51 protein-coding genes, 4 tRNA genes and 2 pseudogenes (1 of these 57 only partly in view) are annotated in these 57051 nt (G+C 70.8%); 32 read left to right on the top strand and 25 right to left on the bottom strand.

Annotation, left to right across the window (positions count from 1 at the left end; translation table 11 throughout):
* From ACZ6NC_RS35305 to ACZ6NC_RS35295, 3 genes are all read right to left on the bottom strand, one after another.
* On the bottom strand, positions 1 to 389 hold the 5' portion of the coding sequence (locus tag ACZ6NC_RS35305; RefSeq protein WP_465737957.1) for an AAA family ATPase. The gene continues 136 nt to the left of window position 1, outside the view; only the first 389 of its 525 coding nucleotides appear in the window; the start codon lies at positions 387 to 389; the stop codon falls past the left edge of the window.
* 733 nt (positions 390 to 1122) lie between these two features.
* The gene (locus ACZ6NC_RS35300) at positions 1123 to 1473 is read right to left on the bottom strand and encodes a hypothetical protein (protein WP_465737956.1); all 351 of its coding nucleotides are present in this window, start codon (positions 1471 to 1473) and stop codon (positions 1123 to 1125) included.
* A 271-nt stretch (positions 1474 to 1744) separates the two neighbouring features.
* The gene (locus tag ACZ6NC_RS35295; protein ID WP_465737955.1) at positions 1745 to 2596 is read right to left on the bottom strand and encodes a replication-relaxation family protein; all 852 of its coding nucleotides are present in this window, start codon (positions 2594 to 2596) and stop codon (positions 1745 to 1747) included.
* Positions 2597 to 3799: 1203 nt separating this feature from the next.
* Here ACZ6NC_RS35295 and ACZ6NC_RS35290 point away from each other — a divergent pair.
* The 5 genes from ACZ6NC_RS35290 to ACZ6NC_RS35270 all read left to right on the top strand — a co-directional run bounded on the left by ACZ6NC_RS35290 (position 3800) and on the right by ACZ6NC_RS35270 (position 10666).
* A complete protein-coding gene (locus tag ACZ6NC_RS35290; RefSeq protein ID WP_465737954.1) occupies positions 3800 to 6565 on the top strand; it encodes a hypothetical protein in 2766 nt (921 codons plus the stop codon).
* A gap of 54 nt (positions 6566 to 6619) precedes the next feature.
* The gene (locus tag ACZ6NC_RS35285; RefSeq protein ID WP_465737953.1) at positions 6620 to 8764 is read left to right on the top strand and encodes a right-handed parallel beta-helix repeat-containing protein; all 2145 of its coding nucleotides are present in this window, start codon (positions 6620 to 6622) and stop codon (positions 8762 to 8764) included.
* Positions 8765 to 9022: 258 nt separating this feature from the next.
* Positions 9023 to 9877 carry an IS5 family transposase gene (locus ACZ6NC_RS35280; RefSeq protein ID WP_465737952.1) on the top strand — a complete coding sequence of 285 codons (855 nt, stop codon included), beginning with the start codon at positions 9023 to 9025 and terminating at the stop codon, positions 9875 to 9877.
* The gene (locus ACZ6NC_RS35275) at positions 9874 to 10032 is read left to right on the top strand and encodes a hypothetical protein (RefSeq protein ID WP_465737951.1); all 159 of its coding nucleotides are present in this window, start codon (positions 9874 to 9876) and stop codon (positions 10030 to 10032) included. Before ACZ6NC_RS35280 ends, ACZ6NC_RS35275 begins: the two co-directional genes overlap by 4 nt.
* A gap of 46 nt (positions 10033 to 10078) precedes the next feature.
* Complete coding sequence (locus ACZ6NC_RS35270) at positions 10079 to 10666, top strand: hypothetical protein (RefSeq protein ID WP_465737950.1); 588 nt, start codon at positions 10079 to 10081, stop codon at positions 10664 to 10666.
* Positions 10667 to 10675: 9 nt separating this feature from the next.
* Here the strand turns inward: ACZ6NC_RS35270 and ACZ6NC_RS35265 are convergent, their stop codons facing one another.
* Positions 10676 to 10966: a response regulator gene (locus tag ACZ6NC_RS35265; RefSeq protein WP_465737965.1), complete on the bottom strand. Its 291-nt coding sequence runs from the start codon at positions 10964 to 10966 to the stop codon at positions 10676 to 10678.
* A 34-nt stretch (positions 10967 to 11000) separates the two neighbouring features.
* On the opposite strand from ACZ6NC_RS35265, the pseudogene ACZ6NC_RS35260 reads away from it, so the two are divergent.
* Positions 11001 to 11136: pseudogene (locus ACZ6NC_RS35260) on the top strand (dioxygenase); the annotation flags it as partial.
* A gap of 41 nt (positions 11137 to 11177) precedes the next feature.
* Here the strand turns inward: ACZ6NC_RS35260 and ACZ6NC_RS35255 are convergent.
* Both ACZ6NC_RS35255 and ACZ6NC_RS35250 read right to left on the bottom strand, forming a co-directional pair.
* Positions 11178 to 13487 carry an ABC transporter permease gene (locus ACZ6NC_RS35255; protein ID WP_465737949.1) on the bottom strand — a complete coding sequence of 770 codons (2310 nt, stop codon included), beginning with the start codon at positions 13485 to 13487 and terminating at the stop codon, positions 11178 to 11180.
* Positions 13484 to 14194 (bottom strand): ABC transporter ATP-binding protein, encoded by a 711-nt coding sequence (locus tag ACZ6NC_RS35250; RefSeq protein ID WP_465737948.1) that lies wholly within the window; start codon positions 14192 to 14194, stop codon positions 13484 to 13486. Before ACZ6NC_RS35250 ends, ACZ6NC_RS35255 begins: the two co-directional genes overlap by 4 nt.
* 140 nt (positions 14195 to 14334) lie before the next feature.
* Between ACZ6NC_RS35250 and ACZ6NC_RS35245 the strand changes: the two genes are divergently transcribed.
* From ACZ6NC_RS35245 to ACZ6NC_RS35235, 3 genes are read left to right on the top strand one after another with little or no spacing between them, the layout of a single operon-like run.
* Positions 14335 to 15171, top strand: coding sequence for a sensor histidine kinase (locus ACZ6NC_RS35245; RefSeq protein WP_465737947.1), 837 nt, complete (start codon positions 14335 to 14337; stop codon positions 15169 to 15171).
* A complete protein-coding gene (locus tag ACZ6NC_RS35240) occupies positions 15168 to 15860 on the top strand; it encodes a response regulator (protein WP_465737946.1) in 693 nt (230 codons plus the stop codon). Before ACZ6NC_RS35245 ends, ACZ6NC_RS35240 begins: the two co-directional genes overlap by 4 nt.
* A 12-nt stretch (positions 15861 to 15872) precedes the next feature.
* Positions 15873 to 16451 (top strand): maleylpyruvate isomerase N-terminal domain-containing protein, encoded by a 579-nt coding sequence (locus tag ACZ6NC_RS35235; protein WP_465737945.1) that lies wholly within the window; start codon positions 15873 to 15875, stop codon positions 16449 to 16451.
* A gap of 194 nt (positions 16452 to 16645) precedes the next feature.
* Here ACZ6NC_RS35235 and ACZ6NC_RS35230 read toward each other — a convergent pair whose 3' ends face one another.
* Together ACZ6NC_RS35230 and ACZ6NC_RS35225 are read right to left on the bottom strand one after the other, a co-directional pair.
* Positions 16646 to 16873, bottom strand: a complete 228-nt coding sequence (locus ACZ6NC_RS35230; protein WP_465737944.1) for a hypothetical protein — start codon at positions 16871 to 16873, stop codon at positions 16646 to 16648.
* Between the two features lie 331 nt (positions 16874 to 17204).
* Entirely contained in the window at positions 17205 to 17525 is a 321-nt protein-coding gene (locus ACZ6NC_RS35225; protein WP_465737943.1) for a GmrSD restriction endonuclease domain-containing protein, read from the bottom strand.
* A 1011-nt stretch (positions 17526 to 18536) separates the two neighbouring features.
* Between ACZ6NC_RS35225 and ACZ6NC_RS35220 the strand changes: the two genes are divergently transcribed.
* On the top strand, positions 18537 to 18947 hold the full coding sequence (locus ACZ6NC_RS35220) for a hypothetical protein (protein ID WP_465737942.1): 411 nt from the start codon (positions 18537 to 18539) through the stop codon (positions 18945 to 18947).
* Between the two features lie 84 nt (positions 18948 to 19031).
* Here ACZ6NC_RS35220 and ACZ6NC_RS35215 read toward each other — a convergent pair whose 3' ends face one another.
* A complete protein-coding gene (locus ACZ6NC_RS35215; protein ID WP_465737941.1) occupies positions 19032 to 19601 on the bottom strand; it encodes a putative phosphothreonine lyase domain-containing protein in 570 nt (189 codons plus the stop codon).
* Between the two features lie 49 nt (positions 19602 to 19650).
* Between ACZ6NC_RS35215 and ACZ6NC_RS35210 the strand changes: the two genes are divergently transcribed.
* The 3 genes from ACZ6NC_RS35210 to ACZ6NC_RS35200 are packed head-to-tail and all read left to right on the top strand — an operon-like array spanning position 19651 to position 26865.
* Entirely contained in the window at positions 19651 to 20844 is a 1194-nt protein-coding gene (locus ACZ6NC_RS35210; RefSeq protein WP_465737940.1) for a restriction endonuclease-related protein, read from the top strand.
* The gene (locus ACZ6NC_RS35205; RefSeq protein ID WP_465737939.1) at positions 20841 to 24131 is read left to right on the top strand and encodes a hypothetical protein; all 3291 of its coding nucleotides are present in this window, start codon (positions 20841 to 20843) and stop codon (positions 24129 to 24131) included. Before ACZ6NC_RS35210 ends, ACZ6NC_RS35205 begins: the two co-directional genes overlap by 4 nt.
* Positions 24118 to 26865, top strand: a complete 2748-nt coding sequence (locus ACZ6NC_RS35200) for an RNaseH domain-containing protein (protein ID WP_465737938.1) — start codon at positions 24118 to 24120, stop codon at positions 26863 to 26865. The genes ACZ6NC_RS35205 and ACZ6NC_RS35200 overlap by 14 nt, the downstream gene beginning before the upstream one ends.
* 134 nt (positions 26866 to 26999) lie before the next feature.
* Here ACZ6NC_RS35200 and ACZ6NC_RS35195 read toward each other — a convergent pair whose 3' ends face one another.
* The 4 genes from ACZ6NC_RS35195 to ACZ6NC_RS35180 are packed head-to-tail and all read right to left on the bottom strand — an operon-like array spanning position 27000 to position 28563.
* Positions 27000 to 27518, bottom strand: a complete 519-nt coding sequence (locus tag ACZ6NC_RS35195; protein ID WP_465737937.1) for a Helicase associated domain protein — start codon at positions 27516 to 27518, stop codon at positions 27000 to 27002.
* A complete protein-coding gene (locus tag ACZ6NC_RS35190; protein ID WP_465737936.1) occupies positions 27503 to 27712 on the bottom strand; it encodes a helicase associated domain-containing protein in 210 nt (69 codons plus the stop codon). Before ACZ6NC_RS35190 ends, ACZ6NC_RS35195 begins: the two co-directional genes overlap by 16 nt.
* A 3-nt stretch (positions 27713 to 27715) precedes the next feature.
* Positions 27716 to 28291 (bottom strand): tetratricopeptide repeat protein, encoded by a 576-nt coding sequence (locus tag ACZ6NC_RS35185; protein WP_465737935.1) that lies wholly within the window; start codon positions 28289 to 28291, stop codon positions 27716 to 27718.
* Complete coding sequence (locus ACZ6NC_RS35180) at positions 28288 to 28563, bottom strand: hypothetical protein (protein ID WP_465737934.1); 276 nt, start codon at positions 28561 to 28563, stop codon at positions 28288 to 28290. The genes ACZ6NC_RS35185 and ACZ6NC_RS35180 overlap by 4 nt, the downstream gene beginning before the upstream one ends.
* A gap of 426 nt (positions 28564 to 28989) precedes the next feature.
* Here ACZ6NC_RS35180 and ACZ6NC_RS35175 point away from each other — a divergent pair, with 426 nt between their 5' ends.
* Positions 28990 to 29448 (top strand): hypothetical protein, encoded by a 459-nt coding sequence (locus ACZ6NC_RS35175; RefSeq protein WP_465737933.1) that lies wholly within the window; start codon positions 28990 to 28992, stop codon positions 29446 to 29448.
* Positions 29449 to 29902: 454 nt separating this feature from the next.
* On the opposite strand, the gene ACZ6NC_RS35170 is transcribed toward ACZ6NC_RS35175, so the two are convergent.
* Both ACZ6NC_RS35170 and ACZ6NC_RS35165 read right to left on the bottom strand, forming a co-directional pair.
* Complete coding sequence (locus ACZ6NC_RS35170) at positions 29903 to 30247, bottom strand: TnsA-like heteromeric transposase endonuclease subunit (RefSeq protein WP_465737964.1); 345 nt, start codon at positions 30245 to 30247, stop codon at positions 29903 to 29905.
* A gap of 979 nt (positions 30248 to 31226) precedes the next feature.
* A complete protein-coding gene (locus tag ACZ6NC_RS35165) occupies positions 31227 to 31628 on the bottom strand; it encodes a hypothetical protein (RefSeq protein WP_465737932.1) in 402 nt (133 codons plus the stop codon).
* A gap of 117 nt (positions 31629 to 31745) precedes the next feature.
* Here ACZ6NC_RS35165 and ACZ6NC_RS35160 point away from each other — a divergent pair.
* Together ACZ6NC_RS35160 and ACZ6NC_RS35155 are read left to right on the top strand one after the other, a co-directional pair.
* Positions 31746 to 32045: pseudogene (locus ACZ6NC_RS35160) on the top strand (helix-turn-helix domain-containing protein); the annotation flags it as partial.
* Between the two features lie 55 nt (positions 32046 to 32100).
* Positions 32101 to 33876, top strand: coding sequence for a hypothetical protein (locus ACZ6NC_RS35155; RefSeq protein WP_465737967.1), 1776 nt, complete (start codon positions 32101 to 32103; stop codon positions 33874 to 33876).
* 121 nt (positions 33877 to 33997) lie between these two features.
* Here ACZ6NC_RS35155 and ACZ6NC_RS35150 read toward each other — a convergent pair whose 3' ends face one another.
* A complete protein-coding gene (locus ACZ6NC_RS35150) occupies positions 33998 to 34990 on the bottom strand; it encodes a hypothetical protein (protein WP_465737931.1) in 993 nt (330 codons plus the stop codon).
* 723 nt (positions 34991 to 35713) lie between these two features.
* On the opposite strand from ACZ6NC_RS35150, the gene ACZ6NC_RS35145 reads away from it, so the two are divergent.
* The 3 genes from ACZ6NC_RS35145 to tpg all read left to right on the top strand — a co-directional run bounded on the left by ACZ6NC_RS35145 (position 35714) and on the right by tpg (position 39858).
* Positions 35714 to 36448, top strand: a complete 735-nt coding sequence (locus ACZ6NC_RS35145; RefSeq protein WP_465737930.1) for a helix-turn-helix domain-containing protein — start codon at positions 35714 to 35716, stop codon at positions 36446 to 36448.
* Between the two features lie 554 nt (positions 36449 to 37002).
* Positions 37003 to 39294, top strand: coding sequence for a telomere-associated protein Tap (gene tap, locus ACZ6NC_RS35140; RefSeq protein WP_465737929.1), 2292 nt, complete (start codon positions 37003 to 37005; stop codon positions 39292 to 39294).
* A 9-nt stretch (positions 39295 to 39303) separates the two neighbouring features.
* A complete protein-coding gene (tpg, locus tag ACZ6NC_RS35135) occupies positions 39304 to 39858 on the top strand; it encodes a telomere-protecting terminal protein Tpg (protein WP_465737928.1) in 555 nt (184 codons plus the stop codon).
* Positions 39859 to 40866: 1008 nt separating this feature from the next.
* Here tpg and ACZ6NC_RS35130 read toward each other — a convergent pair.
* Positions 40867 to 41736, bottom strand: coding sequence for a hypothetical protein (locus ACZ6NC_RS35130; RefSeq protein WP_465737927.1), 870 nt, complete (start codon positions 41734 to 41736; stop codon positions 40867 to 40869).
* A gap of 80 nt (positions 41737 to 41816) precedes the next feature.
* Between ACZ6NC_RS35130 and ACZ6NC_RS35125 the strand changes: the two genes are divergently transcribed.
* Positions 41817 to 42296, top strand: a complete 480-nt coding sequence (locus ACZ6NC_RS35125; protein WP_465737926.1) for a hypothetical protein — start codon at positions 41817 to 41819, stop codon at positions 42294 to 42296.
* Between the two features lie 131 nt (positions 42297 to 42427).
* Here ACZ6NC_RS35125 and ACZ6NC_RS35120 read toward each other — a convergent pair whose 3' ends face one another.
* Positions 42428 to 42700, bottom strand: coding sequence for a hypothetical protein (locus ACZ6NC_RS35120; protein WP_465737925.1), 273 nt, complete (start codon positions 42698 to 42700; stop codon positions 42428 to 42430).
* Positions 42701 to 43099: 399 nt separating this feature from the next.
* Here ACZ6NC_RS35120 and ACZ6NC_RS35115 point away from each other — a divergent pair, with 399 nt between their 5' ends.
* A complete protein-coding gene (locus ACZ6NC_RS35115; protein WP_465737924.1) occupies positions 43100 to 43990 on the top strand; it encodes a hypothetical protein in 891 nt (296 codons plus the stop codon).
* Positions 43991 to 44529: 539 nt separating this feature from the next.
* Here the strand turns inward: ACZ6NC_RS35115 and ACZ6NC_RS35110 are convergent.
* Positions 44530 to 44670: a hypothetical protein gene (locus ACZ6NC_RS35110; RefSeq protein WP_465737923.1), complete on the bottom strand. Its 141-nt coding sequence runs from the start codon at positions 44668 to 44670 to the stop codon at positions 44530 to 44532.
* Between the two features lie 227 nt (positions 44671 to 44897).
* On the opposite strand from ACZ6NC_RS35110, the gene ACZ6NC_RS35105 reads away from it, so the two are divergent.
* From ACZ6NC_RS35105 to ACZ6NC_RS35095, 3 genes are all read left to right on the top strand, one after another.
* Positions 44898 to 45710, top strand: a complete 813-nt coding sequence (locus tag ACZ6NC_RS35105; RefSeq protein ID WP_465737922.1) for a hypothetical protein — start codon at positions 44898 to 44900, stop codon at positions 45708 to 45710.
* Between the two features lie 380 nt (positions 45711 to 46090).
* Positions 46091 to 46636 carry a hypothetical protein gene (locus ACZ6NC_RS35100; protein WP_465737921.1) on the top strand — a complete coding sequence of 182 codons (546 nt, stop codon included), beginning with the start codon at positions 46091 to 46093 and terminating at the stop codon, positions 46634 to 46636.
* Positions 46633 to 46947, top strand: coding sequence for a replication initiation protein, RepL2 (locus tag ACZ6NC_RS35095; protein WP_465737920.1), 315 nt, complete (start codon positions 46633 to 46635; stop codon positions 46945 to 46947). The genes ACZ6NC_RS35100 and ACZ6NC_RS35095 overlap by 4 nt, the downstream gene beginning before the upstream one ends.
* A gap of 409 nt (positions 46948 to 47356) precedes the next feature.
* On the opposite strand, the gene ACZ6NC_RS35090 is transcribed toward ACZ6NC_RS35095, so the two are convergent.
* Entirely contained in the window at positions 47357 to 47905 is a 549-nt protein-coding gene (locus tag ACZ6NC_RS35090) for a hypothetical protein (RefSeq protein ID WP_465737919.1), read from the bottom strand.
* 251 nt (positions 47906 to 48156) lie between these two features.
* On the opposite strand from ACZ6NC_RS35090, the gene ACZ6NC_RS35085 reads away from it, so the two are divergent.
* Complete coding sequence (locus ACZ6NC_RS35085; protein WP_465737963.1) at positions 48157 to 48651, top strand: DUF4429 domain-containing protein; 495 nt, start codon at positions 48157 to 48159, stop codon at positions 48649 to 48651.
* 276 nt (positions 48652 to 48927) lie between these two features.
* Here ACZ6NC_RS35085 and ACZ6NC_RS35080 read toward each other — a convergent pair whose 3' ends face one another.
* The gene (locus tag ACZ6NC_RS35080) at positions 48928 to 49263 is read right to left on the bottom strand and encodes a hypothetical protein (protein ID WP_465737918.1); all 336 of its coding nucleotides are present in this window, start codon (positions 49261 to 49263) and stop codon (positions 48928 to 48930) included.
* A gap of 341 nt (positions 49264 to 49604) precedes the next feature.
* On the opposite strand from ACZ6NC_RS35080, the gene ACZ6NC_RS35075 reads away from it, so the two are divergent.
* From ACZ6NC_RS35075 to ACZ6NC_RS35045, 7 genes are all read left to right on the top strand, one after another.
* A tRNA-Gln gene (locus ACZ6NC_RS35075) sits at positions 49605 to 49677 on the top strand.
* A gap of 10 nt (positions 49678 to 49687) precedes the next feature.
* Positions 49688 to 49772: transfer RNA gene (locus ACZ6NC_RS35070), tRNA-Ser, on the top strand.
* Positions 49773 to 49793: 21 nt separating this feature from the next.
* Positions 49794 to 49888, top strand: a tRNA-Ser gene (locus ACZ6NC_RS35065).
* 1 nt (position 49889) lies between these two features.
* Positions 49890 to 49969, top strand: a tRNA-Tyr gene (locus ACZ6NC_RS35060).
* A 368-nt stretch (positions 49970 to 50337) separates the two neighbouring features.
* A complete protein-coding gene (locus ACZ6NC_RS35055; protein WP_465737917.1) occupies positions 50338 to 50844 on the top strand; it encodes a hypothetical protein in 507 nt (168 codons plus the stop codon).
* A 106-nt stretch (positions 50845 to 50950) separates the two neighbouring features.
* Complete coding sequence (locus ACZ6NC_RS35050; protein ID WP_465737916.1) at positions 50951 to 51187, top strand: hypothetical protein; 237 nt, start codon at positions 50951 to 50953, stop codon at positions 51185 to 51187.
* A 26-nt stretch (positions 51188 to 51213) separates the two neighbouring features.
* Complete coding sequence (locus ACZ6NC_RS35045) at positions 51214 to 51384, top strand: hypothetical protein (protein WP_465737915.1); 171 nt, start codon at positions 51214 to 51216, stop codon at positions 51382 to 51384.
* 127 nt (positions 51385 to 51511) lie between these two features.
* Here the strand turns inward: ACZ6NC_RS35045 and ACZ6NC_RS35040 are convergent, their stop codons facing one another.
* From ACZ6NC_RS35040 to ACZ6NC_RS35025, 4 genes are all read right to left on the bottom strand, one after another.
* Positions 51512 to 51967 carry a DUF6420 family protein gene (locus ACZ6NC_RS35040; protein WP_465737914.1) on the bottom strand — a complete coding sequence of 152 codons (456 nt, stop codon included), beginning with the start codon at positions 51965 to 51967 and terminating at the stop codon, positions 51512 to 51514.
* Positions 51968 to 52275: 308 nt separating this feature from the next.
* A complete protein-coding gene (locus ACZ6NC_RS35035) occupies positions 52276 to 53034 on the bottom strand; it encodes a DUF6420 family protein (RefSeq protein ID WP_465737913.1) in 759 nt (252 codons plus the stop codon).
* 174 nt (positions 53035 to 53208) lie between these two features.
* On the bottom strand, positions 53209 to 53889 hold the full coding sequence (locus ACZ6NC_RS35030; RefSeq protein ID WP_465737912.1) for a hypothetical protein: 681 nt from the start codon (positions 53887 to 53889) through the stop codon (positions 53209 to 53211).
* Positions 53890 to 54061: 172 nt separating this feature from the next.
* Positions 54062 to 56485 (bottom strand): helicase associated domain-containing protein, encoded by a 2424-nt coding sequence (locus ACZ6NC_RS35025; RefSeq protein ID WP_465737911.1) that lies wholly within the window; start codon positions 56483 to 56485, stop codon positions 54062 to 54064.
* Positions 56486 to 57051 lie beyond the last annotated feature (566 nt).

Genomic DNA, 57051 nt, shown 5'->3' with positions numbered 1-57051 from the left:
GGGGAGTTGGGGCCAAGAACAGTGTCCCCGGCGATGCGTCCGCGTAGGGTGTCCTGGTCGGCGTGGAGTACGAAGTGCCGTACGGGAATGGCGTGTTGGGCGAGGCCAGTGTTGATCTCGCGCCAGTACTGCTCGACCAGGACAGTCATGGGTATCACCAGAGTGCCGCCGGTGTAGTCGAGCACGCGGCGGGCGGTCTCGACTACGAGCGGTCGCCACGGCGGCCAGTGCTGGAAGTTGTCCGTCGCGGGCAGCCCCGGCGTGATGTCCATGAGTGTCTCGCCGACCTTCTCGGCGTCGAACACCCGTGAATCCGGGATCAGCTGCTGCACGAGTGCGCTGGTCGTCGTCTTGCCCGCGCCGTGGGTGCCGTTGAGCCATACGATCATGAGCCCGACGCTAGCGCTTTGCGGGCGGTGGGAACCAGCACGGCAGCGATCTGGGACGGGATCGGTGCATTTCAGGGTGGTGCTGCCAACCACCAAGATCAGGTGCCACCGATCTCGAAGGGTCACACCGGCGCAGCATGCGTGTTCCTGCCGGTGACAACAAGCCTGTCCGGGTGACAACTAACGTGTCCCGGCACAGTGGCCAACTACCGCGCAAAGTCACAGCCTCTGAGGTTGCTTCTGGAGGCTGCTACTGCCGGTTGCTACTGGGGCTTGCTACTCGGGGTTGCGTCAGGCGGTGCCGCCGGAAGCGGCGTTTCAGCAGCTCAGAGCCCGTTTGTCCATAGGTCGGCGGGAGCCGACTACTTCTCCCTGGGCACCTCGTCGGTGCTGGGTGAAGTCCGGGCACCGGAGTCGGCCGCAGGAGAAGGAGAGCAGGGGAGTAGGCGCGCAGAGCAGGAGCGGAGACGAGATCCCGGCAACCTGATGCTGCGCGCCGACGGCGTCCGTGGTTGCCGCTGCGCGGTGGCCCGGCGGCCCCGCTTCGCGGCGCCACCGGCCGGGAGGAGGAGCGAGGAGGAGGGCTGGGGCAGGTGTATCGGCCGGGTATTGGGCCGACGGGCTGGCGCCACCGGTCAAAGCACCGCTGGCCCGCTCCCTCGAAGGGGAGCGGGCCGACGGGCACAGAACCCCGGGGCCGTCAGGGGATGACGATGGAGAACGCCTGGTCCGCCTAGACACCGGTCTTTCCGGTGATGACGAGGAAGGTGTCGGTGCGGCCGCCGCAGACGGGGTCCGGCCACATTGAGATGCGGATGCTGTACTCGAAGGACGTGTACTGGAGGGTCGCGACGGGGACGAGCCTGGTCACGTCAACGTCCTTGTCCTCCAGTTCGACGCAGTACCTGCCGACGCTGACGCTGCCGTCCGAGTTGACCACGGCGGCCGCCTGCGCGTAGGGGGCGACCGTCTTCGTCGCCCCGGCGGGAGCCGCCACCGCCACCCCGGTCCACACTCCACCCGCGACCAGGCCCAGCACCGCGCCCGACCACGCCACCGCGCGGACCCTCTTGTTCTGGAACATGCGAATTCCTCTCCCCGGCCAGCGTTACCCGGCATCGACAAGCCCGGACAGCAAAGACCGTACGGATGCGCACAAATGCCAGGCCCCACGGGGCAAACCACCCGCAGGAGCGGCAGTGGAGCTACGCCCGGGGCGCGTCGCACCACTCACGAGCCCCCGGGCGCCCGCGAGCATGGGGCCGGGAAGTCCGACCGAAGGCGTGACGGCAGGTCAGGGCTTGGGGAAGCTAATCCAATGCGGTCAGAGCACCAGGCCGCTCCCGCCTGCTGGTCTACAGCTCGGTCCACCCGCACGCCCGCCCGCCCCGGCTGCCGAGCGGGTGCCAGATCGGCGCGGCCGGGCCGCGCTGGACCAGGTCCTCGATCCGGGCGGCGCCGGCGGGGACGGCGGCCAGCATTTCGGCGGTGGCGGGGCTCTCCTCGGCGGCGATGCGCAGGTCCGCCACCGCCGACCGGACCCCGGCGGCCGCGGTGCCGACCAGGACCACCAGCAGCCGCGGGAAGGAGCGCCAGCGCCGTTCCCATGCCCGTCCCGATCCGCCCTCGCCCGCCTGCTCCCACACCCCGGCGCAGGCCGCCAGCTGTGCCGCGGTCTGTTCGTCTCCGGCGCCGGGGCGGTGGCGCTCGATGAACGCCTGCAGCCGGTGCCGGTCCTCGCCGGTGCCTGCGGTGTAGGCGAGGTGGGCGGCGGGCCGGTACATCCCGCCGCCGGCGGGCAGCTCGGGGGCGGGGAGGAGGTCGAGCGGGCCGCAGGCCTCGCCGCGGGCGCGGGCGTCGGTGACGAAGGCGGCGTGGATCCGGCCGACGTCGAGCAGGTGCTCGCGCCCGTGCCCCACCGCCGGCTTCTGGTCGCCGGACACCGGGGCGCTCGGGCGCAGCACCTCGGGGAAGGTGGCCGTCACGGCGGAGCCGGCCGCGGTGAGGTGCCAGGCCTTCGCCCGGCCGGCCTGCGGCAGGGTCACGAAGTCGGCCAGGCCCTCGGCCTGGAGCCGCGTCAGCCGCTTCTGGGTCTGCTTGATCCCGGCTGCGCCGCCGTGCAGTTGGTGGAGCTGCTCGGAGGTCGCCAGGGTGAAGCGGTGAAGCGTCACCAGGACGTCGTGGTCGGTCTCCAGATCCCCGTTCACGTAGGTGCTCCCTCATTTCGAGCGCGGGCATCTCCCGTGCTCGGAGAATGGAACCCCATGAAACTCACCGGATTTCTCACCATCAAGGTTGGTTGGTCATAACGATTTGATAACTCACGCTGCCAAGGTATCCCCCGTTCTTACCGGTCCGAAATGCGGTCCGCAATCCAGTCCGCTAACCAGTCCCTGCCCTGTGCCTCTCGTGGGCCTGGCTGGCATGCCTCTGACCTGCATGGACGGCCCATCAAGGCAGCCGGTGAGTTTCCTTGGCGGCCTATCAAGGAAACTCACCGGTGCATTGGTGGCACTTGTTAGTTTGCCGGACGGCTTCCGTTCCCCCTACCGTTTCCCCTTCCATGCCTCCTACCGGACCTCTCGCGCCCAAAGCGGAAGAACGGGCACGTCAGGGCCCGGATTCGGGGCCCGGCCGGGGTCTGACATCCCTCTTCTCCCGTCTTTTTGCTTTTGGTTTTGGCTTGTGTCGTCTGTTCGGTTCGGGATGTGCGCCTGCGGCGGGCTTTTCTCGTTTCTTCGCGTCCGGCCGGGGCCGTCCGCGCGAGTGGTGGAGGGCGGCGCCGGGGCCGCAGAAGAGGGGAGTGGAGCAGGGCGCGGCGCGCGGGCTGGCAACGGGCTCGACGGCTGCCGCAGCGGCCGGACGTCCAGGCCGAAGTCGAGCGTGTCCTGTTCGCACTGACCTGATCGCGCTGCGCCGTGCCGCGTTCCGTCGCTGCCGCGGTTTCGCGCGGGGGACAACCCGTCGCGTCCGCCGCTCCGCCCCACCTCCCGGTCCGTCCTGCTGGACGCCCCTGCCACATCCGATGGGCTCGGGCGAACGCAGCGCCCGCCCCGGCCGTCCCGCCCGCGTCCGTCCGGCCGGGTCGCCGGCCGCTGACGGTCGTGGGCGCGGGCTGGCCGGGCCCGGTGTGGCCGTCGCGTGTCTTCGGTGGCTGCGAATTCCGTTGGTGGGATGGCCTGTTGGTCTACTACACTGGTGGTGTGGTCCTCTTTTGGGAGGTCTGCTTTTATGAATGGCCCCGACCATGGTCGGGGCCTTCGTCGTTCCCTGCGCCTGCCGCCTCTCCGCGGCTCGTCCGGTGCGGGCCGGCGGGAGCCCAGCCGAGTGGTGTAGCCGCACGAGGCGTCTGGGGGCGAGGGACCGAGGGAACAGTCTTCCGATAGGTCATGAGTACCGGAGGAGTTGGTATGGCGCTCGCTGTCACCCTCAAGAGCCGTGACGCGATTCCCGGCACGGTCGCGTACCAGGTGTGGTCATATCAGGTGTCGGGCACACCGGGCGAGTTGCCGAAGGACCAGCGGATCGCTCTAGGGCTGCCGATGGACATCGACGTGCGCGATCCGAGTGAGTACCCGACCGTGGCCGCGCTGGCGGGAACGTTCGTCGAGGACGATCCGAACGGCGTTCGCCAGTATGTCGGCCGCACCGTGGGGACGGCGGGTTCCGCGGTCATCGCGTTCGTCGCTCCCTCGACGGACGCGACCTGCGAGGTCATCCTGGTGAAGGCCCCCTCGGGTCAGGCGTGGGTCGCTCTGCCGTTCACCACGCTCGGTTCGTCGCCCAGCCACGTCCAGGTGCTTCCGGCGCCGCGGAAGGGCCCGGCCGTGTTCAACGGCCGGGCGCTGTCCGACTTCCGGGGCACCCTGCCGTACGCCAGCGAGGTGGTCGGCGTCTACCAGCCGCTGGTGGGGTGGCTAGGGGCGCTGAGCGCGATGCGGGCGGCCGAGCGCGGGGGCGGCCGGCCGGTGCCCAGCCGGGAGGCCTTCTCCAGTGACGCCGCGTTGACCCTCGACGACGGCGATTTCGCCGACCTGGCCGAACGGGCCCAGGCGGTCCCGGGTTCGGTGTCGCCGATCGGGATGGTGAACCTGTTCCGCCAGTACTTCTTCGAGTTCGACAGCTTCCTCGGTAGTCCCGCCGGTCATCTGTGGCTCAGCCCGGGGGGCACGGTCGAGCTCGTCGAGACCAGCACCCGCCGCACCCTGGTCGAGAAGACCGCCGAACTCTCGGAGGAGACCACCCGCCAGACCGAGGAGAGCCTCAGCAGCCAGGACGACGTGGCCGACGCCGTGAAGGAGTCGAACGCCAACGACACCAAACTCGGCGTCAGCGCCACGGGCGGCGTCAACGCACCGATCTACCACGCCGAGGCCAGCGCCAACTTCAGCACGGACAGCACCGTCAGCAAGTCCTCCGAGGCGACCCACAAGCGCTCCCGCAGCCAGAGCGCGAAGGTGAGCAGCCAGATCAAGCGGAACTTCAAGACCACGTTCAAGACGGTCACCGAGACAACGGACACGTCGAGCCGCCGCTACGTCGTCCAGAACACGACCGCGAACCTGGTCAACTACGAGTTGCGGCGAAAGATGCGCAAAGTGGGGGTTCAGATCCAGCACATCGGCTCGCGGCTGTGCTGGCAGGTCTACCTGGACGATCCCGGCGCCTCCCTTGGGCTCGGCGAACTCGTCCACGTGGTCACCGCGCCCGACGTGACCGGCATCAAGAGGCCGGAACCGCCCCCCGTGCCGCAGGCCAAGGTCGTCGAGTTCACCGGGCAGTTCCCCATCCTGAAGTACCCGGGGACCAAGGACGGGCCCGACGAGGAGAACGCGGACTTCGTGTTCCTGGAGGGCCCGCCGCACGAGCCTCCCATCCAACCGGACGAGCCCAAGGGTCTGATGAGCTACGACCGGGCCCACCACATCATCGCCGAGGCGCCTTTCACCGCCGGGCCGCCGGCTCCCGGCTACACGCTGGCGGTGGCAGCGGTGAAGTCCGCCCAGTCAGGCGGGAAACCCTGCAAGTTCGTCGCCCAGGAGTGCAAGATCGAGAACGCCGCCACGGGCCAGTTCCGGGTGATCGCGAAGTCCCTCAACGTCGGTGACATGAACGTCATCGACCTGACGTTCACCCTGACCTGGAATCCCCCGGCGGCCGCGCAGGATCCGGCGCAGACCCAGTACCTCGCGGACCTGGTCGCGTACGAGGAGCAGGTCGGCCGTGCCCAGCGCGAGGCGTACGCCGTCGCCGTACGCGAGCGCCTGAAGCTGATCAGTTCCGTGCGGCCCCGTTCGGCCGACGACCTGCGGACCGAGGAACGCCACAGGGTCTACCGGCAACTGCTTGACAAGATCACTCCACTCTTCGACGACGCGCACTTCAACGCCGAGATGCTCGCCCAGACCTTCGACGTGGACGAGATGCTCTACTTCGTGGCGCCGGACTACTGGAAGCCGCGCCCGGACCTCGGCGACATCGGCAGGAACTCGCTCAGCCGGAACCCTGTACCGAGGCCCCCGTGGCTCCCGCAGCCTCCCGAGCCCGGTACCTGCTGGGTGGACCAGCTCGCCGGTGAGACGGTGAGCGGCTGGTACACCCGGACTGGGAAGAGCCCGGACCCGCAACCTCAACCGCCCGCCGGGGCGGCGGCGTCCGACCCGTGCGATCCGCACCCCGAGTGGCGGCTGAACTACCTGATCACCGAGGAGACCCTCCCCGCCCCCGTGGGCAGCTCACTGGGCTGGCGCATCCAGATCGACGGCGACCCGCGGCGCAACGAATTCCTCAACGCGGCCTGGGTCAAGGCAGTGTTCCCGGTGCGGCCCGGTCACGAGCTCCAGGCGATCCAGTGGCTGGACAGCACCGTCGAGGGACATGCCTCACTGGGGCGTCCCTATCCCTTCAACCCGAGCATCGACCCGCCGGAGTACCAGAACAAGTCGGTCGGCGAGGTGCTGAAGCTGCTCGCGCAGAAGCTGGCGGTCACCAACACCGACCCGGCCATGACGGTCGCTGCGGAGAAGGTCTTCGAGACCGGCTTCGATCCGCTCGCCGGTGGCTTCAAGCCCGCTCAGCCGTACCAGATCTTCGACCAGTGGGTCGAAGTGCTGCCGACGGACCAGATCGTCGCGGTGCCGGTGAGTTACGACCCGAAGACGGGCCAGCAGCTGTGAGGCCGGGGCCGCCCGCCGCCGGCCGGCGGCCGCTCGTCTTCGGGTGCTGAGCGCATGGCGACCACCCGCTTCGTGCACGCCACGAGGGGCACGTCCAGCGGTGCGTTCGACACGGCCGCCAAGCCCGCACGCTCGGTCGCGGCAGCGCTCAAGGCTGCCGCGGCCGGTGACACGGTCGTCATCCTGGACGCCGCCACGTACTTCGAGGACGAGCTGGTCATCGACAAGCCCCTGACGCTGACCAGCGCCTTCCTGCAGGCCCGTCCCCAGGCCGATCCGAGCGACCCGGGCTTCGACGTCAGGTCGCTGCCCACGCTCGCGCCGAAACCGGGCGCCAGGCACCGCGTGCTGCGGGTGTCCGGCGCCCCCGGCCGACCGCTCGGGCCGGTGGTTGTCAGCGGCCTGCGGGTGGCCCAGGGCCGGGCCGTCCACGCGCCCGGCGGCTCGGATCCGGCCCTCGGCGCGGGAGGGGGTATCGCGATCGTCGACACCGACGACGTCCGCATCGAACGGTGCGTGGTGTCCGGCTGTCAGACGGAGGCCGCGGCGCTTCCCGCCTGGCCGGAGTCCGACCGCGCCGCGCTGCGCAAGGACCTCGTCGACCTCGTGGACACCATCGTCCCGCCCTTCGCCGAGCTGGCGCTCAATCTCGCGATCGGCCTGGCGAACACGTTGATCCGCAACCTCCCCGGCGGGATCGCACCCATCCCGCCCTTCGACCGGACCGTCGTCAAGGACATGATCGGTACGGAGTTCGACGCGCACATCCCACCCGGCAAGGGCGTCAACTGGCTGGCCGGCCAGGCCTTCGGCGGCGGCATCGCCACCGTCTGGTCGAGTGCCGTGATCCGCAACTGCCGGATCCAGGGCAACCACGCGCAGGGCCGGGGATCGGGCCTCGCGGTCGTCGGGTACGGCTGGCCCACGGTGGAGAACTGCTGGATCGACCAGAACCGCAGCGGTGACCGGGGACGCCTGGACGGAGGCGGGATCGGGGCGGAGATCTCCCTGCCCGGCAAGCTGTCCCGGGACCTGAGCGAGGTCGAACTGGTCCGCTTCCTCCGCAGCAAGGCGTCGGCGGCCCGTGCCGCCCTGGCGTCGGTGCCGCTCCCCGGCCCGCTAGACCTGATGAAGTTCGCCCAGTGGCTCCTCGACCCCACCCAACCCCCCGTCATCACCGACAACGCCCGGCGGCTGGTGCTGTTCCTGAGCAACGGCCACCGCGAACCGGAGCAGCTGTTCCGGGAGTTCTTCTACGTGTTCGCCGCGACGGCACTTGCGCTGGGCCGGTGGGACGCCTGGAACGAGGACGAGATCAAGGCGGCCCGCAGCCGCTCGGTCACCGTCCGGAAGTCGAGGATCACGCGCAACGCCTGCGGCGACGACGGGGGAGGCATCTACTGCTCGGTGCTCTCGCGGATCGCGGTCGCCGACTGCCGGATCGACGGCAACAGCGCCCCCGGCATGGGCGGCGGCGTCCGGCTGTCCATGGGGTCCGCGGGGACCTTCACCGGCTGCACCGTCGACCACAACGCGTCCGGCACCCGGCCCGGCGTGCAGATGTCCACGGCCCGACCCGCCTCGTCCGTCAAGGTCGGCCCCTTCACGATCGACCGACCGGCCAAGCCCTCCGTCCCCGTGGCGACGCCGGGCGGGGGCGGCATCTCGGTGCGGAACGCGGACCTCACCCTGACAACGACCATGATCGGGACCACGCCCGGCGGGCCGAGCGGCAACATCACCAGCGACCACCCCGGTGGAGGACTCCTGGTGTTCGCGGACACCGAGGGCGACATGGCCGGCTTCCCCGACCTGTGGACCACCATCCAGCACGAGGTCTTCGAGGTGCGCCGCATCCGGGTGACGGTGGCCGAGAGCTGCCGAATCACGGGGAACGGTGCCGGATTCCGTACCGGTCCCACGCCGGTGGCCAAGCCGCTCTTCGCCAAGGGCGGGGGCGTCTTCGTCCTCCGGGGCGTCTTCCCCGACGCGCCCGCCGTCGAGCTCTCCATCGAGAAGGTCGCCACCACGGTCCGGGGCAACATCGCGCAGGTCCACCCGTACGAGTCGCGGGTGGTGCCGCATCTCGCCATCGCCGCGGCGCACGAGATCTGCATCCAGGACCTCAAGGACCGCAAGGAGTGGACCGAGACGAACGACTCGCCGCTGATCATCGCGGGTGCGCTGCAGTGGCCCTGACGCCGGAGCGTCCGTCGCCCGGACCTCCGCCCGCAATTTCGTGCCGCGGGGTGGACCGGAACCGCACCGGGGCCATCGTCACCTGTCGGCCGCGAGCGCGCCTCACCCACGTGGCACGCTCCAGTGTCAGGTGAATGCGTCAATCTCCCTACTTCAGTGGACGTTAAGTCCGCTTTCTCTCGGTTCATGATCGCTCGTTCATGTGAACGTCGGCCGTACTGGCGTGCCAGTCGGGGTTCGGGTGATGTTCTGCGGCGCATGGACAGACGGGCGTATCCGAGCGACTTATCGGATGAGCAGTGGGCGTTGATCGAGCCGATGATCACGGCCTGGAAGCATGACCGGGTGGCGCGATCGGCTACCGGGGATCCGGGGGCCTGTGATCTGCGGGAGATCGTGAATGCGATCTTCTACCAGAATCGGACGGGCTGTCAGTGGCGCTACCTGCCCCATGACCTGCCGGCCTGGTCGGCGGTGTTCTACTACTTCGGCCTGTGGCGCCAGGACGGGCTCGACCAGCGGATCCAGGAACTCCTGCGCTGCCAGGTACGGGAGAGGGCCCGCCGATTAGAGGACCCGTCCCTCGTGATCATCGACACCCAGTCCGTCCGCGCGGCCGCCGGTGTCCCGAAGACCACGACGGGGCTGGACGCGAACAAGAAGGTGTCGGGGCGCAAGCGGGGACTGGCCGTGGACGTCATGGGGCTGATCATCGGCGTCGTCGTCCTGGCCGCCTCCGCCCACGACAACGCCGCCGGCACCACCCTGCTCGACCAGGTCGCCGAGCGGTGCGGGATGCGCCTGGAGAAGGCCCTGGTGGACCAGGGCTTCAAGGACGAGGTTGTCATCCACGGCGCTTTGCTGGACATCGACGTCGAGGTCGTCCGCCGCAATCCGGCCGACCAGGGCAAGGGCTTCGTCCCGCAGCCGAAACGGTGGGTGGTGGAGCAGACGAACGGCACCTTGATGCTGCATCGGCGCCTCGCCCGCGAGTACGACCACCGGCCCGACAACTCCGCCTCACGGGTCTACTGGGCCTCCACCGCGAACATGACCCGCCGCCTCACCACACCAGCCCCGGCCTGGCGCGACACCCTCGGACTGGCCGCGTGAACGTCGCCGAACTCCTGGCAGACCTCCAGAGCCGGCAGGACGAGGCCGCCGCCCGGGCCGCGGAACTACGCGCCCGGATCGAAGAGCTCGCCGCCGACCTGACGGAGACCGCGCAGCACCCGGTAGGCTACTGCTACAACGCCTATACCGACTAGGAGACTTCAGCACATGCGGCGATCCAGTCGGTTCGTAGGGGCGGTGGTGGTCCTCGCCACCGCCGCGCTCGCGGCCGCGTGCACCAGCAGCGGGACGGCGCCCCAGGCGGAGAATGCGCCATGGGCGTTGGACGGCCTGGCGGCCACTCCGGTGGGCCTTCCGATCCAGGGCAGTGTCGACGCCCCTCCCGCCAAGGGCACGGCCAAGATCCTCGGCGTCGCCGAGATCGCGGGCACCGACGTGGTCCTCGCCGTCAGAAACGGCACCTGCCAGGTCTCGCTCCTGCCGGACCGGCTCACCGAGCCGACCAGCACCGCTCCCGCCGCTGTCGGATCGCAGCGCCCCGCAGTCGGCAGCGCGTTCTCGGACGCCCACCAGGAATTCCCCGGCAGTGTTCTCGCCGGAAAATACACTCAGGCATCCGGCCAGATCTCACCCTTCAAATTCACAACCGTCGGCTGCTCCGAAAAGGCGATGGTTGCCAGAATAGAAGGAGTCGATGGAACAGTGGAAATCCGGAAGAAGTCCGGGGACTCACTGAAGTCCTGGCGTGAGGGACAGGACGCGGTGCTGACCGTCGGAGCCTCCGAGGCAATCCGCCAGCCGGCCCCGGCATCCGGCACCGCCTCCTGACCAGCGGGATCAACTGAGGGCGCCCACAGCCACGTGGGCGCCCTCAGCACTGCGTGCGTCGTGGCCGCGCAGCAGGTTCTCGGGGTCGGCTCCGATCGTGGTGGCGAAGATGATCGGGATGTTGCGGGTCTGGGCGCGGCGCTTGATGCGGGTAGCGGTCTTGTAGCCGTCCATGCCGGGCATCTGCACGTCCGGGATGATGACGGCGACATCGTCGTGCTGGAGCAGCGTCTTCAGCGCGTCCGTGCCGGAGGCCGCCGCCAGCACCTGGTAGTCGGCGGCGGCCAGAACGGCCTCCAAGGTGATCAGGTTCGCGGTCGCGGCTGTCGCGCGGGCCCCGGCGGGGCGGTTCGCCCACCCGCGCACCGAGCTTCGCCTCGCTGTTCCTCGGCGCCGGCGAGGCCGACATGAGCAGCCAGCGCAGCGTGATCGACGGCTTCTGGATGAGCCTGGCGAAGCGCTCGATCCAGCCGGCCGGGCCCAGGACCGGCCGTACCCGGTCCACCTTGGTCTACTCGGTGTGCAGTACCGAGGCGATGGTCATCCGGGCCGCCGACCGGGCCGGGATGAGGGCGCCGAGGACGGCGATCGCCACGCCCGCCAGGAGCATCGCGGCCAGCTGCGGCGCGTGCCAGACGTCCTTCATGTGCTCGGGGAAGTCGACCACCCCGACGTGGTCCACCACGAGGCGGTGCGCCACGATCCCGAGCGGGATGCCGAGCAGCCCGCCGGCCGCGCCCAGTCCGGCGACCGAGGTCACCGTCATGAGCACCACCTGCCGGGGGGTCATCCCGATCGACTTGAGCATGCCCAGGTCCCGGCGCCGCTCACGGGTGTTCAGGAGGACGGTGTTGAAGACGCCGAGCGACGCGACGAGGGTCAGCAGGACGGTGAACACCGTCGAGAAGGTGATGACGGTGGTGGTGCCGGCGTTCCCCGAGTCCAGCACCGAGGCGCTCAGGCCCGGGTCGATCGCCCGGACCGCCTCGGCGTAGGCGCGCGCGTCGGCGCCGGGGGCGAGCCGCACCGCGTAGTCGGTGGCGTGGGCCTGCGGTGCGAGCTGGGCGAGGGTCTGCCAGGTGCCCTCCAGGGCCCGGGCATTGCCCTCGATGAGCTGACCCACGACGGTCACGGAGACCTGCCGGCCGTTCAGCTCCAGCACGACCCGGTCACCGACCTTCAGGGCGCGCTGGGTGAGGAACGACGGCCCGGCCACGACCTCGCCGGCCGCCACCGGCGCACGGCCCTTGACGATCACGTGGGAGTACGAGGAGTCGTCCCCGCGGTAGAAGTCGGCGAAGACGGGCTGGCTCTGCCCCGTCATGCCCGCCTGGGCCAGCGCGCGGGCCCGTACCCCCACCGCGCCCGGGAGGGAGCGCAGCCGTTCCTCGATCTCCCGGTCACCGAGCAGGGGGGCGGTCCGGCCGTTGCCCGGGCCCCCCGCCTCCACCTGGATCCTGGCGCCGCCGTCCTCCTTCCCGACGTTGCCGAAGGCCACCATGGTGCTGGTCAGTCCGGTCGACAGGGTCACCGTGGTGACCCCGAGGACGATGGCCGCCAGGGTCAGCAGCGTGCGGGCGGGGCGAGCGAACGGCTGGCCCAGGCCCAGGCTGACCGGGCGCGGCAGCCGGGTGGCGCCGAGCATCCGTTGGACGTGCAGCCCGCGCCCGGCCCTCGGCGCGCCGCCCGCGCTGATCGCCTGCGCGGCGGGCAGCCGGTGGGCCCGCAGGGCGGGGACCAGCGCGGCCAGCAGAACGAGGGCGGGCATGCCCACCAGGCTGGCCACGGACACCCACGGGCTGATCCCGTCGACCGAGGCCCGGCCCACGTCGATGCCGGTGAAGACGACTTTCAGGATCGGCCCGGCCAGCGCGTTGCCGGCCAGCGTGCCCAGCACGCAGCCCACCACGGCCGGCACGGAGAGCATCGTCAGGTAGACGGCGACGACCTGGTTCGGGGTGAAGCCCAGGGCCTTGAGCACCCCGATGTGCCGGTACCCGGAGACGACCGCCCCGCTGACCACGTTGCCGACGATCAGGGTGGAGACCAGCAGGCCGAGGACGCCGAAGAGCGTCATGAACGGGAGGTAGGAGTCGACCAGGGCCGAGAAGGCCTGCTTGAGGACGAGGTAGTCCTGCACACCGGTCACCGACTCCGCGGGCAGCCCCGCGGTGGCCCCGGCCAGCCCGGCGCTCAGCTGGGCCTGCGTCGAGGACTTCGTGAAGCGGTAGAGCATCTGGGCGGCGGAGGGGTGCAGTGCGGCCATCTGCTCGGGCGAAACCCAGGCGCTCGCCGACTTGCTCATGCTGGTGGCGAATCCGACGACGGTCAGCGTCGCTCCTGCGGGCGTCTCCAGCCTGGTGCCCAGCAGGTCCGGGCCGGGGGAACCCTGGACGGACCAGTTGACGACGAGTTCGCCGGGCGCGGTGGCCCAGTGGCCCTCCAGCAGCTCGATCCGGTCCACGGGTCCCGCCGGGTCGGCCCGGCCCACCACCGTGAGGGTGCCGCCCGCCATCCAGAGCCAGCCCTTGGGGATGTCGACGACGGCCTGCCCGAAGGGACCGGCCGCGCTCTCCACCCCGGGCTGCCGGGCGGTCCGCGCCAGCTGCTCCGGTGAGACCTTCGTGGTGTCGAAGGTCGCCACCGCATGGGCACCGCGCTGTTCGGCGTAGGCCTTCTCGAAGGGGCCCGAGGCGACGCCGAGCAGGGCCAGTGCGAGCAGGACGGTCGTGGTCGAGCAGAACACGACGAGCCCGATGACGAAGGTCTGGAGCCGGCGGCGCTTCACGGCCGCGCGCGAGGCCCTCCACACGGCGCTCACGCGGTCGCCTCCAGCACGCTCTCGCGACCGACCCGGCCGTCGGCCACTTCGATCAACCGGCTGGCGCAGCGGGTGGCCAGCTGCGGGTCGTGGGTGACGATCAACAGGGTCTGGCCGATCTGGTTCAAGTCGATCAGCAGGTCCATGACCTGCTCGCCCGACCGGCTGTCGAGGGCGCCGGTCGGCTCGTCGGCCAGCAGCAGCGCGGGGCGGTTCATCAGGGCCCTGGCCACGGCGACCCGCTGCCGCTCGCCGCCGCTCAGCGTCGCCGGATAGTTGTTCCGGCGTCCGGCGACACCGAGCTCGTCGAGGAGCTCCAGGGCGCGGCGGCGCGCCTGTCGGGCCGAGGTGCCGGTCAGCTGCGCGGCCAGCGCCACGTTGTCCAGGACAGGCAGATCGTCGATGAGGTTGAAGAACTGGAAGATCATGCCGACGTTGCGCCGCCGGAACAGCGCCAGGCCGGCCTCGTTCAGCTTCCCGAGGTCGTGGCCCTGCACCTCGACCGTGCCCGAGGTCGGCCGGTCCAGCCCGGCCACCATGTTGAGCAGGGTGGACTTCCCGCAGCCGGAGGGGCCCATCACGGCCACCGCGTCCCCCGCCCTGATCTCCAGCGACAGGCCGTCCAGGGCCTTCGCGTCGCCGAACTCCTTGTGCACACCGTCGAGCCGCACCACCACGGGCCGGTCGTTTCCATGATCAGTCGTCATGGCTCGAAACCTATGGCGGAGCCGGCGGACGGGGCGTCACCCCCCGGATGTATCCGTCCGGGCGGGTCATCCCGGGGATGTACGCAGGCTGCATCCCGGGGATGGTGCGGAGCGTGCCGTACAGCTGCGAAGATGATCACGTGTGGGAATCCTGGACGATCTGGCTGGTCATCGCCCTGGTGGCGGCGGTCGGCGCCGCCGGCTGGCTCGGCGTGGCCGCGGTACGGGCACGGCGGCTGCACCGGGCGGCCATCGAGGAGCGCGGCTGGCTGCTGGAGCGGGAGCGCGAGAGCGCGTCGCGCACGGCGGTCGACGCCGAGCGGGCCAGGATCGCCGCCGAACTCCACGACATCGTCAGCCACAACGTGAGCCTCATGGTGGTCCAGGCGGGGGCCGCCCGCGAGGTGCTGACCACGATGCCCGACGAGGCCGCGGCGGCGATGAGCGCCGTTGAGACCGCCGGCCGGAACACGATGACCGAGCTGCGGCACCTGCTCGGCCTGCTCGCACCGGCGCAGGACGGCGACGACGAGCCCTACGACATCGACCTGTCACCGCAGCCGAGCCTGAGCCGGCTCAGCCCGCTGATCGACCGGATCGCCTTCGCCGGCCTGCCGGTGGAGATGCGTATCTCGGGTGAGCCGCGCCCGCTGCCGACTGGGGTCGACGTCACTGCCTACCGGATCATCCAGGAGGCCCTGACCAATGCGCTCAAACACGGGGACGGAGCGAAAGCCGAGGTGACGGTGCGATACGCGGACAACCACCTGCGGGTCGAGGTGCTGAACAGCGGGCCGAGCGTGCTGTCGGGCAACCGGCCCGCGATGGAGCCGGCCCCGGGCAAGGCGGACGGAACGGGCCGCGGACTGCTCGGCCTGCGGGAGCGGGTTGCGGTCTACGGTGGCGATCTGGACGCCCGCCGCCGCCTCGGCGGCGGTTACCGCGTCCGCGCCCGGATCCCGCTGGACCGGCCGTGACGGCGCACACCGGGGCCGCCCCCCGCGTCGTGATCGCCGACGACCAGGAGCTGGTCCGCACCGGGTTCCGGCTGATCCTGACCGCCCGCGGCATCGACGTGGTGGGCGAGGCCGGTGACGGGGCCGAGGCGGTGGCCGCCGTGCGGGAACTGCGGCCCGACGTCGTCCTGATGGACATCCGGATGCCCGGCATGGACGGCCTGGAGGCCGCCCGCCGGATACTCGCGCAGTCCCCGGACTGCCGGGTGATCATGCTGACCACCTTCGACCTCGACCACTACGTCTACGCCGCCCTTGCCGCCGGAGCCAGCGGATTCCTGCTCAAGGACGTCACCCCCGCTCATCTGGCCGCCGCCGTCCACCTGGTCAACACCGGTGACGCCCTGCTCGCGCCCTCGATCACCCGCCGCCTGGTGGAGCGCTTCTCCGCCGGCGCCCCGACCACCGGCCCGCGCCTCGCGGCCCCGGCCGTCCACCGGGACCTGGCCGCCCTGACGCCGCGCGAGCGCGAGGTGCTGACGCTCATGGGCCGGGGCCTGTCCAATGCCGAACTGGCGAGGGAACTGACGCTCAGCGAGGCGACGGTGAAGACCCATGTGGCCCGGATCTTTGCCAAACTGACCCTGCGCGACCGAGCCCAGGCCGTCGTCCTCGCCTACGAGACGGGGCTCGTCGCGCCGGGCGGGTGAGAGGCTGCCGCCATGAACGGAGACGACGTCCGGGCCGCGCTCGGCGAACTGCTTCGCGCACTCGGTCCGCACACCGGCGACGGCCGGGCCTGGGCGGCGCCGGCCGGCCCGCTGGAGTGGGACTGCGCGGAGACCGCCGCCCACATCGCGCACGACCTGCTCGCCTACGCCGGCCAGCTCGCCGCCCGGCCCGCCGACGGCTACCTACCGCTCGACCTGACCGTGCGGGCCGAGGCTGGGCCCGGCGAGGTGCTGGCGGTGGTGACGGCCTGTGGTCGGCTGCTGGCCACCGCCCTGGATGCCGCCACGCCCGAGCTGCGGGCCTGGCACTACGGGCCCTGCGGCCCGCCCGGCTTCGCCGCGATGGGGGTGGCCGAGCTGCTGCTGCACACCCACGACATCGCCCTCGGCCTCGGCCTGCCCTGGCGGCCGCCGGCCGGGCTCTGCGCGGCAGTGCTGGACCGGCTCTTCCCTGATGCACCGGCTGGCCCGCCCGTGGCCGTCCTGCTCTGGTGCACCGGGCGCGGCGAGCTGAACGGCCGCCCGCGCAGGGCCTCGTGGACCTGGCGGGCGGCCGTACCCGAGGGATGACCGGCGAGTGGGAGCCGGCGACGGTCAGGAACCTCCGCGACTGCACGATCGGCTCCTACGGTCCCGGCGGCCGGGCCCACTACGAACCCCGCCCCGCAGACCCGCGCCGCTGGGACTGGGCGGGCGACACCCCCTGACCTCCCGGCCCGGGCCGGTCGGGCCGCCCGCGGGCAGCCCGACCGGCGACAGCGGGCTCAGTGCCAGATCACCTGGACGTGCTCGGCCAGGAACTGCGCCACCCCGACGGCGGCGGCCGCCCCGACGTTCCCGGTGAGGTCGGCCAGGACCTGGCCACACATCCGGTCCGGCGACCACCAGGGCGAGCGCCCCGGCACCACCGGCCGGGCCGTCGAAGCCCGGCGATCGACGCCGTCCCACCCCGCCGCGCCCGGCTCCTCGCCGCGCGGCCTCGTCTCGTTCATGGCCCATGTCCCTCTGCGTCGTGTGCGGTGAGTACGGGCCGCGGGCGGGCCGGGACGCAACGGGGCGCCACGGGCCCGCTTCCGGCGGTCCGTGGCGCCGGACGCTAGGCACGGGAGACGGCGGGTCAAGAGGGTTCGGGCATCGGTTTTCGCCGACGGCACCGGCCCGGTGAGGGTGCCGAACTGGCGGACGATACACCGCTCAGACAGGCGGTCAACCCCATGCTTGAAGCCCGGTCAGGCCAGGTCCGGAGCATGTGGACGGCCGCCGCCCCCCAGGGGGCGGCGGCCGGATCGGCCGAGGCCGGCGAGGCGGCGCCGGGTATGGCGGTCAGCGGGCGAGGGTGATGGTCAGGGTGTCGTTGGTGCAGGTCGCGCCGAGGTCACGCAGGACGTTCTTCTCGGTGGTGTCGACGCTCTGGCCCCAGCGGGTCTTGGAGACGGTCCAGCGGGCGACGTAGTCGCACGTCTCGGCCTCGATCGGGCGCCATTCGGCGATGTCCTTGTCGGACTTCTGCCTGTTCGAGTGGGCGGTCACGGCGACCAGGTCGCGCGGCTCGTCCAGGTCGTTGGCGTAGGCCTGGCGCTCGGCCGCGCTCCAGGCGGAGGCCCCAGAGTCCCAGGCCTCGGCGAGCGGGGGGGTGTTCCACATCCAGGTCGGAAGCGTCGGTGACGGTCACCCCGTCGTAGATCGAGTACCAGAAACCGCCGGTCAGCGAGCAGCCCGGGCCGACCTCCGGCGCCTCGATGGCCTCCCGGAGGATGACCGCCTTCCTGGTGTTGCAGCTGTCCTTGTCCGCGTCGATCCAGTGCCGGAACTTCGTCCGCTCGTATCCGGTGCGGTCCTCGTCGGCGACGGGCAGCGCCTCGATCGCTTCCCGGAGGGAGACCCTAACCACCTCGCCGGCCGCGCGGTGCGCCGCGACGGGGCCAGGCGCGGCGTGGGCGGGCGAGGCGAGCAGGCCGAGACAAGTAGCGGCCGAGAGAACTGACACGAGCACAGGGCGCGTACGCACGGGATCTCCAGGAGAAGGACAGGAGCAAGAACGCACGGCGCAACGATGCCCGGGTGCAACTGTCACGGTTCCTGACCAGGATTCACCGGTCCCGGTTCGAACCCGCTGCGGCTTCCCTGGGCCGTCTCCACTGCCGCCATCACCGCGGTCGTTGCCCGCAACGCCGACCGCCGCCGTGACGCACGGGAGGTGCTCAAGGTCCTCGTACGCCGCAGCCGCTGACCGCCCCACGCGGCAGCGACCCGGCAGGGTCAGGCTCACGCCGGGGTGCCCGCCGCCCGCTCCAGGGCTGCGCAAGACCGCCTGGCCCAGTCCACGATCACCGTGACCACCGGATCCCGGTCAGAGCAGCGAACCCGGCTGGCTGTTGTGCGGGCTCGCCGTCGGTGTGGTCTACCAGGATTGGGGCGGGAAACGCCTTCCGCGTCGCATCCGGACCTTCTTGTCCCGGCGAGGACAGTGAAGGCGGTTGCCGGAACCGGCCTGCCCTCGGCGGCCCTTCGGCTTCGCCTTGGCGGCCTGGTCCGCGGGCCTGATGCCTGGCCTGCGCGGATCCTGGGCTGTTCGGGTGATTGTGGTGTCGCGTGGGCGGTGGTGTTGGTCCGGTTGGGGGTTTGGTGTCGTAGGGCGTTCCTAGTGTGCGTGTCATGACGGAGTTCGTTGTCGAAGGGTCCGTTTCTGTGCGGGTGTACGCGGGTTTGCAGACGGTTGCGTTGCCGGGGCGGGCGGCGGTGGCGCTGCGGGAGTTCAACGAGGCGGCGATGGCGGGGCCGGACGTGGATCCGGCGGATCTCGCGGAGGTGTTCGCGGGCGTTGTGGCGCTGATTGAGCGCTTGCCGAACGTGCTGTGGCATCTGAGCGGTCATCTGGTCAGTGTTCAGCGGCGGCAGGTTCTGGTTGATCCGCTGGGCCGGGATACGGACGAGCTTGCCGAGTGGGTGCGGCAGCGGTGCCACGATGCCGCGGAGGCGCTGGTGCCGCTGGCGGGCAGGCTCCGGGAGGCGGGTGTCCTGGTGTCGGGTCTCGGGGCGGCGGACGCCGGGCGGGTGATCGGGTGACGGGCTGTCCTCTGCGGAGGTGGAGTTGCTGTCCCGGCTGATCCTGGGCAGGGGCAGGGGCAGGGGCAGGCGGCTGGGATGGGGTCATGGGGAGACGCGGGTTCGGCGCTGGCCGGCTGCCTCGCGGGCCTGGGCGCGTGCGGTTCGGTAGTGGTCGAGGGCCTCGCGGGTGCGTCGGGGCAGGACCAGGTTGCGGGTGCCGGCCGGGGAGATGTAGGTGGCGGTGCCGGGCCCGTAGCGCAGGTTGATGGTGTCGCTGTCGGTCTTGTACTGGAGGGTGTCCTTGATGCCCAGGTCACGCAGCTGGATGAGGGTGCGCTCGATCTCGGGGGTTTCGCGCCAGTCGGCGGTGTAGATGCAGATGGGGCGGCGGGTGTCGTCGCGGCTGCCCAGGCGGCAGGGAAGCAGGGTGGCGACCTTGGCGCTGTACCCGAGCCTGCCGGCCTCGACGGCGGTGCGGATGAGGGCCCAGGCGTCGTCGAGCTGGCTGAGGGGGGAGAACCACAGCCACTTCCCGGACCAGGGGAGTTCCGTGTGGGGCGGTGGAGCGGCCGGGGCGCGGGCCCACAGCCATGCCTTGGTGAGTTCGGCGGAGGGGGTGTGGCGGGGTGGCGTGATTCCGGGTTGGCCCGTTCGGGCGTTTTCTGTGTCCACGTCAGCACCGTATACGTACCACCCATGTGAGGGAGCGCAACACTGCCGCATGGGACTGATCAAGCGCAGCGGGAGCCGTGAGTACCGCGACCTCGCACTGACCGCGTGCTGTGCCGCGGCGATGGCCGAGGCCGACACGGATACCGATCCGCTGCGCAGGGCGGCGCGGCTGATCGACTGTCTGGGCCTGCTGCGCTCGGCCCACCCGGCGGCGCAGGCGGCCGCGCTGGACATGGGGGCCCTGCGGCGCGGGCTGCGCGAGGGCCTGGGGCCGCTCATGCCGTCTGACGCCGACTGCGGCGGCGAGGACGGCGCTCTCGCCGCCACGGTGCTGGTCGACGGGAACGGGCAGCTGTGCGGGGCGGTGGAGGACCTGGGGCGCGAGCACCTGGTCCCGCGCCAGGTCCTCGGCGCGTACTGGCCGTGGGCCCGGCTGAGGGCCGAGCAGGAGGAACAGCGGCTGTTCGAGGAGATCCGCCGCCTGCCCACGGCCGACTACGAGCGCGTTCGCGTGCTTCTTGCCTCCCGCCCGGCCGGGGAAATGGACGAACTGCTGGAGGAGTGGGGCGGGCTGTGGGGCCGCTTCGAGCTGTTCGAACCGGTCTCGTCATGGCCGTGGTGCAACATGGCCGGCTGGTGCTTCCCCTGCCCGCGCTGTCACTGGCCGATGCGCGCCAAGCGCCCCGTCGACGGTGTGACGGAGGTGTCGTGCGACGAACACGCCGCCGAGGGCGTCCGCTACACCTGCCGCTCCACGCGGGGCACGGGAGTACCGCGATTGAACGGTGCCGGATCGGCGTCGCCGCCCATCGAGGGCTTTCCCGCAGCCGGCGGCTATTTGGCAGTGTCGCGCACGGTATGGCGCTACCTGGTCCTGCCCGGGCAGCTGGAGATCGCGCTGCGCGGTGCCCTGGCGGATATCGCGGGGCTGGAGATCACCATGTATCCCGACGGAGACACCTACGACCTGCGGATCCTCGCAGGCCACCCCTTGCTGGCCAAGGAGTGGAGAGTGGACGCCAAAGCATGGCGGTCACTGTCGGCGCTGGGCGACGCCCTCGCGGATCGTCCCCCGTTGCCGGGCCCGGTCCCCCTGACCATCGCCGTGCCCCACCGGCAGCGCAGCGACCTGCCAGCACTCCTCGGACGGCTGCGCGGAAGGCCGGATCTTCGGGTCGCCACCGACAAGGAGCTGGTGCGGGAGATCCGGGACTGGTGCGGATTCGGCGGAGGCGAGGCATGAGCCGCTCCGAGCTGCGCGCGGCCCTGCGGGCCTGCGCGATCGCGGCCAGTCTCGCGCTGGCCCAGGAGTTTTTCTCCTTCACCTCACCCAAGGGCTCCACCGGGGTACCGCTCGACCAGGCGCACGTCTTCACTGCCCGGAGAGTAGACCTCTGGGAACGCTGGCCCGGCCTTCCCGAGGCCGTCCACGCCCTGTTCGGCAGACTCTGGCAGGTCCTCAGAGAAGAGCCGGACCTCGCCCAGCGGAAGACGTTCACCGAGGCCTCGCTGGAGTACGCCGTCGAGTCGGCCGCCCTGTTCGCCGTCCCCGGGGACACCCGTGTCGACGAAGTCCAGTGGGTCGAGGCCCGCCACCGGCAGGAGCCCCTTGCCCTGGCCGAGCGCCTGGTTGCGGAGGCCGAGACCTACCGGGAGGCGCTGGACGCACCCATGCCCGCGGCTACACCCGGTCTGTGGTCCTTCGGCCCCGACGGCGAATACACGGCGCGGATCCCCGACAGCGAGAACCGCACCACCACCGGACCCGTCGAACTCACCACCGCCCCCTTCCTTGCCCAGGCGGACCTGCCCGCCGAAGCCGTGCTGGACCTCGTGCAGGCCCAGGCACGCACCGCACCCGAACGGTTCGGCTGGAAGCCGGCCCTGATGAGCGGCTTCTTCTCCAAGCTGACCGACGCCTTCGGACAGCAGGTCGGAACGCTGACCCTCCCCGCCGGGAACCTCAGCCTCCTCAACGCCCCGACGGGCGTCGGCAAAAGCGTCCTGATGCGGGATGCGGCGGTGATCCTCGCCCGCTCCGGCCAGGGCCCCGTTCTCGTCGTGGTCGGCAACATCCGCGAAAGTCTGGGCAACGCCGAGCAGATCGCCGCCGACGACGCACACGTCGAGGCCGTCGCCGCGACCATGCGTGAAGCCGCGGCCCAGGGCACCCGTCCCCTGCGGATCACCACCTGGGTGGCCTCCTCACGCCGACGCGAGCAGGCCATGCTCGCCTACGCCCAGGGCCGCCTCGACCGTTTCGAATCCCTCGCGCCCGCCTGCGAGATGACCGGCTGGCAGATCGACGGCCCACCCCTCGACCCCCACCGCCCGCCCTGCGACCAGCTCCAGTGGGCCGGTCCGCCCGGCCCCAAGGCCCCCAGCGGCAGACACACCTGCCCCCGAATGACGATCTGCCCCCGCTACGACCCGGCCCGAGAAGCCGCCGAAGCCGACATCATCGTCACCAACCACCACAACCTCATCCTCGGACGCTGCAAGACCCCCGTACGGATCGACGGCCGCCGCACCGTACGCGAGATGAGCGTCCTGGAATTCCTGCTCCGCCGCTGCCGCGTCGTGATGATCGACGAAATCGACTCCTTCCAGCACAAATGGTGCGCGGCGGGTGCCACCGAGTTCGTCCTGGACTCACGCGGAAACCAGCACGGCGGGCGCCTGGCCGAGGTCGACCGCGAGCGCGGCGAGCGCAACGTGTCATCTCTGTCGAACCTTCCCCTCAGCCCCGCCCTGCACAGGGCCCGCGAGCTGAGCGAGACGTTCCTCGACAACGTCCTGGAGAACCAGCTGTGGATCGACGGCACCCAGGAGCGGGCCAACCACCCCGGCTCCGGGTGGTACCTGCCCGGCATGCACGACGTCTCGCTGTGCCGGACCCTGCTGAACCTCCCCGACGACACGGACATCCCCGACGACGTCTACCGGACCTATCTGGGTCTGTTCCCCAGCGAGCCGCCCAGACGCCTCCCACAGGGCTGGGAGGAACTCGCCGACCAGCTCGCCCGGGCCGTCGACGGCCGCGGCAAGGTCCGCAAGCTCTCCGTCATCAAGCACGAGATGACCCGCATCCTCACCAGCGACACCTTCGCCGTCCCCACCCACAAGATCGCCGAACTCGTCAACGGCCTTCTGGTCCGCACATGGCTCGCCAGCCTGCATCAGGCCCTGCGCGCACTCAAAGGCGCGGTCAGCGGACTCGTTGCCCAGCTCCCGGCAGCCGGCGACCTGGTCCGCGCCATGAGCACCGCCAGCGCCGCGACCCCCCTGCCTTTCGGCACCCTCGGCAGCCAGCTGTCCGGATTCAAGATCGACAGGACCCGAAACGGCGGAAGCCTCTCCTACCAGGCCATGTCCGGGGACCCCCACACCTCCACCGTCCACCTGGGCGACACCGTCGCCCTCGCCACCGCCGGCGTCCGGCGCGCCGTCCTGGCCCTCTCAGCGACCGGCTTCTTCCCCGGCGCCGCCCGCCAGCACATCCACACCCTCCCCGCATACGTGATGACAGACGCCGTCCCCGGCGCCGTCAGCGCCCACGCCGGCCACGTCTCCGCCACCACCGACACCTGGCAGCCCATCAAGATCGGCGGCGTGGAGGAACACCTCAAACCCGGCCAGATCAAACTCCTGGCCACGCGTCTGTGGCACGACCACCTCGCCGCCCACCTCCAGAACCTGGCCCGCCACGACCCCCTGCGCGAACTGGCCCTGATCGCCGGCAACTCCTACCGCCACGCCTGGCTGCTCGCCACCTCCGTCGCCGCGGCCTGCCGGCACCCCGAGTGGGTCGCCGTCGTCGTCAAAGACAAAGACCGCCCGCCCACCAATCCCGCACCACCGCCCGGCCTCATCCTGCTGACCCTCGACGAACTCGAAGACCTGCCCCGCCTTCACCCGCGGGTCAAAGTGATCTGCGCACCGCTGCCGCTGGTCTCACGCGGCCTCAACATCCTCATCCCCGGCAGCGACCTCTCGGCCATCGCCTCCGTCTGGGTCGGCGTGCGACCCGTCGCCCAGCTCCACTCACCCACCGACTTCTACGCCAGCATCAACGCCGCCGGCATCAAGGCCGGCACCGCCGGACCCGACCCCGCCGCCATGCTCCACAGCCAGCGCCAAGCCGCCCGCTCCCGCAAGACCCTCCTCCTGCGCACCGACCCACGCTTCACCCGCCTTCCCCGCTTCCTCAAAGCCGAAGTCCTCGCCGGCATCCTCGTCGAGCTCATCCAGCTCGCCGGCCGCGCCCGACGCGGCGGCACCCCCGTCGAGCTCTACCTCGTCGACGACGCCCTCCTCGACACCACCACCGGCTGCGACTTCCCCTCCCTCCTGCGCACCTACTACGACGGCCTCGACGCCGACCAGCAGCACATGCTGCGCCGCGTCTACGGCTCCACCCTCACCGCCTGGCTCGACCTCGCCGACGGCTACGACCCCCTGCCCCACAAGGTCACCGTGCTGCCTGCCCCCACACGCGACGACAGGGACACCTGCCATGAATTCGCCTGACACTCTCATGTCCCTCCTCGCCTGCCCCATCGACCGCGACATCATGGGTGCGACCTGGCTCTACCGACTCCCCAAGGAAAAGATCGAAAAAGCCTGGAACGACCTGCGCGACCGCTACCGGTTCGCCACCGGCTCCGGAGCCAACCTCCCCTACGAGGGCCTGCTCATGGTGTTGCGCGCCACCACACACGCCCACGCCAGCCTGTACCCCGCCAGCAAAGACCACCCGCCCCGCTTCCTCGCACTCTCCCGCCCCCTCAGCCCCACCCGGCTCCACGCAGCGGTCACGCTTTGGGAACAGGCCCTCCTGGCAACCCGCCGGGAACAAGCCGAACAGATCACCATCGACCACCCCAGCGAACTCGCCGACATCATCTCCTCCGTGGAGCCCGAAAACGTCGCCCTCTGGGACCACCTGACCATCGGCAACCACACCGTCGACGCCGAATCCTGGGTCTGGGAAGCCACCAGCTCCAACCTCGCCCGCCACCTCGCCGCCACCCCACTGAAAATCGACGGCCTCGAAATCGCACTGCGCGCCGACACCGAGAACAACCTCCTGGTCTGGAACCCCGAACAACTGTGGTCCAACACCTGGTACGACGCACGCCCCGACAAAGACGGCGACCTCGACCCTGACAAGATCGAGGACTGGAAGACCCACCGTCGCTACGCCGCCCTGCGCATCACGGTCTCCATGAAGTCCCTGGCCGGTCTGCCCAAGCCCCTCATCCTGCTGAAACCCAGCGCCTCACGGCTCAGCGAATCACTCAAAAGCGCCCGCACCGCCTGGCTGGCGCCCAAAGACCCCACCGCACCCCTGCTGTCCCTCTACCTCGGCGGCAAAGGCAGCTACACCCACCTGGAGCACACCAGCCGAATCGCCCTCAACGCGCTGGTCCGCCTCCACGGCGAGAAGGCCTTCCCCCGGCAGGAGAACGAGAACGAATTCCTCCCACCCAGTGCCATGGACCTCACCGGCATCCCCGCAAACCTTCGGGCCCTCATCCCCTTCTCCACCCGGTACCCGATCGGCAGAGGCGTCGGACTCCATACCATCACCACACTCGCCCGCTGGCTCTCCACCGAACTCGGACAGCCACTCGTCAAGGCCCGCAAGATCCCCGGACCCCTTGCCTGCGGAGCCCGCAAAGCCGACTTCGGCCGCGACTCCCTGCTCCTCGACGACCCCGACTTCGCCAGCATCATCGCGGCCGCCGGCGTCACCAAACTGCGCATCCTCGCCCTCTACGTGCACCAGGAACAGCGCACCCGCATGCAGCGCCACCTCGCCTACCACTTCAACCGACCCGACCTGGCCGACGGCATGCCCGAGGACACCCTCATCGACCTCACCGAACACGTCGAAGTCCTCCTGCACCAGGCCCCCGAACTCCTCACCCACGGCGACCACCACACCCGCCGACGAGAACTGGCCGCCCAGCTTCCAGGCCTGTCAGCCCCCGGCACCGGCGTCCTCGCCCTGTGCGAGACGACCTACGACCCCGCCAAGTGGTCCCGCGAAGCCCGCGACGCCTCCGCACCCGGCAGCCAGACCACCGACCCCTACACCCTCGACGCCAAACCCCACGTCTCCCGCCACCTCGCCCAGCACGGCGTTCTCGCCCAGTTCCTCAACGCCAACTTCAAACCCGGCAAATCCAAGAAGAAGCCCCGAGACACCACGGCCCCCCTCGACATCCTCGGCGCGCAGCTCGCAGCCGACTACCCCGGCCACGCCGCAACCGCCGACCTGCTGCGCTCCGCCGGAATCGTCCACCCCCGCCTGACCCGCGCCATCACCTACGGGGCAGGACTGAAGGACACCTGTGTCCACGTCGGTCTCCACCTGCGCGTTCAGAAAGGAGACAAGTGGAAGGACCGTACGCAGCAGCCGAGGCTGATGTGGACGCTGGTGGCCTTCATGCCCAAGGACGGCTTCTGGGAACCCTGGGCCTATATCCCCCGTGCACACAACCAGCGCTTCGGCTGGTTCCCCTACGCCGCCGCCCAGGCCATCCACCGCAGTGCCCCGCTGCCCGACGGCTCCCGCCAGGACGACGCCCTGCCCCGGCACATCGACCAAGCCTTGGAGCAACTCGGCCAGCACCGTGACTACATCCTCTACATCTCCGGACGATCCACACGCTCACTCTGGCCGCTTCTGGCCAACAAGAACCACGACCTCGTCCCCGACGACCAAGGCCTCATCAACGGTCGACTCGCCCTTCCCGGCCTCAGCCTCCCCGAAGGCTCCCGTCCTCGCGCCATCATCCGTATCACCGCCGCCGGCCCCGACCTGCCGATCCCGGCCCTCTATGAAGAGATCGATGCCGACGGCGCCGTCACCGACGGAGACGCGACCAGCAACGCTTTGTTCCGTCTGGAGGAAACCGACCGCACCTTCATCCTCTCCAACCGCCCCCACCAGATGGACGGGAAGACACCCCACGCCAAAGCGGGACGCACCAACAGCCGCTGGTCGCCCCAAAACGGCGAGGAACAAGCCGAGACCTGGTACGGGCTCAACGCCACCGAGATCACTGTTCTTCACCACCCCGCCCACCAGGACCCCACCCCCTACGCAGTCACCACCGCAAGGCTGGGCAACCACCCCCTCGCCTGGGAACACCGCACCCAACACCCCCTGCCGATCCACGCCGCAATCCAGATGGACAAGAACCACCCCGACTACCGACGCAGCATCGACTGGGACGACGAAGAAGAGGACTAGCCCCCGGTACACCTGGACCTCCTGGTACACCAGGAGGACCGCTACCCCCGCGGGGGTAGCGGTCCTCCTGTGCCTTCTCGGGGCTGCGGTAGCGTAGCGCGAGCCTAGGACAACGACCCCGTTCAGGCCGAGCCCTACGCCCACTCGACGCCGTGCTCGGCGAGCTGTGCGAGCTGCCCCGGGGTCAGCTTCGCCCGTCGCGCCTTGGCGTTGTTCAAGAATGAACCTAGCGCCACCTGGTGCACCACGACCTCGTCCTCGCCGCCGGGGCCAGCCTCCACGGTCTCCAACGGCTCACGGTGTGGTCGGGGCACCCGGACATGCCGCTCCCGCTCCACGAACAGCGCCAGCGCCGCCAGGCCCTGGGCGAACCGGTCCGTGCGGGACACCTTCGGCTTCGCCTCAGCCGCGGCCTTGGCAGCCACCAGCTCCTGGTCCTCCTCGACGCCGATCGCCGACAGCAGGTCCCGCTGATCGGCCTCCAGGCCCGGCCACTCGGCCTGCTGCGCCACGACCCAGCGGTCGAGCTGCTCATCCTCGAACACCGTCTCCGCGGGCAGCCTCGTCCAGTCGACCCGCCCGTCGGACGCAGCCACCACGACCTGGCGGCTGCGTAGGTGCGCTGCCAGGTGATCGGTCAGGCCGGGCACCACCGCGGGTCGATTTCCTCCAGCGCGCGGCGCCGCTCCGGCGACAGCGCGCCCTGCTCCCCGGCCAGCATCTGGGCTGCGGCCCGCAGCTCGGCCAGCCACGTCCCGATCGCGTACCCGCCGACCGAGGCCCGCGCCGAGCGGAGCCCTACTACGAACCGCGCGGGACTGCGGGACCCGACCCGACCGCCTACCAAGATTCAGCCGTGGCCCCAGGCCTCCCGGGATGCTGCCGCCGCCCCTGTGGCGTGGAGGGCGCGCCGGCGGTACTCGGCAGCGGCCTCGGACTGCCCGTCCGTGTCGAGGACGTCGGCGGCGAGCCAGTAGGCGCGGGCGAGTTCGGGTCCGTACATGCCAGGGCGGTCGGCGAGGTGCGGGCCGACGGCCTGGACAGCCTCGGCGGCGTCCCGCCACGCGCCGGCCGTGTCGCCGGGCAGCAGGGAGCGCCCCCGTTCGGCCAGCACCGCCGCCAGCCCCACCCGCGAATCCGCCGTGTCCCAATGGTCAGACCCCAGCACCCGCGCCCGGCCCTCCACCACGGACCGCAGCAGGGCGACGGCGTCGCTGGCGCGCCCGGCCTGCTGGTAGACGTAGGCGAGGATGTTGCGGGAGGTCAGGGTGTCGGGTGCGTCCTTGCCCAGGACTCTCACTCGGGCCTCCAGGGTCTGTTCGCGCAGGGGGATGGCGCGTGCCAGGTCCCCCGCGGCCTGGTAGGCGTGGGCGAGGTTGCCGCGGGTGGTGAGGGTGTCGGGTGCGTCCTTGCCCAGGACTCTCACTCGGGCTGGTAGGCGGTGCACTGGGCGTAGAGCCATTGTCCGGTCCAGTCGGGTGTGCCGGGGAATCCTTGTTGGGGGATGAGTTCGAGGCCGTCCTTGACGAGTTTGCGTGCGGCACGGTGGTTGGTCTGCCAGTCCGCGCTCCAGGGCGGGTTCCACCACGGGTCGAGGGCGGCCAGCAGCGGACCTGCCGGGTAGGGAGAGGTGAAGTTGGCGGCGGCGGGTGCCGCAGCGCGGAGTGCTTGCGCCCGTGCCAGCCCGCGACCAGCCACTCGTCGAGGAAATCCTGTAACTGCGGCAGCGTCCAGCAGGCCTCGTCCTCCACACCCGAGCCGCGCTCGGTGGTGTTCGACCCTGTGTAGCCGGCGACGTACTGGCAGAACCCGTGATTGATCGACTTGAAGGTGCGCTCCACATGGCCCTTCGCCGGACCGTTCGCCGGCGGCACCGGCTGCAGCGACACCCCCAGGCTCTCGCACGCGGCCAGGAACGAGGCGGACACGAACACCCTCCCCTGATCCAGAACCACCGTCTCGGGGACGATCACCGGCCGCGCGGCCGCCCCCTCCAGCCGATCGTCCGGGCTCAGCAGCCGCTCGTAGGGCACCACCGACCGCTGCATCGCCAACACGGCATCCCAGCCCGGGCGCATCCGCATCGGCGCGACCATTTCTGCCAGCAGGACAGCCGCGTCCACTGTGCTACTGCCCGACGGCCTCAGCACCGTCGCGCAGATCGCCCGTGTGGCCACATCGATCGCGATCGTCAACTCCGGCCGGCCGATCACCCCGTCCGCCATCACCGCGAGCACGTCCAGCGGCGTGCTGTCCATCATCACCAGCTCACCCGGCCGCAGCGCCACCGTCGCCCCGAACGGCGGCTCAGGACGCGAGGCGTGCCAGCGCCGCTGCACCGCGCTGCCCAGCACCCCCTGGCCGTCCCCGAGCGCGTGCACCAGCCGGTTGAACGTCGACTGCGGCGGAACCGCCACCACCCCCGGGCCGTACAGGTCCTCCAGCAACCACCGAACCCGGTCCCGCAGCGCGCTCAACGTGACCGTCGACCTGCCCCGCTGCTCCTCAAGGACAGTCCCCACCGCCTCCACCACCCGCGGATCGGCCCGGCCCACCGGCGACCTGGGACGGGTCGTACGCTGATCCACCAGCCCCCACACGCCCCGCTCCCGGTACCGCGCCCGCATCCTGCGCACCGTCGCCACACTCGTCGGCACACCCGCCCCGGTCAGCTCCGCGGCCTTCGCCGCCTCCCGCTGCGCCATGGTCCGTGTCGCAGGGTCGTACTGGGGCCGCGGCGCCTCGCCGCCCGACTCCGTGGTGCCGGACTCGACCTCCCGCACGTGCCGCTCCCAGGCCAGGGCGTGGTCCCGGACGTGGTCGGGGAGTGCGTCCATGAGTGCCAGCGGCGCCAGCACCGGCCGATCAGCTCCCACGACCTCGAAGCCGGGATCGGTGACAAGATGGGGGAGCGCCACGGCGGCGACCGCGCCAGTGCCCGTCTCCAGCAGCCGCGCACTGGCTCCTTCCAGGACAGCGACGGTCCAGGTGCGCCCGTCCCAGCGGATCTGGTCGCCGACGGTGAGCCTCAGGCGCGTCACGTGGTCACCACCGGTCCGGGCCGGACGCTGACGGCGACGACCCGTTCGTGCAGCGGCCGGTCCAAGGAGGCGCTGAGTGTTCCGCTCCACAGGGCGTGGAAGACGGCCGGCCACACCGCGATGGGATCCCCGAGCCGCCGTGCTCCTTCGACAAGGGGTTGGGGCCGGGCGAAACACGCCACCATCTCCGCCATCCGCCCGGGCTGCGCGTTGCGCGGGTGGCGGAACCCGGCCAGCCACCGCACGTTGGCGGCGAACACCGGGTCCGGAACGGCAGCGATGCGGTGGTGCCAGCCCACCGCCTGCGCTGCCGCGGCCATCACAGGCGCGTTGTCGGCGATCCGCTCGGAGACGCCGTCGCGGTCCGCGCAGTCGACCAGTAGACCGCTGCCGTCGGCAAAGGCGCGCCATCAGGTGCGATGTGTGGCACACCGGTTGGCCGTCGTGCCCAAGCCATGCCAGCTCCACCGGGCTGCAGGCCAGCGCCGCCACCTGCGGGTCATGGTCCAGCAGCATCACCTGCGTGCGCATGGCCCCGAACCCGTAGTGCACCAGGCGCCCGGTCGTGGCCGACCACCACCAGCCCGGTGCCACCCGGCGCCCGCGCCGGGCAGGGAAGGTGCGCACTGCGGCAGACTCCTCGAGCACGACCTGACCGGCCACCTGTGGCCAGGGCAGCCGTCGCACTCGCCCCCCCGGCGTCGACGATCCGTGCCTCGAACCGCCGGGGTACGCCGGCCTCACCCTTACGGAGCGGGAAGACCTCCATGACCACCTCTCACACTCAGTGGACTTGCCCACTGCCCAAGTCCAGTGGCTCATCGCCGGGTTGTGATTCCGGTCCGCGCGTCGCCGGCCACCAGTGATCGCAGCCTGCAATCAGCTGAACGGGTGGACAAGAGTGGTCTCCGGCAAGCGGTCCTGCCGGGAGCTGGTATGAGCCCTCTCATCGACCTGATTGCGGAGGATCGGTGTGGCGTGATGGTGCCTGTGATCCGGCGCCGGGCGGACGTGCGTGGGTGGAGGGTTGCCTGGCCTGTCCTGGATGTCGGCGCCCCGTCTACGAGAGCACACCCTGGACCATGGAGGTCGCCGGGCCGTTCCCGATCACTGGGCTGTGCCTGATCTGCTTGGGCAGGCAGACCCTCCGCACTGTGCGTGAGGCCGGCCTGGCGATCCCCGCGCAGCAGCGCGCGGTCCTCGAAGCCGCGGCCGCCGCCCTTGGGTAGCCGCCGTACGGGCTGGTGGGCGGGCGGCAGACCGGCGTAGCAGCCCCGGGTACCGGACGGTGGCGGGCGGTGCCCGGTGCCCGGGGTCACGTCAGGTCAGATCCGCGGGGGAGTGCTTGTCGACGGTCTTCGTAGCCGCGTTCCAGACCCAGATCTCCTTCGCCTCGCACCACAGCCGGGGCAGTTCCGTCTGCTCCTCGCAGAACGTGGTCGTCGGCCCCGGGTACGGCTGCCCGTCGCTCCAGTCGACCCCCACACCGGTGCCGACTGGAGTCGGGCGCCAGTCGGCATCGGCGATGAGGATCGCGTCGAACGACGTCTTCGAGAACTCGAAGCCCACGCGCGGGGACGGCAGTCGCCATTCCCGCTCGTGCGACCAATCTCCCTGCCCGTCGGTCTTGAACGGGACCACCCAGTGCTTCAGATCCTCGGGGAAGGCGTCGCGGACCAGGGCGGGGAGATAGGCGACGGCTCCGCCGCCATTGCGCAGCACGCCCCCGCGGGTGACGACGACGCCCCACGGTGGGAACCCGCGGTCGGCGATCAGATGGGCCAGGTGCCCGCTCGGGCTCTCGGAGAAGCTGACACCCCCGACCGGACGACCAGCTCCATGCCCACATCCCCGTCCTCCAGCGCCCAGGAAGCCCGCCTGGCCGTCGCCGCACGGCTGCGCGAGATCATGCAGGACGCCGACCTGACAGGGCAGGAGCTGGCCGCCCTGTGCGGCTGGAACGGCGCCAAGACCTCCCGCATCATCAACGCCAGGACCGCACCCTCCGACGCCGACATCCGCACCTGGTGCCGGGCCTGCGGCGCCGACGACCAGGCCGAGGACCTGATCGCCGCCAACCGCGCCGTGGACTCCATGTACGTCGAGTGGCGCCGCCTCACCCGCACCGGCCTGCGCCGACGACGCACGTTTCACCGCTGCCGCGCTGGCCGCCCACCAGCTCCGGGCGGGCCGTATGACCGTCCACCCCACCGTGGGCACCGCCCGCACCACGGTCCTCCTCTACAACCACCTCACCGCGCTGGGCAGATTGGTGGCCGACGTGCAAGCGCAGGGCCTTGTGAAGGAAAGGGATACGGAGCGCGCGGTGCGCGTGTGGATGTGGGACGAGGGCATCCGCCACGTCATCGTCCTGCGCGCCCACCCGCGCATCGACCTGCTGTACCTGCTGGACCTGCACGCCGCCACTGAGTTGTCGGTGCGGCGCACTACGGTGAGTCCTGTGACGCTGACCTCCATGCTGGACGCACCACAGTCGCCGTTGAGGCGCTTCCTAGCGCAGGAGGTGCCCGACGTACGCCGGCTGCGCGCGGCGTTCCGTGCCGTGCTCCCGCCGGCAGCCCCGGCGCCCGGCACCGGTGCGCCGGGCGCTGTCCTGCGGTGGCCGCTGGTGGGCATGGCGGTGGACCACCGGTTGCGGTGCGCGATGTGGGCCGACGTACCGCGCGGCCGCGCGGTGGAGCGCGGCGCAGCGACGGCCGAGTCCGTGCTGGGCGCGGACCCCGGGGCGGGTGCGGCAGTGGCCGGGGCCGTGACGCAGATGCTGGAGGAACTGCAGCACACCGCGCAGCGCCACGGGCTGGACGACCGCACGCGGCCCGTCGTGCGCGAGCCGGCCGTTGAGGAGCGCATGGCGAGGCTGTGCCTGGGAGCGGCGATCGCCGAAGAGGCCTTCCGTTGCCCCGCCCCTGCGACCAGCCTCCTGGTGAGGTCCGCCCACCCCCGGTTCGGCCTGGAGGACCTCCTCCTTCTCGCGAGCGAGGACGAGGTGCACGATGTCGTGTCGGTCGTCGCAGCGGCCGACCGGGGCCTGGCCGGGTTGCGGGCGCACGCCGCACCACAGCAGGTTGTCATCGCCCCGACTTTCGAGGGCAGCGCGGACGTCGGGGGAGCGGACGGGGACTGGCTCGTCGGCGGCCGGCTGATCGACGTGAAGACCACGATCCACCCGGGAAAGCTTCCCCTCGTCGACGTGTACCAGCTATGCGGATACGCGCTGCTCGACTACCACGACGCCCACCGCATCAGTCACCTCGGCTGGTACTCCGCCCGCCCGGGCGCGGCGATCGTCTGGGACACGGAGGAGTTCTTCGCGCTCCTGGGCGCGAGAAGGCCACTGCCCGAACTGCGCGAGCGCACCGCACACCTGCTCCAGCAACGCCCCCGATCCCAAGCCCCCTCCGCGCCGCCCGGCATTGCCCGCGGCATTCCGGCGACCACGGGAACGGTGAAGGCCTCCACACCGTCGGCCACCGGGACACGGCCGGTCATGGTGTCCTGGCAGGAACCCGATCGGGACCACCCCGGACAGCTGCTGTGCGGGCGGGCCCTGATCCACGACACCACCCCCCGTCCGGCCGACACCACCCGGCTCTATACCCGCGCCGAGATCCTCGACCGCTGGGGAACGGACGGAACCCACGTCAACCCACCCGACCAACAACTGGCCGCCTGGGTACAGCGCTTCGACCTCACCACCAAGGACGCCATGCTGCGCACCCTCGCGTCCTTGCACTCCATGGCGGACACCGTCGGCGACGTCCACGGATGGAGCGACTGGTCGCTGCCTGTGTTCGAGGCCGCCTGCGCGAGCCTGTTCCGCTGGTGGACCTGGAGGCTGGAGCGACTGGATCCGGCCGACCGCGCCGAGATCGACGCGCAGGTCCGCGCGCTCGATCAGTGGTGCCGGGTCATCTACGACGACCGGGGGATGGAGGGGGCGCGGGACTGACCGGATGTCGGCCGCCGAATCCTTGCGGGCCCGGCCGGTTCACGTGGTTCGCGTCGTCGACCCAGGTGGAGCAGCCTGTCCGCCGGCGGCCGATCGGCGGGCTGGCGGACAGGCGTCGAACTCAGTTGTCGCGTCCCCGGGTGACCACGAGATCCGTTCCGTCGAGCGTCGCACCGACAGGTGACTCGGCCCACTTGGCGAGAAGGTCCGCCTGCTGTTCGACCTTGTCCAGCAGGTCGGCGAGCTGAGCCGCGTTCGGTGACGTGGGCAGTTCGCAGCGGATCAATGGTTCGCCGGTCGCGCTGCTGCACTCCTCGTCGTCAGGGTCGTCGGGTTCCCAGCGGCAGATCTCGATCTCCCAGGAGTCGGCGTCCTTGTTGCCGGGCTCCGGAGCGAGGACCGACAGGTAGTAGCCGTTCGAATCGTGTGGCTCGGTGAAGATGTTGAGGGGGGCGTAGTCCAGCGTGGCCTGCTCGCTGGAGCACTGGGAGTAGGCCGTGACCAGTACGCGCAGGTCCGCGACGGCCCGTTCGCGCTCCTTCGTCGAGATGTCCTTCTCGAGGTTGTCCAACTGCTTTCGGACCCTACGGCTCAGCACTTCCATCCCGCCGTCGTACGTCACGAACGGGTGGCCGAACGCCCACGCCCGTCGGTTCTCCGTCGCGGGCAGGGGAACCCCCTCTGAGTACTCCGCCCAAGCATCGCGCAGTTCGCGTGCCTCCGTTGCCAGTTCCGCCTCGACCGCAGTCAGGACCGGAGGCGGCACCACTGCCAGGGCGTCGTCCAGGTCGGCCAGAGCCTGGTGAAGCTCCAGGCAGGTGTACTCGTACCACAGGCTGTGCGCTCCGTTCAGGAGTTCGTCGCGCGAGTTCCGATCAGTGAGCGCTGAGAGGTGCGTCAGCGGGTAGCTCTCCACGCCGCGATCGCGGCGATCCCAAATGCTCAGAGGGACGGCGGTCAAGGCTGAGATGCGGTTGAGCGCATCGACGATCGGCGCTGCCAGGGAAGGGCTGTTCAGGCTCGTCACAGTGGATGAGGAGACCCCGGCCAACCCTTGGTAGCTCGCCAGAATCTGCGTCTTCCCGCGGTTCGCGTGCTGGGAGTAGATGGTCACAACGGCGCCTTTCGACCACCGTGCTGATGGCAGCTCGTGGTCACGTGAGTGATGGGGGGAGGCGGTGGCGAGGGTGCTTTCCGACGCTCCATGCCCTGAGAAGATCAGCGGTGGCCCAGGCGCTGTCCCGGACTCCTTGCCGCTTTCAGCCTAGCGCAGACTTCTTGACTGACCATCAAGTCCTTCGAACTGCGCTGAGCGCTGGCTGACTTCGCCCGAGGGATAGGCTTGTGAGCACCAGCCCCGATCCCTTCAGTGCGGCATCAGGGGTCCGTGGTTGACTTCGTCGCAGAGAGCCGCTGGCGCCAGCAGCTGGCCGGCCTCGGACGCACCCTCGGCGTCGAGATGGCGATCCCCTTTCCGGCGGCGACAGGCTCCGGCTTACCGGACTCGCGCCTACGGCCGGCACGCGCCGAAGCGATGGCTCGCCGCGCCGACTGGGGTTCTCGGGGCGCGGCTGGTGGAGCGGGCGACGGTCGATGGTGAGCGACCGGAAGTTGCGTACAGAGAAGCATTTCTGGCGACACAATGGGTGCTGCAGGCGTTCTGTGCTCCCCCTTCGCGGGTGTGTCGCGACGAACGATGTCCTCCACTGGCCGCACCGATCGCTGCGGCCGGAAAGGCTGTTGAGCCATGTCATGGGACTCGGTCGGTGACCAGTACGGGTCGGATCCTGTCGAGGGGTTCCCCAGGGCCGTTGCGGATTGGAGCGATTGGCGCTCTGTGCAGACCCTCGGCTTTTCCGCGCCGGACGGGTCCCGCCGTTACGAAGTGTCCTACGAGTCCCGCGCGCACGGCCCGGCGCGGATCACGGTCACCGGGTGCGACGCGAACGGGGAACTGCTGAGCGAACTGCAGGGAGAGGTCCTCCCGGCAGACATTCCGCTGATCGCCCAACTGCTCATGCGCGTGACAGGCGCGGCCCCTGCCGGCTGGCCCGTACCGGCGGCCGCCACGAGCACGAGCACGAGCACGAGCACGGGCACGAGCACGGGCACGGGCGCTGCGGTGCCGGGCCGGCGTGCTCCCCGGGCGGGGGAGTTGTGGGGCAAGGAGGAGGCGGACCGGCTGACGGCCGCGTACCGCGAGGGGACGGGGCCGGCGGAAATCGCGCGCCGGCTGGGGCGGTCCGAGAAGTCGGTCCGCTGGAAGCTCCACGGGCTTGGCCTCGCCGGCCGCCCCGAGGCTCCCGCTCCCGCCCCCGGCCTCTTCGAGACCGCGGAACCTGTGCCCGAGCCGGCGTACACCGTCGAGGAGAAGCGGCGTGAGCACCCCAACGCCTACAAGCACTGGACGCCGGAGGAGGAAGAGAGGCTCCTGACGCTCTGCGCCCGGGGGATGTCGCTCGCCGAGTTGTCGGAGGAGTTCGGCCGCAACGAGGGGGCCATTGCCTCACGTCTGCTCAAGCTCGACGCGCAGGGGCCGGCGGTCGAGGAGGCCCGGGACTTCGGCGGATGACCTACCGCAGCACCTCGGGCGGTCATCCCTGATCGGTGCCGTGCGGCGAACGCGGCTTCGACCGACGGCGGGCAGGGCAGGGGAGCGGGCCGGGTGCCTGCCCGCCCCTGGTAGGGCTTCGCATCCGGGCGCTGTCCGCGGGACCGGCGGGCCCTGCCGCAGCACCCCTGGCCGGGCAGCGGCGGCGTGCTCGCGGGGGAGGAGCCGAAGCGTCGGCCGGCGCCGGTGCGCCGCCGTCCGCTCCTCGTGCCGCTGCCCATCGGCGGGCGACGCGCAGGCGAAGTCCTCCTCGAGGGCGCGCGGGTCGGCGGGCCGGGGCCGGTGACCGGTGCCCGGGGCGAAGGCCGGTCGGGCCCACCGGCCCGTTCCCCGGCCTGCCGAGGAACGGCCCGCACCCCGGGGGCCGGCCCGGCTCCGCGACCGCCTGCACGCGTGGGGAGGGGGGCCGTCGGCCCGGGAACACTACTCCGGAATGGTTAAATTCCTGGGTTTATTGGAGCGGATAAGAAGTGGAGCTAATGGCGTGTTAGGTTGGGTCCCGGAGGTGAGGCGCCATGCCCACGCAGGACGAACTGTTCGCGGCGGTGGACGCGCTGCTGGCCGGCGTGGAGCCCGGGCCGCAGCTGCCGGACCCGGCCGAGCGCGCCCGCCTGCGGGAGGCGGCCGGAGTGACCCAGACACAGCTGGCGAAGGTGCTGCAGTCGACGGTGCAGACGGTGAAGAACTACGAGAACGGCCGCTCGACGCCGAAGCCTCCCCGCCTGAACGCCTACCTGCGTCTTCTCGAGGGCTGGGCCGCGCAGTACCCCTCCGGGACCACCGCCCCGGCCACCTCCACCGTCGACCAGGTCCCCACGGCCTTCACCCCGACACCCACCTCCACCCCCATCCCGACGCCCACCCCGGCCCCCGTGCCGGCGCAAGCCGAGCAGCAGCCCGCCGCCGCCCTGCCGGGGAAGACCGCCGAGGAAGACCCGCACACGGCCGCCCCGGCAGCCCGGCCCCCCGCCGCACGTCCCGGCGGCCCCCTGCTGCGCCGTGCGGCGCGCCCGGCCCCGTACTTCGACGGACAGTTCCCGAACGGGCCACTGGCGGTGCTGGACGGCGACGGCACCGCGTACGGCGTCGGCGGCCTCGTCCTCCAGTGCCCGGCGACCACGCTTGCACAACTGGTCATCTGGGCACTGACCGAGGCCGGCCTGGGCGCGGCACGCCTGCACCGCAACGGCAAGGACTCCGACCCCCTGATCGTGCTGACGGCGGCCGCCGCAGAGCGCTACGGCCTGCCGGCCACCCTGGACGACGACCCGGCCACCCGACGCTCGCAGCGCCTCCCGGAGGACCACAAGGTCGTCAAGGCACTCGCCCGCTCGAAGTGGCAGCTCACCCGCCGCGGCTTCGGCCCCTGGGCCCGGATCTACAGGCCCGTCAAGGACGGACGCCGCCAGTGCGTGCAACTCGCCGTCCTGCCCTGGCACGCCCTGGACACCCGCGCCTGGGGCAACGCCGACCAGCTCCCGGCCCCGGACCTGGCCCGCGTCCTCGGCATCTACGCCCAACGCGTCATCACCCCCCGCGGCTCTACCGCCACCTGCGGCCTGGAACTCATGACCGCGCTGCGCCCGCCGACGCGGGCGGTGCGCGACGAGGCCACGGGCGGGTGGGTGTCCGGGCCGAACCCGGGCGCGCTGACGGATGTCTACGAGGCCGCGCCGCCGGAGGTCCCGCCGGAGCACCCGGCCGCCCAGAACTGGGAGGGCGGGTTCCTGGACGAGGAGTCCTACCAGTGGACCCGGCCGGTGGAGACCCTCTCCGAGGCCGAGATGATGGAGCCGTTCGCGGTCGGGATCGACATCAACACCGCCTACCTCGCCGGCGCGGCCCGCCTGGCGGTCGGCCTGTCCGGCCCCCTCCACGTCGCCAACCCGCACTTCGACAAGAAAACACCCGGCAGCTGGTTCGTCGACCTGTCCCACATCCCCACCGACCCCCGCCTGCCCAGCCCGTTCACCCCGACCGGCAAGCCTCAGACAGGCCCGGCCTGGTACACCACCCCCACCGTCGCCTACGCCGTCGAGCTCGGCCACGACGTCGCCCCGACCGAGGCGTTCATCCGCCAGAAGGCCGGCGCCTACCTCGACCCGTGGCACGACCGCCTCCGCGAGGCCTACGTGACCACCATGGCCGAGGCCGGCATCCCGATCGACAAGGACACCGACGAGCGCGCCTTCCTCGCCGCCATGGCCGCCCACAGCCTCCTCAAGAACGCGGGCACAGACCTGGACGCGCTGCGTACCGCGCTGGCATCCCAGGGCCTGGAGCACCTGGCAGAGCTGGGCGACGACCAGCTCGCCTCCGCCGCCTGGCGCCACCACCAGATCGCCATGGTGCTGTCCGCGGTGAAGAGCACGGTGAAGTTCGGGCTCGGCAAGCTCCGCGAGCGCCCCCAGGGCGTCTCCTACAAGAAGGGCGAGCCCTGGCCGGCGCTGGAACGCGAGACCTGGCGCCCGGACATCCGGGCCGCCGTCATCGCCAAGGCCCGGGTGAACATGCACCGCAAGATGGCCAACGTCGCCCGCGCCAACGGCCGCTACCCGCTCGGCGTCAACAACGACTGCGTTGTCTACGCCTCCCCCGGCACCTCGCCGCTGGACTTCCTGCCGCTCACCGGCTCCGGCCGCGGCGTCCTGCCCGGCACCTTCCGCCTCGGCGCCACCCCGGGCCTGGCCAAGGTCGAGGGCGTGCAGCCGATGCTGACCGTCGTGGACTGGCTGGAGCGCGAGCAGCCGCTCAACCCCGCCCGCCACATCAAGGGCTACGACAGCACCATCACGGACGGGAAGTAGGAGCAGGCCGTGGAGGAGATCACCGACGCGATCAACCGGGCCGCGCCCGAGCACTTCACCCAGGAGCTGCCGAAGTCCGCGCAGGCCCAGATGCGGGCCCTGGTGAAGGCCGCGAAGGGCGACAAGAAGGCCGTCGCCGCCGCCCTCGGCGTCGACCCGAACACCGTCCGGCGCTACCTCACCGGCCAGCGCAAGCACCCGCGCTCAGCCCTGCGCCAGGCCCTGGTCCGCGAGCTGAGCAAGGTATGGCAGCCCGGCATCCGCCGCAAGGCCCGCAAGCAGGCCGCTAGCACCGGCGGCATCACCGTCGAGGTCCGGGCGTACTTCGGCTACACCGCCCCGGCTGGCACCACCGACGAGCCCCGCCTGCGCCCGCTGACGGTCCACCTTCCCCCGGAATGGGCACAGCGCCTCTTCGCCGCCCAGGACAAGGGGGAGAGCGAGGAGAAGCTGCGCGAGATCATGGCCGAGGGCTTCCAAGAGGTCTACTTCAAGGACGGCGGACGCGCCGCCGGCCTCAAAGTCGAGTTCACCGGCATCCAGGCCATCGACGTCCAGTACTGAGTCCCGCCGGGACTCGCCCCCGCCACCCGGACAGGTGAGACCGAGTGCTTCGGTCGGTCGGTTGAGTGCCCGGTCCGCGGTCGGTGACCTGCGTCGGGACACGGGGTCGGCGCCCGGTCGGGCCCGAGCCGTGCGACACGTCGGTGTGCCGGTCGGGGTCCGCCGCGCACCCTCCACGCGGGGCCCTCGCTGTCGGGTCGGCGACGCCTTGGCGAGGACACGCATTTGGCGGCTGTCATCCTCGTCATGGGAGCCGGCCCGCCGGCGGCCGGGGTATGGAGGTGCCCCGGCTCAGTCTCTGCCGCGTGTGCTCGGTGATCATGCGGTCGTGGTGTCGACCAGCCCCGCCGCTGCACACCTTCGCATGGAACCGGCACTTGGCCGGCGCGCACCGCGTCCGTGACACGCTGCGCCTGCACGATGTACCCCCGATCAGCTGCCGGACTGTGATCCGATGGCCAGGCGGTCCGCAGCCGCCGGTGTCCACAAGGCCGGTGTGCTGCTGACCTGGGCCGTGCCGGTCCTGCTGGTCCTCGCGGCAACGCCGGTCCAGGGCACCGGCTGGGGGATCGGCGTCGTCTACGCCATGCTGCTGGCCACCGCGGGGCTGGCCCTCTCGGACGCCCGCGCCGCCGCACGGGGTACCGTCTTCGCCGCGACCACGCGCGCAGCCATGGACATGCCGAACTCCTGGGAGCCGGGGAGGAAGCCGTCCGCCGGACCCGGGGCCACCAGAGCAGGGCCCAGGCCCTGTCGGCGGCGGTCAACACACTGTGCCGGGCCCGCCGGGGTGGCATGGGGACATGTGTGGGCGTGGGGGCTGGGTGTGCCGGGTTCCGAGGCCGAGTGTTCTGGCTGTCTGGTCTGCGGGTTTGTGTGGTTGGTTGAGAACCGTTCGGTGGGTTGAGAAGTGGTGGGGTTTTCCGCGGTTCTGTTGAGAGCCCTGTGTGCGCCGGGTGCTGGGTGGGTGTTCTGACGCAGGGCTGTCGGTTGCCGGACTGGGTGCTGTCAGGTGGCGGTGCGGCGTCGGCGGCGGAGGTCGCGTTGGGCTTGGGCGCGGGCGCATTCCCGGGAGCAGTATTTGACGCCGGTGGTGCGGTGCTGGCCGTACTCGGCACGGCCCCGCTGGCGTACGAAGTTGCGGCCGCAGTTCTCGTTGGCGCACCGGCGCACGGTGGCTTCCTCCGCAAGGTGGTTGTACAGCTGGAGGAAGGCCACCGAGAGGATGGTGGGGTCGCGGTCGGCCAGGTCTCCCACTCCGATGCTGAACCGGCCCAGTGCCCTGTTCAGCACCTGCTCGAGTGCGTGGATGCGGCCGTCGATGAGGAGCTCACGCAGGTGATCGAGGGAATGCGGCCACGGCGTTCCGCTGGCGTCGAGGTTCTCCGACTGGCTGTCGGCGAGGGCCTCTTCGGTGATCTGGGGATCGACCAGGGCTTCGAGGCCGCCTTCACGCTGGCAGGCGATCCAGGTGGCAACGGCGTCCTGAGCGGTCTCCAGGTAGATCCTGATGACGTCCTTGTGCGCGGCGAAAGGGTAGGGCTGCTCGTCGCTGTCGGCTTCGGGAAGCTTCCGGAGCGCTTCCCAGATCTCCGGGGTGTCGATGTGGAGGTCTTCCTGGTCGGTGCCGAAGAGCGAACCGTAGCCCGTGAACAGCGCCGCCGTGCCTTCGAGATCGTCGGCCCGGACCTCCATGAGCTCGCGCAGGTAGAAGTCGTCCGGCAGATGGACCAGTTCGCGGTCTTGGGGGACCGGAGTCCACAGCAGCCAGTCGCCCTTGATCCGGACGTCTTTGATACGGCGTGCGATCGGGGGGACGGGGATGACGGTGCCGGGCCAGAGCGTGGGACGAAAACGTGGGTCAACGTATGCCGACATGGCGTCAGCTTAGCGGGTAGCGTAGTAGTACGGAAACATCAGTTTTGGTACCACGGAAGTGTGTTGAGGGGGAGGGCCGCGTGGCCGACTGGACCCACCGCAAAGCGATCGGGGGCCGGCACGAACAGCACGTCATGCACGAACTCGAACGCCGTGGCTGGACGGTCCACCCGTTCGGCCAGGGCACCTATCCGCCGGCGATCCAGGCCGCGCTGCGCCTCACCGACTCCCCCCTGCGGCAGCTGCCCGACATGATCGCCGCGCGGGGCATGCAGGTCGTCTGCATCGACGCCAAGACCTCGCTGGGCAGCGTGGACTCCCACCGTTTCTCCGTCTCTCGCAAAAGCCTGGTGGCGGGCCTCCAGTTCACGGCCATCAGCGTCTCGACCCCGCTGTACTACGTCTTCGGTGACCTGAGGGTCCTGACTCCCTCGGAGGTGGCGTTCTACAGCGGCTACGGGCACCAGCACCCGGGCGGCTCCTACTACCTGGTGACCACCCAGCAGGCGCACGGTTTCGACGACGTCTTCGGCACGGGCGGGCTTCGGCAGGCGGGCTGACCGGTGGGGATCAGCGGAACGCCCAGTAGCCGGGTTGTGCGGCCCTGGCGTACGACGGGCAGGTCTCTCTGCCGGCCCCGGAGTGCTCGCCGCGCCCGTCGGGCCGTCCGGTGAGGCCAGCCGGAGCAGGCTCACTGGTCTCGGCTGGTGGTGACGGCGTGGAGTTCGGTGCGGGTCATGTTCTCCGTGCCGGTGAGGATGGCGCGGGCGCCGACCTGGCCCGCGACTGGACCGCGATGGACGTCGATGGCCTGGACGGATGGGTGGCTCTGGGTCGACGGCCGGATCGTCCTCGGTGCCGGCCGGGCCTCGCCGTGCCAGAGTCCGTCGTCCACGCTGAGGCGTGGCAGGCCGGATCGACCCTGCACGCTGCCCTCGCCCAGCACCCTGCTGTCAACGACCATGCCCAGAACGAAGACGGGCCCGACGGCCAGGAGCACGGGTTGCTCGGCGGCGTCCGCAGCCGGGTCCGCCGCCCAGCGGGCCGTGGAGCCTGCGGTGTGCAGCAGCTCTGCTACCCGCCGGCCGGGTTTCGCCCCGCACCCGGCAGCGGAGCGAAACCCGGTCGGGCCCCCGGGCTGTGCTGGACGAGGTCCTCGATGTCGGTCGCGCCGGCCGGGACGGCGGCTCGGGTACCTGCCCGTGCCGGGCGCGGCCGGTCTGGCCGTCAGATGCCACAGGGTGGGCGACGGGCTGGCTGCTGCATCCGCCTTCCGAGCGAGGCGAGACAGCGTTTCCGCCCCAAGCCGGTCCTTGGGGCCTAGCTTGTGCAACGGCACATTGCTCGGCAAGAGGAACTCGACGTGGCGTACTCAGCAGCAGACGAGCGGTCACTGGCCGTGGAGAAGCGGCTTCCGGGCCGGGCGAGGCGGCATACGGATGCCCTACGCGAGTACGAGAAGCTAAACGCCCAGCGCCGCACTCATTTCCCGAGCGCGCTGTGGCCGTTCTTCGCCCCCGACGCTGACCAGTGCTACCGCTGGCGGGTCGAACTGGACTGCGGCTGCATCACCGAGCGGCTGACGCACGGCGACCGTACCCCGCCGCACGAACACCGATGGGGTACCGGATGGGACGGCCAACCCCTGCCCCCAGGGCAGTTGTACTGCGAGCACGACACCTCCGTTCCCGTCCCCTACCGCGAGATCACCGCATGGAAGGACCGAAGGGAAGTCTCCTTTCCTCCCGACCCGGCGGACCCGCCCGAATGGACCACCGCCGAAGTCTGGGCCGTGCTACGCCGCGACGAGCCTCGTACCGAGGCGTTCTGGACCGTCCTGCTGGAATGCGGGCACAGCACGGAGGTCGTGGCACCGTCCCTCGACTGGAAGCCCGAACATGGGACCTGCGTGGTCGACCCCGACAGGGTGCGGGAGATGGCCGATGAGTTCGACCAGGCGTCAGCAGCCGACCCGGCATTTTTCGAGACCAACCATGGTCAGCACATGCGCCGCATGATCGCGGCAGGCTGGCCCAGCCCACGCCCGGAGCAGCCCTGCTCTACGTGTGTCCACGCCCACACGATCATCGCCTACAAAGCCGTGGGCTGGCTTGTTCCGCGAGCCACGGTGCCGGAACAATCCACAGTACGACAGACTCGCGATGCCCTGGAGCGCCGACTTCGCCGGGCGGAGGTCGACGCGGAGCGGCTACGGGCGCAACTGGCTCGGATCGATGACCGGGACAAGGACTGACCACCTACACAAAGGCCCTGGTCAGGATGCGCCGGATTATCGCTCCCGTGGGCGACGGTGAGATCGCATCGATCACGGTAGTTCGCTGACCGGCCCGAACAACAACCGCGTAGGCCCAAGCGTGGCGAGGTACTGGGACCGCTGACGCTCGATGAACGCCCGCAGGCGGTGTCGCTCGTCGTCGGTACGGGCGCTGTAGGTGGGGCGCCTGGTGGGCTGGTGCACCCCAGCCTCGCCGGCGGGAAGCTCTCGACAGGCCGCAGGCCTCGCCGACACCTCGGCGGTCTCTTGTGCCCCCGGCCGCCAACCTTGACGGCAGCCCCGAGCCCACGGGCGGACTCCTTGATGCCCGCCCCCAGTGCCTTGATGCACACCTTGATGGTCACCTTGGAAGGCACCCGCGGAAACCTTGGAGAACGGCCTGGAAGCCTTGGAGAACAGCCCCCGGCTGCCCGCACCCCCCCACTCGCTCACCCAGCCACCGGCAGAACACCCCGTCCGCCGACAGTGCCCGAGTGCCGCCCGGCCCCGCTGTCCCGTCACACCGACTCGGCCATCACCGGATCCAGCAGCGCCGCCGCGACCTCCACCACCTCCGGGAAGACCGCCGTATCCCGCACCAACGCGCGCCACGGCCAGAAGTCCCTGCCCGCCGAGGCGTGCAGCCGCGCTGGCCACACACCCGCTCCCACCGCTGGGCGCACCGCAGCATCCGCACCGGCCTTCCGGTCCGCCGGGCCGCGCACGGCCAGCAGCCCAACCACCCCGACAGCGCCCCGGACGGGCCCGACAGCCAGGAGCACGGGTTGCCCGGCGGCGTCCGCAGCCGGGCGGGCTGTGGAGCCTGCAGAGGTGCCGCAGAAATTCCCTGGAAGCGTCGGCCCCACGCGCCCTACCCTCCTGAGCCATGACGACGACCCCGGACACCGCAGGCGAGCGGTTCATGCACGCCCTGCTCGACCGGTTCACACACGTTGACGCGCTGGCCGCGCACACCGAGTCGAACGCCCCCCGATGGCTGGTCTCGCCGGGCAGCCCGCTCGCCGGAGACGACGCGAAGACCAACCCCCACCACCTCTCCCACAGCGCCCACCACGCCCTGGTTGTGGCCGTCGACCACCTCCAGGCGCTCGCGGCCCTGGTACGCGGCGAGGAGAAGGACGGCGCATGCGAGATGCGGCTGCACTCCTTCGCCCCCTTCACCCTGCTGCGCGCGGCCCTGGAGAACGCCGCCCGGGCGGTGTGGCTGCTGGGCCCCGCCGCCCGTACGGAGCGCGTGAGCCGCTGCCTGACGATGCACCTGGCCGACTACGCGAGCAGGGAGACGAAGGCGAAACTGGTCGGCGCGCCGCCGGACGCATACAAGGAGCAGCGCGATGAGATCCTCACCCTGCTGCGCGCGGCGGGCATGCCCGAGCCCGAACTGTCCACCAAGAATCTTCGAATGCCGACGTGGGCCGCGGTCGTCGGCGACGCCGGCGACCGGGCCGGAGTCGAGAACGCGGTGCTGCTGTGGGGCCTGTGCAGCGCGCTCGCACACGGAGACCTCGGCGGCACCCTGAGCGTGCTGGACCGCGAGATCATGGCCACCGACGGAGATGTCAGCTGGGCCAAGATCAGTGCACCCCCCGAGAAGGTCCTGGCCGCGACGAAGGCGGCCCTCGACATGGTGGAGTACGCCTTCGATCTCTACATGACCCGCGCACGCGCCCCCTTCTGACCCTTCCCAGGCCGCCCGCTGTCGCCGGCCTGCCGGGGACGAGAGAAGGCCGGGACAGGTCGGCAGCCGACGGATTCGTCCATGGAGAATTCCGCGGGCCCCGGCTTCCGTTCCCGGGGGACCGGTTCGCGGTTCCGTCGGGGGCTGCTGGCTGTATGCCGTCCCGAGCCTCGTCGGGACGACGCGATGGTCACCAGGTCGTCCGCGACCTCACCCGCGCCGCGCCTCGACAACGGCCCGTGTGCGGACGCCTTAGCTTCTTGCTAATTAGCTCTAAGCTAAAGTGAATCTCGCTGGAGAGGGGTCAGATTCCCCGACCACCTACGTCCCGGGCACCGGACAGCGAAACAGCGAGGCCCACGGACGGAAGGGTGCAGCAGGTGAGCCAGGCCCCCAGGCGGCAACAGCGGGAGGCAACCGAGCCCACAGCCCGGTTCCTCTACGGCGGCAGCTACGCCACCACCTCCGACCGCTACCTCCGCGCAATCACCGGCGCAGGCTCCGCCTTCACTGACAAGGAGTGCCGCGTCGTCTCCTTCTTCGTCGCCGCATCCCCCGGACCCATCCCGCCCACCAACGGGGCACCCGAAGACCTCGCCCCCGGCGTCAGCATGACCGCCGTCGACATGGCCGCCGAGATCGGCTCCAACCCCAACGCCCTCGGCCGCATCCTGCGCCACCTCCACGGCCACCGGATCATCGTCGAGACCCACCGCGTCGGACGCGTCGTCATCTACCGCATCAGCCCCTACATCAGCTACAAGGGCAAGGCCTACGAACAGCGCGAGGCCATCAAGCGCTGGAACCCACCCCACATCCCCGGCCTCACCGACCCCGATCCCGGCGCCGAACCCTGCGCCGACTGCAACGCCGAGTCCCGCAAGCCCCGCAAGCGGCTGAAGAAGAACGAGGATGAGACCGCATGAGCACCGACCCGCGGGCCGAGATCCGCGCCATGATGCGCCGCGCCAACAGCCTGCCCCCCAACCAACGCATCGTCCTCAACCTCTACGCCGTCCTGCCCAAGAACCCCGCCGGAGCCGTAGAAACCCTCGCCCGCCTCCTCGCCGACGAAGCCGGCATGAAGGAGAGCACCTTCTCCAAGGTCCGCACCGCCCTCGTCGACGACGGATGGCTCGAGGAATCCAGCCGCATCAGCAACGTCCGCTACTACCGCCTCACCGGCAAGGCCCTCGGCACCGGCCCCACCGTCATCCCGCTGCGTCCCGCCGGATAGCCGGCATCACGCTGCCCGCCACGGCCCGGGCCTCGCAAGGCAGCCGGACACACCCAGGGGCGCGGAGGCACCCCGGGAGGGGCCGCCACCCCCTCGGCCATGATCGCGGGCTCCAGCGCGCGGACCGAGCGCGGACCGGCCCGCGCCACGCTGCACCCCCGTCGCGCCGCCACTACCGCCGGGAGCCGTCCTCATGACCGTGCGCCTGCCTCACCCTGGCACCCCCCCCGCCAGCCGCCGGGCCGGGCCGTCCGGGCGAGACCCGCAGTGGCTTTATTCACGAGTCGTGAAGTCAACTGGTCACGGGTTTGGGAGGCACCCGGATCCACGGTCGGGCGGTGTTCACGAGTTTTGACGTCACTGGGGTACTTGCCCGGGAACTGCAACCTCACCATCGACGCACCCGAGGTCAGCGGTCGAGGTCGCGGAGGTCGTCATCGCACATGCCGGTCCGGCAGCACACGGGCAACCAGTCGGCCGCAGCCTCCCGAACGTGTCGCAGACGAGCCCTGTCGGGTTCCACCACCGAGAGGATCTCGAAGGCGATGCCAGCCTGGAGGGACCGATTCGACATCACCTCTCCGTAGAGCAGCCAGAGACCTTGCACAGCAAGGCCCCGGCACAGTTCCGGAAGATCGAGTCCTCGTCGAGCGGACTCCCAATCCGTGCCCTCGCCTGCCACCATGCGCTGCAGGAGGTCGAGGAACCACTCACGAGCCGTTGGTGCAACGTCGTCTGCGAGAGCCGCCAGAGCCACGGATGTCACAGCTGGAGCCGGTTCCCACAGGATCACCGGAGACCAGACATGCTCATCGAAGCTGACATGGCTGGGTCTCTGCAGGGGACCCCTACCCGCGAGCTGCAGCAGATCCCGGGCCAGGTGCTCTGCCGAGTCCCCGCACCCGCACAGCATGCTCTTCCAGTCGTGCCTGGCTATCTCCATCTCGATCAGTCGCATAGCTCCCACACCCTAGACGGCGCCCGCGAAGCCCAACGACACGCCCGGTGCTGCCAAAACTCGCGAACATCTCGCACTTGGAAGATCGACAACTGCTGTTCAAACTCACCGACAAACGCTGTCCCCAGAAGTGAACGTAGCCACCCGCAGCACCCCCGACATCGTCGAGTCCTCCAGCGGCCGACCACTCCCGGTCCCGGGGCGGATTCCCGGGTGCGCCCGGAACACGGACGTCGGATGCTGGGGATGTGATGGAGGCGAAGGGCCACACGGGGCAGGTCAGCTTCGACGGCGAGTACGTGACGATCACCCGCAAGGGGTTCCTCGCGCGCACGTCGGTGGGCAAGGGCGAAAAGCGGATCCACATCTCGCAGATCACCGCCGTGCAGTGGAAGCCGCCCGGGCTGCTCGTGAACGGCTTCATCCAGTTCACCGTTCCAGGAGGCAACGAGCGGCGCTCCGGGTTCGGCATCCAGACCTCGAGCGCGGTCAAGGACGAGAACAGTGTGATCGTCATGAAGAACCAGGCACCCGCGTTCGAAGCGCTACGCGCGGCCGTCGAGGAGGCGATCGCGAACCTCCACCGCCCCGCACCCACCACCGCGACATCCACCAGCGGCTCGCTCGCCGACGAGCTGGGCAAGCTCCAGCACCTCGCCGACTCCGGCGTCCTGACCCCCGACGAACTCGCCATCGCGAAGGCCCGCCTCCTGGGCACCTCCGGGCAACCGCCCGCTGCACCCTGAGCCACTGCCGAACCCCGGCCCGGAGATGCCGCACTGCCCACGATCGCGGGCCACCGCAGCCACCGAATGAGCCTCCAAGGCCTGGCGACCGCCCGGCGACCTCAGCACCGGACCCATCATCGCCCCGCTGTGCCCCACCGGATAGTTCACCGACGCGCTGCTGCACCCCGAAAGTGCCGCCCATCCCAGACGAACCCTTTCTGCCCGGGCACCGGCGCCTGCCTGCCAGCCGTCCTGCAGGCAGGCGCCGGGGAACCGCTGCGTCGCGCAGGGAATTCAGCCGGCGAGCGGGCTCCAGTGGTGGCCCGGGTCGTCGAGCCACACCGTGCGCTCGCCGGCACCGGTCACGGTCAACCCGAACCGCTCGTAGCCGGAGCTTCCGGCCTGCTCCCAGGCGCTCCATGCAGCGTGGATCTCGTCCCACAGATGCTGTGGCCCGCTCTGGCGCACGTCGAACTCGCTGCCACCCGAGACGGAGTCCACCGTCGCCCAGGAGGTCACGGCGGTGTCGAAGAACCACCAGGTCACCATCCCCTGGTACGGCGAGCGCCGGTAGTAGACGTCCGGAAGGCCGGTGCCGATGGCGAGCTGCGCGAGCCATGTTCTCGTCACCCATCGTCGATCTCCCATCACGCAAAGAAGCCACCGTCGGGGTGCGCGCCCAGGATGGACCGCAAGACCGCCCACCAGAGCCCAGAGCCGGCCTGCCGGGCGGACGAGAAAAGCGGTTGCCCCCGCCGTCGCCGGTGCAGCACAGTGAACGCAAGGCGTACGACGACCAGGAAGGGAGCGCGACAATGAACGGCTTCACCCGCTTCTCGTATCAGCGCTCCTCGTCGAGTCGCCAGAACCGCGGGACGTCCTCGTAGTGCGCTGACCGGCCACAAGGCCGGGCCGCCCCGAGGATCGGTCCCCGCAGGGGCGGCCCTTTTTCGTGTGCCGTCCACCCGCAGTGCCGGATGGTGCAACTGGCAGCACGCCTGACTCTGGATCAGGAGACTCGGGGTTCGAATCCTCGTCCGGCAGCGCAGTACCTGGAGAGTTGGCCGAGTGGTAAGGCAGCGGCTTGCTAAGCCGTAGTCGGGGTCACACCCGCGCGCGTTCGATCCGCGCACTCTCCGCGCAACACAAGAGCAGTTCATGGAGGAGCCAGCCGACAGGCGGCGCCGGCCTCGGTCTTGAAAACCGTTGGGGTGCGCGAGCACCCGTGTGGGTTCGACCCCCACCTCCTCCGCCAAGGGCGAGCTGAGCACTGGAGAGCTCAAGGGTCTGTAACACCCCCGCTTCGGCTGTGACGGTTCGACTCCGTCCTCGCCCACCCCCGCCAAGCAGCCAGAGCGCCTGCCGGCCCCCGCGGGACCAGCGCGCGCCGGCCAAGCCCTGCAAACTGCGGCCCAACGCCCAGGACCCGTTTCCCAGACCGCGACGCGGTGACCGCCACGCGGGCGCTCACCCTCCTCAGGTGACTCCTGGTCCACCGCACTGGGCGCCAGTGCCGCCTCCCAGTGGCGTGTCGCAGGACGGCCGATCGGGGGACCCGGGCAGGTGCGGCGTGCCTGCCGTGGGGCGGGCCTCGTTGGCCCCACCGTGATCGCATTCATCGAGCGACTGCCGGTCGGTGCCGTCATTCCAGCACCAGGACGCCCGCACAACGCGCCGGCGAACCTGGCGGCGCTGGTTCGCTCCGTGCGCCGACACGGAGTGGAGCACCCGATTGCCGTCGTCTCCCGCGAGGACTTCGTCCGCGCGCAGCCGCGCTACGCCCCGCTCATCCGCAAGGCGGTGTCCCACGTGGCCGTCGCCGACCTGCACTATCTCGACGCGGCCAGGCTGGCCGAGATCACGCACGTGCCCGCCCTGCACCGGCCAATGCCGCACGACCTGCCCGCGTTCTTGGCCCGCAAGCACTTCTACAGCGACCACCTGGGCCCGATCGAGGAAGCTCATCTGCTGGACGACATCCTGGAGAAGAGCGACCCCAAACCCAGCCAGAACGAGGTCGCCCGTGACCTGGGACTCAGCAAGGCCACCGTCTCCAAACGACTGGCACTGCTCAGGCTGACCCCAGAGCACCAGGCGGCCGTCGAACGCAGGGAACTGGGCCTGAACGACGCCGTCCGCGTGAGCCAGCTGACACCCCAGCAGCAGAGCCGCCTGCCAGCCGGACAGATTAGGCCGGCGCCACCGAACTGACCCGCCCCACCACGGCCAGACAGCCGACCGCCATTCGCGCCGGTCACGCACGGCCGCGGGCTACGCTGCGCCCGACGGTGTACGGGCGAATGCGGGGGAGTCGCACATGGCGGAGATCGTTGTACCCGGACCGGAACCCGACTGGCAGCAGGCCACCAGCCCGCCCTACAACACGGGCAGGAACCCGGCCGCGCAGTCCAGCCTCTGGGAGGCAGCTGCCGGCTCCTTCCGGATGATCGCCGCCCTGAAGCCGCCGCTGGAGGCGCTCGCCGCCAGGCTTCGGCTGCAGGTCGAGCGCAGCTGGGAGGACTCGGAGAGGTCGACACCGCTGTCTTCACGCTGAAGCGCCTGCACTTCGCGCTCAGCCTGATGACCTACGGCCAGGCCGAGACATGGGTGTGGCTGCACCACTCCCATGAAGACGCCGACGGCGCGCTCGACGTTCTGCTGCACGCCCTCGGGCTTGGCCAGGACACCGTGGTGTTCACCGGCGGCCCGGACACCGGCTTCCACTATCGCGACACCGACCGGCCCACCTGAAGCACATCCGGCCGGCCAACGGCCGTCCCGGACCCGTGCCGGCGGCCGTGCGAAGACCAGCCACGGGACGGCAGGGCGGTCCCTGCCGGCCGCGGCGCGGGCTCCCGGGCGGCACCCCCGGCGGGCCTTACCCCCGGGCCTGCGAGGGGCGGACAGGGCCGGCCGCTGCGGTGGCGGCGGCCACCAGCCGCTCGACGGGCCTGTGGTCGCCCAACTCGATGGCCAGCAGGGCCCGGACGAACGCCCCGAGCTCGATGGTTCCGTGGGGGAACTCGAACAACCGGAAGGCGTTGCCGGGTGCGAACCGGGCGGGATGCCGGCAGCCGGAGAGCAGGCAGTGCGCCTCCGCCGCGAGCGCGAGCCGCTTGAACGCCTCGTGCTTCGCCGGCGTCGTCTGCGCGTCGCAGCCCAGGTGGTCCAGCGTGATCCGGCGGTGCCCGAAACTCTCCTCGACGGTCAGACGGCCACCGCCCGGCGTGACGAACCGCCCCGGTGCGACCTGCCCGTACGGGTGGGCCAGCGGCAGATCCACCTCCCGGGCGTGCAGCGGCGGCAGCCCGTCGAACTCGCTGTACGGACCCAAGACCCCACGGTCGGCGTCCAACGGATCCCTCCCTCTGCGACAACGACAACACGGCCTGACCGAGCCTCAGCAAGCAGCGCACGCACAGCCCGCACCGGCCGCGGACACCAGGCCCGCCGGCGAACCTACCTGCTACGCCCCGCCACCGCAGCCCATCGACTCGAGAGGACCCGTGTTTGCGATCCCACCACCGGCGCCGCGCACACGGCCCCGATACTGGCCGGGTGCCTGCTCACACCGAGACCAACGTCCGGCTGCCGCCCTGCGCGTTCGAGGCCCTGGCCGCCGTCGCGGCGCAGCGAGGGACGTCACGGGACGAGACGGTCCGCCAACTGCTCACGAAGCATGTCGAAGCCCAGGAACAAGAGCCCGACCCCGACCGGCACACCCACATCTCCACCGTGCTGCGCTACCCGCTGCCACCGCGCTGGCGCGGCGACCCGAGGCGAGACCGGCCCCTGCGGCTGCGCGCGCCCGCCAGCCTGCTGGAGCGCGCCCGCGCCGTGTCGTCTGACCGCCGGCGCCTTCGGCTGCTTCGCCCTCAGCCTGCTCGTCGTCGCCCTCCAGTCCGTCATCCCGCAGGAGTCAGCGCACCGGCTGGCCTGGTGGCGCGCCCTCTGGCGACACCGGCAGCTGCGCCACCAGACCTCGCCTGGCGGCCGTCCGGCAAACCCGGCCCATGTCGAGACCACAGACCCCGACAAGGCGGTCGCAACGGGCGACGGGGCGGCGACCCGCGAAGAGGACCGCCCCGACTGCTGAGCCGTGATCGCGCGGAGGCCCCTCGGGACGGCGCCCCCCTGCGCGGGTCGGACGGGACTGGCGACTGCGGCGGCGTCGGCCGCGAGCCGGCCGACCGGCCTCGCATCGCCCAGCTCGACGGCGAGCAAGACCCGCACGAACGCCCGGGGCCCGATGCCGTCCCGCGGAAACTCGAAGCAGCGGTAGACAACGCGCGGGACGAACCGAGCCCGGTGACGGCGGCCACCCGGCATGCAGTACGCCTGCGCCGCGAGCGCGAGCCGACTGAACTCCCATGCTTCGACGGTGTGGCCTGCGCGTCGCACCACAGGTGATCAAGGGAGACCCGATGGCGCCCGAAGCCTTCCTCCACGGTCAGCCGGCTCAGCCGCCGAACCCGGTCACCACCGCCCAGGGCATCCCCGGCCCGGACACTCCCGGCTGCGCCACGTCCTGCTCGGCTCTGTGCTGTCGGGCCTGGACGTCGTGGGCGTTGATGGTCAGCGGCAGTTCCCGGCAGGCGGGTCGCAGAGTCTGACGTCGGTGACGCCCGGCAGGTCGGCGAGCAGCCGGCGCAGGACGGCGAGGTCGGCGTCGGGGGTGTGGGGGTCGAAGGCGACGATGAGTCTGTCGCCGGGCGGTGTGCTGGTCGATGTCATGGAGACGCTGGTGGCGCCGTGGCCGAGGCCCGTGCCGTCGTGGAGGAGTTCCGGGTGATGGCCGATTTGAAGGAGGGGACTGGTCTCCTGGACCGTGGCGACGAACGCGTCCGGTTGCTGGAAGTACGGAGCGATCCAGACCACGCCGATCGCCCAGCCGGCGAGGCCGAGGGTCGTGGCGGACACCAGGGTGCCGAGCAGGAGCGGCACGCGCCGGGGTTCGGGGCGCCCCCGGCTTGCCGCGGCGAGGAGGACGATGCCCGCCGGCGCCAGCACGAACAGCCCGAAGAGGGAGCCGGCGACCGAGACTGCGAGCAGCCCCCAGCCTGTCGCCAGGCAGACTGTCCGGGAGGCGTCGGCCTCACGCGCGAACAGCGGTGCGGCGGCGGCCAGGAAACCGAGTACCAGTGCGCCGTCGATGAACGTCCCACCGACGAGGACCACCCAGAGCACGCCCGGCGCGGCACACAGCGCCGCCAGCACCACCAGGATCCGCCCCGCCCGCGGGACGGGTCGACACACGCCAAAGGCTTCCATGCTCCCCCCAATATTGAACGCGTTCAAATACGGTGAGAGTCACGCTACCAGGACCACCCCTGTACGGCGCCCCCCAGATGAACGGGCCCCGCCCGCCCGGCAACACCCCGCCCAACCCGTCACCCGACACCGTCCCGGCGCAGCCGCTGACTCAAGCTCAGCCCTGCACCTCGGCAACAGCCGCCCAGGACAGCCCCAGCCCGGCCAGCCGCGCCAGCTGCGCCCCGTCGAGCCGATCGCGCCGACTCTTGGCATTGGACAGCCACACCCCGAGCTTCACCTCACTCCCGTCCTCCAGCGTCTCCACATGCCCGCGGGGCACCACCACCCGGCCCTCCCGCTCCGCGTACTGCGCAAGGGCCGCCACACCCCGCTCGAACGCCGCCCCACCACCACCGCCCGCCTTCCGCCCACCCACCGCTGCGCCCCCGGGCGTCTCGGGGGCCGGATTCGGATCGACGCCGAGCCGTGTCAAGCGTTCCCGCTGCCCGGGCAGCAGACCCGTCCAGGTGGCGGGCTGGCGTTGGCGTTCCAGCCAGCGGCCGATGTCGTCGCCGTGCACGCTGACCCCGGGCACCAGGTCCGCCAAGGTCGCGCCGCCGTCCAGACAGAGCGCGACGCCGGCCCAATGCCGCTGCCAGTCCACGGGCCAGTCCGGGTTCCAGTCCGGATCGATCTCCGCGAGCGCTTCGGCCCGCTTCGGCTGCCCGGCCATCGCGCCGGGGCGGCGGCAGTTCGACAGCCACTGGCCCACCGCCCGGTCGAGCGCCACGGCGCCGCGCGGCGCCGCCAGGGTGCGGTGCTCGGCGTACCAGGCCCGGGCCGCGGCCAGGTTCTCCTGGAACGCCGCCTCCTGCTCGTCCCACACCATCCCCAGCGCCTCCAGGCGCTTGTACCGCCCGCCCTCCATCGCGCCGGCCGCGTGCACGCGACGCTGCACGCTGATCCACCGCCCCAGCCCGTACCCGCCCTCCTTGTGCTCGTACGGCACCCGCAGATGCTTCTCACGCTTCCGGAAGGCCTTGGCGGCCATATACCCGCGCGCCCAGTCCATCCGCTCGGTGTCGATGATGTTGAACTGCACCAGGTCGGCCAGGAAGTACGGGTCCCGCTGCGAGGAGAACCGCACCAGCAACCGGTTCTCCTCCTCACCCTCACCCGGCTGCGCCCCGATCCTCTGTGGCGGCCGGTGCGGGGTGTTGGTGGTGGGGATGGCCAGCATGTCCACGGCCTCCTCGTCGTGGGCCCGCAGGCCGTGTAGGACGCGCACCAGCGGCCGGTAGGAGGCGGAGGTGACCATGTCCTCCTCGCTCTCCCCGGGCCGGGTGAAGCAGACCACCACCAGCGAGGCCAGCTTGTCGTCCTCCGGCTTCTTGCGCAGCGCCCGCCCGATCGCCTGGACGATCTCGACAGGGGAGCCCTTCGGGTCCAGGAAGGCCACCGAGTCCACGGCCCGCACGTCCACGCCCTCGCCCAGCACCTTGCAGTTGCACAGCACCGCCAGGCCCGGCCAGCTGCCGAACGCCTTCAGCACCGTCCGCCGGTCGTCCGCCGCGTGCTCCCCACACAGCCAGTCCACCCACACGTCCTCAGGAGCCGGGTAGAAGCCAGGGATGTCCGCGTGCAACTGCGCCGCCACCTTCGGCAGACCGGCGGCGAAAGCCTCGGCTTCCACCGTCCGGTGATGGAAAGTGATCATGGTTCGGAGATGGTGCTCCGCCGCGGTGCGCATCATCGCCGCCTGGACGGCGCCCAGCCGCAGCCCCCGCACCTCCTCCTCGTTCCGCTCGGGCCCGCCCAGGCGCTCCGGCGACAGGTAGGGGTCGGGGATCTCGACCACGATGATCTGATACCGCGCCAGGATCCCTCGGGAGACCGCTTCCCCCATGGTTAGCCTGTATACGACTTTTCCGAAGATCGTTTCATCGTCCATGGACGCCGCCAGCTCCTCCGGCAGCGGATCCTTCGCCCCCTCCCGAGGCTGCCACCGCGCCCGCTCCTGCCACACCCGCGGCGTCGCCGTCATGTACAACCGCCGCACCGCCGGGATCACCCCCTGGTGGTGGATGTCCGCCCACGCCTTCCCCAGACTGCCCGACGTCCGGTGCGCCTCGTCCACCACCGCGAGGTCCACCGGCTGCAGCCGCTGCCCGTAGGCGCCCTGGAAGGCCGCGCCCAGGACGTCGAGGCTGGCGTAGGTGGCGTAGATCGTCACCGGCCCGGTGCCGAACCAGAGCGCGAGCTGCAGGGGGTTGGTAGTGCACCGCACGCCCAGCGAGAAGAGCAGCGCGTCGTCCTGCAGCGAGCACACGGCCACCGCCGGCCCCTCGTGTCCGACCTTCCGCCACTCCTGCACGGTCTGGGTCAGCAGGTCCAGGGTGGGCAGCAGGACCAGCACCCGCCCGTCCCGCGCGATCCGCAGGGCGGCCGAGGCGGCACTGATCGTCTTCCCGCTGCCGCACGGCGAGATCGCCGTCACCCGCAGCCCGCCGGCCGGCACCAAGCCGCCCGGCGGGATGTCGAGACCCCGCACGATCGCCTCGACCATTTCCACCTGATGAGGCCGGAGCTTCACAGCCATTTCTGAATTCCCTTCCCAGGGCACCATCACGAGTCGAGCAGGCTGAAAATCGGAAATCGGGCGGCCCGCCTGGGGGAGGCATCCCCAGAATTCAAAAGCTACACAGTGCATCATCTTGCATCAAGAGCCACCGCACAAGATACACTGGATCGAGGCAACCAGCCCCGTGTCCGCCAAGGGCGGCGCGGACACGGGTACCCTGACAAGGCGTCAAGTCAACACCAGGGTCCGCCCCACGGAGGCCAGCCGAGACCAGACCGCCTCCGACCAGCACAGGTCACCTCCAGAGCAGGCCGTCACAGCAAGCAACCGAACAGACCACCAGAAGGGGGTGCTAGCAAGCCAAGTCAAAACCTACACGGTGCATCAGACCGAGCCACCACCCCTCCCAGCCAGCCGGATTCCCGCTTGCGGGAATCCTACCAATTCGCGCTTGCGCGAATTGGTTCACCGTCAGGATTCCGCTCGCGGAATCCGATTCACGCGCTTTGCGCGGGAATCCCGCCGAAGCGAAGCGGAGGCGTTCACTATGCAGCGGCTTGCCGCTGCATTACCCGCTCCGCGGG

The sequence above is a fragment of the Kitasatospora sp. NPDC041988 genome (assembly GCF_055588525.1).
Note: the sequence above shows the minus strand (reverse complement) of the source record. Positions and strands in the feature narration are given on the sequence as shown.

Coding starts and splice junctions, on each gene's coding strand:
- ACZ6NC_RS35300 (WP_465737956.1), bottom strand. CDS start 1,473: ATGTTCCAGAACAAGAGGGTCCGCGCGGTGGCGTGGTCGGGCGCGGTG.
- ACZ6NC_RS35290 (WP_465737954.1), top strand. CDS start 3,800: ATGGCGCTCGCTGTCACCCTCAAGAGCCGTGACGCGATTCCCGGCACG.
- ACZ6NC_RS35285 (WP_465737953.1), top strand. CDS start 6,620: ATGGCGACCACCCGCTTCGTGCACGCCACGAGGGGCACGTCCAGCGGT.
- ACZ6NC_RS35280 (WP_465737952.1), top strand. CDS start 9,023: ATGGACAGACGGGCGTATCCGAGCGACTTATCGGATGAGCAGTGGGCG.
- ACZ6NC_RS35250 (WP_465737948.1), bottom strand. CDS start 14,194: ATGACGACTGATCATGGAAACGACCGGCCCGTGGTGGTGCGGCTCGAC.
- ACZ6NC_RS35235 (WP_465737945.1), top strand. CDS start 15,873: ATGAACGGAGACGACGTCCGGGCCGCGCTCGGCGAACTGCTTCGCGCA.
- ACZ6NC_RS35230 (WP_465737944.1), bottom strand. CDS start 16,873: ATGAACGAGACGAGGCCGCGCGGCGAGGAGCCGGGCGCGGCGGGGTGG.
- ACZ6NC_RS35225 (WP_465737943.1), bottom strand. CDS start 17,525: ATGTGGAACACCCCCCCGCTCGCCGAGGCCTGGGACTCTGGGGCCTCC.
- ACZ6NC_RS35220 (WP_465737942.1), top strand. CDS start 18,537: ATGACGGAGTTCGTTGTCGAAGGGTCCGTTTCTGTGCGGGTGTACGCG.
- ACZ6NC_RS35210 (WP_465737940.1), top strand. CDS start 19,651: ATGGGACTGATCAAGCGCAGCGGGAGCCGTGAGTACCGCGACCTCGCA.
- ACZ6NC_RS35205 (WP_465737939.1), top strand. CDS start 20,841: ATGAGCCGCTCCGAGCTGCGCGCGGCCCTGCGGGCCTGCGCGATCGCG.
- ACZ6NC_RS35200 (WP_465737938.1), top strand. CDS start 24,118: ATGAATTCGCCTGACACTCTCATGTCCCTCCTCGCCTGCCCCATCGAC.
- ACZ6NC_RS35155 (WP_465737967.1), top strand. CDS start 32,101: ATGACCGTCCACCCCACCGTGGGCACCGCCCGCACCACGGTCCTCCTC.
- tap (WP_465737929.1), top strand. CDS start 37,003: ATGCCCACGCAGGACGAACTGTTCGCGGCGGTGGACGCGCTGCTGGCC.
- ACZ6NC_RS35130 (WP_465737927.1), bottom strand. CDS start 41,736: ATGTCGGCATACGTTGACCCACGTTTTCGTCCCACGCTCTGGCCCGGC.
- ACZ6NC_RS35120 (WP_465737925.1), bottom strand. CDS start 42,700: ATGGTCGTTGACAGCAGGGTGCTGGGCGAGGGCAGCGTGCAGGGTCGA.
- ACZ6NC_RS35105 (WP_465737922.1), top strand. CDS start 44,898: ATGACGACGACCCCGGACACCGCAGGCGAGCGGTTCATGCACGCCCTG.
- ACZ6NC_RS35095 (WP_465737920.1), top strand. CDS start 46,633: ATGAGCACCGACCCGCGGGCCGAGATCCGCGCCATGATGCGCCGCGCC.
- ACZ6NC_RS35090 (WP_465737919.1), bottom strand. CDS start 47,905: ATGCGACTGATCGAGATGGAGATAGCCAGGCACGACTGGAAGAGCATG.
- ACZ6NC_RS35085 (WP_465737963.1), top strand. CDS start 48,157: ATGGAGGCGAAGGGCCACACGGGGCAGGTCAGCTTCGACGGCGAGTAC.
- ACZ6NC_RS35050 (WP_465737916.1), top strand. CDS start 50,951: ATGGCGGAGATCGTTGTACCCGGACCGGAACCCGACTGGCAGCAGGCC.
- ACZ6NC_RS35045 (WP_465737915.1), top strand. CDS start 51,214: ATGACCTACGGCCAGGCCGAGACATGGGTGTGGCTGCACCACTCCCAT.
- ACZ6NC_RS35025 (WP_465737911.1), bottom strand. CDS start 56,485: ATGGCTGTGAAGCTCCGGCCTCATCAGGTGGAAATGGTCGAGGCGATC.